We start from the raw sequence: 56,605 nt of genomic DNA on the forward strand, positions 1-56,605 counted from the left end.
ACCCCGACGCCGACTCCGACTCCGACGCCGACGTCCACTGCGACGGGTGATCCGTCGGGGTCGGCGTACCGGACGATCGAGGCCGAGGCTGCGTCGGCGTCGAAGGGTGCGACGATCGGGTCGTCCGCGGTGACTGGGTTGGGCAATGGTGACTGGTTGAAGTTCTCCGGTCTGGATTTCGGGTCGACTGCGGCGAACCAGTTCACCGCGAAGGTGGCCTCGGGTGCTGCCGGTGGGGTGTCGGGCCTGGTCGAGGTGCGGTTGGATTCGCCGACGGCTCAGGTGGCGGGCAGTTTCGCGGTGGCGAACACGGGTGGTTGGACGTCGTGGCGTTCGGTTCCGGCCAACATCTCGGGGGTGAGTGGCGTGCATGACGTGTACGTGACGTTCACCTCGGGGCAGGGCGCCGACTTCGTCGCCATCGACAGCCTCAGCTTCCAACGCCCGGACGGGGCCGTCGAGCCCACCCCGACGCCGACTCCGACTCCGACGCCGACGTCCACTGCGACGGGTGATCCGTCGGGGTCGGCGTACCGGACGATCGAGGCCGAGGCTGCGTCGGCGTCGAAGGGTGCGACGATCGGGTCGTCCGCGGTGACTGGGTTGGGCAATGGTGACTGGTTGAAGTTCTCCGGTCTGGATTTCGGGTCGACTGCGGCGAACCAGTTCACCGCGAAGGTGGCCTCGGGTGCTGCCGGTGGGGTGTCGGGCCTGGTCGAGGTGCGGTTGGATTCGCCGACGGCTCAGGTGGCGGGCAGTTTCGCGGTGGCGAACACGGGTGGTTGGACGTCGTGGCGTTCGGTTCCGGCCAACATCTCGGGGGTGAGTGGCGTGCATGACGTGTACGTGACGTTCACGTCGGGGCAGGGCGCCGACTTCGTCGCCATCGACAGCCTCAGCTTCGGACGGTAGGCACCGGGCTCAGGCGGCGTCCGAGGCGCCGGGTTCGAGCCAGTCGTCCACCTCGGCCAGCCACCGGGCCTTGTCGGCGTCCGACGCCAACGAGGCCCGGATGCTGGAGCGGGCGAGCTCGGCCAGTTCTGGGTCGCTGAAGCCGAGCTGCTCGCGGGCCAGCCGGTACTGCGCGGTCAGCCGGGAAAGGAACAGCAGCGGGTCGTCGGCGCTCAGGGCGACCGTCGCACCGGCGTCCACCAGGTGCCGCAGCGGCACGTCGGCGGCCTCGGCGTACACGCCCAGGTGCACGTTCGAGGTCGGGCACACCTCGAGCGCGATGCCCGAGCGGACGAGTTCGTCGAGCAGCCGCCGGTCCTCGGCGCTGCGGATGCCGTGACCGATCCGGGTGGGTCGCAGGAACTCCACCACCTGCCGCAGGTGGGTGGGACCGAGCAGTTCGCCGCCGTGCGGGACGCCCGGCAGGCCGGCGTTGCGGGCGATCGTGAACGCGGGCGCCCACTCGGCCGTCGCCCCGGCCCGCTCGTTGTTGCTGAGGCCGAACGCCACGACGCCCTCGGGTCCGGCGTAGCGGGCGGCCAGCCGGGCGATGGTGCGGGCGTCCAGCGGGTGCCGCACCCGGCTCGCGGCGAGCACGATCGCGACCTGGACGCCGGTCGCGGAGCTCGCCGCCCGGGCCTCGTCGAGGATGATCTCGATCGCCGGCTGCAGCCCGCCCACGTGCGGCGCGTAGCTGGAGGGGTCGACCTGCAGCTCCAGCCGCCGCGAACCCTCCGCGGCATCGTCGCGGGCCGCCTGGGCGATGATGAACCGCATCGCCTCCTCGCTGCAGACCACCTTGCGGGCCATGTCGTAGAGCCGTTGGAAGCGGAACCAGCCGCGCTGGTCGGGTGGCACCAGCAGGCCGTCGGCGTCCACCAGCGACTCGTGCAGGCCGATGCCGGCCAGGTCGGCGAGATGCTGCAGCGACGCGATGCTCATCGAGCCGGTGAAGTGCAGGTGCAGGTGCGCCTTCGGCAGCGCATCCAGATCCCGCGTCATCGCTCGATGGTGTCACATCGGGCGCTGGGTGTGGGTCGCCGCGATGGCCCACCAGGTGAACCCCGACCAACGCCGTGTCCCCCGCCCAGGACTGGACGGGGGACACGGGCCTATCGAGGGGTGAGGAGCGTCAGCTGACCCTGAGCTTGGTCTTGCTCGAGGTGCTGGCAGTGACTGGCCGTTGCCGCCGAACTTCGCCTTGAGGGTGTGGGTGTCCTTCGAGAGCTTCTTCAGCGTGACCTTGATCACACCCTTCTTTGTGCTGACCGGCATTCTGGAGCGGACGAACGTGCCGTGCCCGGCAGCGGCTCCAGAATGCCCAGGCTGGCTAGCGATCGAACCGCCTCGCGCACCGTCGTCTTGCCCACTCCGAGCAACCGCATCAGCTCGGGCTCGGTGGGGATCTTGGAGTTGATCGGCCACTCACCCGAGGTGATCTTCTGGCGAAGGAAGGCCAGTGTCCGGCGGGCGCGCTCCGATCCGACCTGCACGGGCGACCTCCTCCGACTCTAGCCGCGAGCCAACGGCAGACAGCCGCACGCCACTGCCGCTCCGGCCCACAGCAGCGCGCGACCTACCAGCCGATGTCGCGGCGGCTCAGCTTCTTCTCCGCGACCCGACGCTTGCTGCTGAGCCGGCGCTCCACGGAGCCTCTGGTGCGCCGGGTCGGGCGTCGCCGCCGCGTCGGCACGGTGGCGGCATCGATCAGTTGCGCCGCCCGTTCGAGGCATTCCCGACGGTTGCGCCACTGGCTGCGGGTGTCCTGGCTGGTGACGCGCAGGGTGTCTCCCAGCGCCGCGCGGACCCGCGCGACCGCGGCGTCCGGACCGGTCAGCAGGCGCAGGTCGACCGCGAGCCTCACCCGCGTGGAGCGTTTGTCGACGTTCTGCCCGCCCGGTCCTGACGAACGGACGAACGACCAGTCCAGCGCTTCGGTGGGCACGCCCAACCCGCTCGGGGTGCGCAGGTCCTCGGCGTCTTCCATGTCGACAGTGTGCCGGGACCAGCCCTCTCATTGCCTCCCGCGGCGGAAGCGTCGCTTCAGCTTCAGGTCCGTCGGCAGCGGCGGCGCAGGCAGGCGCGGAATGCTGCCGCGATAGCCGGCGACGCGGCCGAACCGGTCGTCGGGCGCCTCGTTCCACTCCGACCGCATCCGGACGATGTCGTCGTGGTCGCGGCCGATGAAGTTCCACCACATCACGATGCCCTCGTCGAACGGTTCGCCGCCGAGCAGCATCACCCGGGCCGGGCCGTCGGTCGGATTGCTGAGCCGCAGGTGGCCCAGCCCGGCGTCGCGGACGCCGAGCACCGAGCGATCCAGCCGGACGCCGTCGAAGTCGACGTGGCCGGTGTCGACCAGGACGCCGTGCTCGTGGTCGGGGTCGACCGCCACCTCCCAGGTGGCGCCCGCGTCCAGGATCACCTCGGCCCCGAGCAGCGGGGTCTGGGTGTGCACCGGCGAGGTGGCGCCGGCGAGCGATCCGATGAACACCCGCGCGGTCACGCCGGGCTCGGTCACGGCGTCCGGCACGTGGTGCTGGAACTCGCGGATCAGGTCCTTCTCGGCCTCGGGCAGCGCGACCCACAACTGGACGCCGTGCAGCAGGTCGCGCTCGGGGGTGGACACCTCCGAATGCGCGATGCCGTAGCCGGAGGTCATCAGGTTCACCTCGCCGGGCCGCACCATCGCGTGCACGCCGCCGGAATCGCGGTGCTCGATCTCGCCGGAGAACAGCCAGCTGACGGTCTGCAGCCCCGTGTGCGGGTGCGGCGGGACGTCCATGCAGATACCGGTCTCGGGGCCGTAGTGGTCGGCGAAGCACCAGGCCCCGACGAACGAACGCCGTAGCGACGGCAGAGTGCGACGCACGGTCAGCGCGTCCTCACCCAGCGTCACCTCCTTGGGCTCGACCAGCTGGATCTGCTCGGGATCGTGTGCGGGATCGGCCAGGCACTCGTGCCACTCAGCCCTGGTCTCGGTGTTGCTCATCGCGCCTCCTCGCCCGGTGGTGGCCCAGCCTAGGCCGACCCCGCCGCAGAAATCAGCCGGGCAGCACGTCGCCCGAGGGCCAGGTCTGCTTGATGAAGTCGGCCACCTCGGGGCTGTGCAGAAACTCCTCGAGCTTCGCCACGCCGGGGTTGGTGTTGTCGGTGCGCCACACCAGCAGGTTGGCGTACGGGTTGTCCTCGACCTTCTCGACGGCCAGCGCGTCAGCGGTCGACAGGCCGGCGGTCAGGATGAAGTTGCCGTTCACGAACGCCAGGTCGATGGCCGGGTCGTCGAGCTGCTGCACGATCACCTCAGGCTGGTTCTCCACAAACTTGAAGCCCTTCGGGTTCTGCTCGGCGGTCAGGTTGAGCACGTTGGAGTCGTCGGTGATGCCGGTCAGCAGCCCCGCGGTCTCCAGCACCCGCAGCCCGCGGATCTGGTTCGACGCGTCGTTGGTGATCGCGATCGAGGCGCCCTGAGGCAGGTCGGCCAGCGAGGTGTACTTCTTCGAGAACGCCGCGTACGGCTCGATGTGGACGCCGGCGCCGTGCTCGAAGGCGTACCCGCGCTCCTTGATCTGCGCCTCCAGGTAGGGCAGGTGCTGGAAGTAGTTGGCGTCCAGCTCCTTGGACGCCAGCGCCTCGTTGGGCTGCACGTAGTCGTCGAACTCGACGATCTGCAGGTCGATCCCGGCGGCGGGCGCCAGCTTCTCCTTCACGAACTCGAGGATCTTCGCGTGCGGCACCGGGCTGGCACCCACCGTGACGGTGGTCAGCGCGGCGGACGACTCGGTGCCGCTCGGGCTGGCGGCGGGGGTGCCGCTGCAGGCCGCGAGCGCCAGGGTGGCGGCGCCGGCGGCCACTGCGGCCAGTAGTTTCCTCAGTGTTGACATCGGTGTTTCTCCTTGTGGGTTGTTCGTTGGGGGTCAGAGGGTCAGCGGTGGTCGACCCGGCGGACGACGGCGTCGCCGACCAGCTGGACGAGTTGCACCAGGGCGACGAGGATCACCAGCACGACGAGCATCACCTCGGGCTGGAAGCGCTGGTAGCCGTAGTTGTAGGCCAGCCGGCCCAGCCCGCCGCCGCCGATCAGCCCGGCCATCGCCGAGTAGCCGATCAGGGCGACGACGGTGGTGGTGATGCTGGCGACCAGGGAGGGCAGCGCCTCGGGGACCAGCACCTTGGTGACGGTCTGGGCGCGCGTCGAACCCATTGCGTGGGCGGCGTCCACCTTGCCGGGGTGCACCTCGCGCAGGGACGTCTCGACGAGCCTCGCGAAGAACGGCACCGACGCGATGGTCAGCGACACCGAGGCGGCGATGGGGCCGATGGAGGTGCCGACGATCCAGCGGGTGAAGGGGATCAACGACACCATCAGGATCGCGTACGGAATGGAGCGGGTGATGTTCACCAGCACGCCGCCGAGCAGCACGTTGACGGTTCGGTTCGCGGCCAGGCCGCCCGGCTGGGTGACGAACAGCACCACGCCCAGCGGCAGGCCGAACAGCACGGTGGCCAGGCCGGCGAGGCCGACCATCTGCAGCGTTTCGCCGAGGGCCGGCCACAGTGCCTCGGTGATCGCCGGGTTGCTCACCAGGTCGTTCCAGAAGTCGTTCATGCCGCCGCCTCCGCACCGGACGCCGTCCGGCCGGCCTGGGCTCCGTGCCGGCGCAGCGCGGCGAGCACCTCGTCGACGGCCAGCGCTGAGGGCACCAGCACCCGCTGCCGGTGGAAGGCCACCCCGCCGAGCGACTCGACGGTGCCGGCCAGCACCGGCAGGTCGACGCCGAACTGACGTCCGACCGTAGCCAGGGCGGGCACGGCGCCCGCGCTGACGGCGTCCAGCACCTCGACGGTGACGCCGGCGGCGGAGTCCGGCTCGGGGGTGGGTGGCAGCGCCAGCAGCAGCTCACTGAGCCGGCTGCCGAACCGGCCCACCACCTCGACCAGCGGGCCGGATTCGACCAGCCGTCCGGCCTCGAGCAGCGACACCGAATCGCAGATCCGCTTCACCACGCTCATCTCGTGGGTGATGATCAGTACCGCCAGCCCGAGCCGCGCCTTCAGGGCGGCGATCAGGTCGAGGATCTCGCCGGTGGTGGCCGGGTCGAGAGCGCTGGTCGGCTCGTCGCACAGCAGCACGTCGGGGTCGGTGGCGAGCGCCCGGGCGATTCCGACCCGCTGCCGCTGACCGCCGGACAGTTGCGCGGGGTAGGCGGCTCCGGAGTCCCCGAGGCCGACCAGGCCGAGCAACTCCTGAGCCTTGGCGGCACGCTCGGCGCCGCCCAGTCCGGCCAGTTCGAGCGGGTAGGCCACGTTGCCGGCGATGGTGCGCGAGTCGAACAGGTTGGCCTGCTGGAACACCAGCCCCAGCCGCCGCCGCGCCTTGCGCAGTGGCGCCGAGCGGACAGCGGTCAGATCCACCCCGTTGATCTCGACGGTGCCGCTGGTGGGCCGGTCGAGCAGCGCGATGGCCCGCACCAGCGTCGACTTGCCGGCCCCGGACTGGCCGATCACGCCGTGCACCGAGTCGGCGGGCACGCTCAGCGTGACACCGTCGAGGGCGCGTATCTCACGGTTGGGTTGACGGTAGACCTTCTTCAGGTCGGTGACGGTGATCACGGGGAGGGTCCTGTCTGGTCGGGGCGGCAGACAGCACGGCCGGACGGCGTCCGGTCCCGTGGGCAGGGAAGGGCCAGTGGAAGCCCTGGTGGTCGTGCTGTCGCGGGAAGGAGATCAGCGGCAACACATTCGCACGCGCATCATCGTCGACGCTGCACGGAGCAGGCGGACGGGACGGGGCGACATGCTGAACACGAGCTCATTCTGCCGCGCCGTCCCGTCCGGGCGCAAATCGTAGTACTAAAGAGGTCAGTTGTTTGTATTTCGACTTGTCGTTGTGGATTCACCGGGCCGCAGGTTCGTCGACGGCGCGCCGCGGAGCGGGGGTGGTGGCCCGCCAGCGGCGCACGAACAGCACCACGATCGTGCCCAGAGTGATGGTCGCGACCGGCAGCAGCATCGCCTGCGACATGGCGGCGGAGAACCCGTCGACCAGGAACGACGGCAGCTGTCCGCTGCCGAATCCGGCGTCCGCCGACCCACCGGGCAGGTTCGCCTCGAGCCGCGCCTGCATGACCGCGGCGATGGCCGCCGAGCCGATCACCGAGCCGATGGTGCGGGTGGTGTTGTAGATGCCCGAGCCGGCCCCGGCCTGCCGCGGCGGCAGGTTGCGGGTGGCGGTGGTGGCCAGCGGTCCCCACACGCCCGCCGAGCCGATGCCGACCAGCGCCGCCGGCAGCAGGAACAGCGGCAGCGCGGTGTCGGCCCGCATCAGGGTCGAGTACCACAACAGGCCGCCGCCGAAGAGCAGCATGCCGGGCAGCAGCAGGACCCGCGGGTCGGTGCGGTCCAGTAGGCGTCCGGCCAGCGGCGACAACACCCCCGACAGCACCGCGGTGGGGATCGTCAGCAGCGCCGCGTCGGTCGGGGTCAGCCCACGGGCCAGCTGCAGGAAGAACATCATCGGCAGAGCCATCGCCGTCACGCTGGCACCCACGGTGGCGATGGCCAGGTTCGACAGCGAGAAGTTGCGGTCGGCGAAGAGGGCCAGCGGCACCAGCGGTTCGGACGCCGTGCGCGACTGCTGCCAGGCGAACAGCCCCAGCACCAGCAGCCCCGCGACGATCAGCGACCAGACGCTGACCGGTCCCCAGATCACGCCCCAGTCGTAGGCCTCGCCCTCTTGCAGGCCGAAGACCAGCAGGAACAGCCCGACCGCACTGAGCAGCACGCCGACCATGTCGAAGCGGTGCCGGTGGGTCTCCAGCGCCGGCACCAGGAACCACGCCAGGACGAAGCCCGCGACCCCGACCGGCAGGTTGACGAAGAAGATCGCCTCCCAGCCGAAGGCGTCCACCAGCGCGCCGCCGGCCAGGGGGCCCACCAGGGTGGCGACCCCGGCGGTGGCGCCCCACAGGCCCATGGCGGCGCCGCGTCGATCGGCGGGGAAGGTGCGGGTGATCAGCGCCATCGACTGTGGGCTCATCAGCGCCGCGCCCAGGCCCTGCACGGCGCGCATCGCGACCAGCATGCCGAGGCTGGTCGAGAGCCCGCAGCCCAGCGAGGCCAGGGTGAAGACGGCCAGCCCCGTCAGGTACACCCGCTTCGGTCCGAAGGCGTCGCCGAGGCGTCCGGAGATCAGCAGCGGCACCGCGAAGGCGAGCAGGTAGGCGCTGGTCACCCACACCACGTTGTCGAGATTGCCGGTGTCGGGGTCGAGGGCTGTCTTGATGGCCGGGTTGGCCACGGAGACGATCGTGGTGTCGACCAGCAACATGAAGAAGCCGACGATCACGGCCCACAGCGCCGGCCAGGGGCTGTGGGGTGCGGACGCCGCGGTGGCGTGGGCCGGCGTGGTGCCGGTGGTTGGTTGGTCGGTCATCGGCGGGCAGCCTCTCGGGGTTCGGGGTCGGTGGTCGCGGCGGCCGGTTCGGCCTCGTCGCCCCACGCGAAATCGTGGTCGTCGAGTTCGGACAGCAGGGTGTCGAGCCAGCCCAGCTCGGCCTCCAGCAGCACCAGCGCCCGCTCGATCTCGATCAGGTACTGGCGGGGGACGCCCCGGTCGGTGGCCTTGCGGCGTCCGGGGGCGAGCAGTTCGCGCTCGACCAGCAGGCCAGCGCGCCGGCGGCACAGCAGGTCGACGACCTCGTCCCGGTCGAGGTTGTGGGCCTCGGCCAGGGCGATCTGGAACTGTTCGGGGCAGTCGGTTCGCGGCAGTTCGCGGCGCACCCACTCGGGCACGATGCTGCGACCGGCGTCGGTGAGCGTGTAGGTGGTCCGCTCGGGTCGGTTGCCCGCCCGGTCGACCCCGACCTCGTCAAGCAGGCCCTGCCGGCACAGCCGTGCGACCGTGTGATAGAGGGTGCCGTTGGTGATCGTGACGAGCCGGTCATCGTGTCGTTGGCGCATCAGCTTCAACATCTCGTAGGGATGCATGTCACCCTCGCGGAGCAGACCGAGCACCATCACCCCCAGTGGGGTGAGCCGGTCGAGCGGGTCCTTCATCGTTGGTCCATTCAGAATGATCAGTTGCGATTAATCCACATGGACTATATGTCGATGGCGACGCGGAGACAAGTCCCGGTGCGGACGGGGCCCGGGACGGGTGAAGGGCGCCGGTTCAGCCCTGGGTGGGCCAGTAGTGAGCCTCGTTGCGGGTGGCCGCACGGGCACCGAAGATGGCCTGCCCCACCCGGACGCAGGTGGCGCCCTCGGTCACGGCCAGGGCGTAGTCGCCGGACATGCCCATCGACAGGCCGCCCGGTCCGACCAGCCCCGGGTCGCTGTCCCGGGCCCGGTCGCGGAGCTCGCGCAGCCTCACGAAGCAGGCCCGGACGGCGTCGGCGTCCGCACTGAACACGGCCAGCGTCATCAGGCCCCGCACGCGCAGGGCGGTGTAGCGCGGCAGCTGCCGCAGGAAGCCGACGACCTCCTCGGGGGGCAGCCCGTACTTCGACTCCTCGCCGGAGGTGTTGACCTGCACGAACACGTCCAGCGAGCGCCCGGCCGCCTGCAACCGCCGATCGAGGGCCTCGGCCACCCGCAGGCTGTCCAGGGCCTGGAACTCGTCGGCGAACGCGGCGACGTCGCGGGCCTTGTTGGTCTGCAGGTGCCCGATCACCGACCAGGACACGTCGAGGTCGGCCAACTCGCCGTGCTTGCGCTTGGCCTCCTGCACCTTGTTCTCACCGAGCTGGTGGCAGCCGGCCGCGATCGCGTTGCGCAGCCGCTCCTGCGGAACGGTCTTGCTGACCGGCAACAGCCTGACCTCGTCTGGGTTCCGGCCCACCCGTTCGGCGGCGTCGGCGATGGTGGCCCGCACCGTCGCCAGCCGGCCCGCGAAGTCCTCCACGCTGGTGGCGGTCGGGTAGCTGGCATCGGCGGGCATGGCACCACCGTAGTGCCGCACACGCGGGCGTCGCAGGCCGGATCAGGCCGGTAGCAGCCAGTCCACGGCCTGCCGGGCCGTCCAGCCCTGCGGGTGCAGCTCGATCAACCGTCGCGAGCCCGCCAGGTCCTGGCCGAGAGTGACCGCCGGCTGCTCGACGTAGCCGCTGCGGCGCAGCTGACCCAGTCCGATGTTCGCCATCAGGGCGTTGCACAGGCACTTGCGACCCGCGGTATCGGCGACCTCACCGCCCTTGCGGGTGAACATGTGCACGGGCTCGGACGCGCACCGGTAGCCGACCGAGCCGTCCGGACGCTCCACCGGAGCGCGCAGGTAGCCCAGGTCGCAGATCCGTTCGCGGGTCGCGTACGCCTCCTGGTCGGAAAGGGTGTCGTCGAGCTCGGCGACCTTGAACGGGAAGCCGGTCGGCGAGGCGCGCGGATCGTTGCGTACCCGCAGGGTGCCGGCCGCGAGCTCGCCGAGCAGCCGACGCTTCAGGCTGGGCAGCAGCCCCGATTCGTCGGCCATCGCGAACAGCGTGCCGATCTGGACGCCGGCGGCGCCCACCGCGCGCGCCTCGGCGACCTTCTCGGGGGTGGCGTAGGCGCCGGCCAGCCAGAACGGCACGCCGAGCTCGGAGATCTTGGTCAGGTCGGCGATGTCCTTGGGTCCGTAGACCGGTTCACCCGCCTCGTCGAGCACCATCCGGCCGCGCGGTGGCGCGCTGTGCCCGCCGGCCCGCGGTCCCTCGATGACGAAGCCGTCCGGACGGGTCTGCGGGTCCCGGTTGAGGTAGGTGGCGAGCACGTGCAGCGACACGATCGCCAGGAACTTCGGTCGGCTCATGGCCGGCAGGTCGGCGCCGAGGTAGGCGACCGGGTCGAGTTCGGCGTAGTGGGTGCGGGTGGCGTCGGCCACGTCGATGGTGAGCCGTCCGGGGCGCCCGGCGGCGAACTCGGTGAGCAGCCGGGGGATCTCCCGCGGCACCCCGGCGCCCATGATCACGTAGTCGACGCCGGCGAGCATGGCGCCCAGGATCGCGCTGGGGTTGGCGGTCTGGATCTTCTCCAGCATGTTGATGCCGACCACGCCCGTGTGGCCCTGTTTCGCCAGCCACACCTCGGTGAAGTTCGCCGCGAGACTCAGCTCGATCGCTGCCCGGCTCGGGTCGATGGTCAGGGTTGGGTGCGGCCGGTAGGGCTGGCCGGGGCGCCGACCGCCCTCGATGAAGTAGCGCTCCAGCACCCGGCGGGCGATCGCCGGTGACGGAAAGTGGGCCAGTGCGCGACGACGGTGCCCGCCCGGGTCGCCGTCGGCGAGGGTTCGGGCCAGGACGCCGTCGAGCGCGGTGCCCGACACCACGCCGAGCTGACCGGCCAGTGACACCTCGTGGGCGAGCTGCCACGACGACACGGCGACACCCATGCCGCCCTGGATGACGACCGGGTGAGTGCGCACGGGGAGAACCATGCACCTACGGTAGCGTAAGTTACGCTTTCGTAGGTAATCTCACGGCACCGGCCAGCAGGACGCCGAGCAACCGCTGCTGCAGCCATATCGGCAGTGCCGGCCCGCCCTCGGCGAACACGTCGGAGGGGACGCCGAACACGTGCTTGGGAACGAACCAGTAGCCGCGCCGCACGCTCAGCACGGCGTGGTCGGCGCTGCGGGCCGCGTCGCAGGCGATGTCGCAGCCCGAGTTGCCGGCCCCGACGACCAGCACCCGGCGTCGGTTCAGCTCGTCGGCGCTGCGATAGGTCACCGAGTGCCGCACCTCGCCGGTGTAGCCGGCCGGCGGGGCCGGCACGATCGGGTCCCATTGGACGCCGGAGGCGGCCACCACCCGGTAGTGCACGCGCCGTGCCGTCGGAGCGGGTGACCCGCCAGCGGCCGTCTTCGGTGGGCTCGAGCGAGCTGACTTCGACGCCGAACTCGATCGGCGCGACCAGGTCGTGGGCGTCGGCGAAGCTCCTCAGGTAGCGCAGAATCTGCCGGTCGCGAGCCCTGCCGGGCCGGCGCCGATGATGCACGTGTCGGACATCACCCTCCTGGTGTTCGCGAGGATGGTACGTCCTTCGGCGGGTTACGGCGGCAGCAGCATCCAACTGGTCAGCACGGCGCCGTCGCGGCGCGCGGCGTCCATCACCGCCTCGACGTCGATCAGCGTGCCCTCGACGAGCAGCGGCTGGTCGAGGCTGGTGTCGCCCGACCAGGTGACGGCCGTGTCCGGGGGCGGGACGAAGCGGCGTCCGGCCAGTGCGTGCACGACACCGGCGGCCCGCACCTGCGGCGAATCCGCCGACACCATCGTCACCTCCTCGACGCCCGACAGTCCGAGCAGGGTTCGTTCGATGAGGCTCTGCAGGCGGTGGCTGGTGGCGAACACGAGAGTGAGCAGGACGTTGTTGCCGCGGCGGTCGCCGGTGGCGAAGAACTCGATGCTGACGCCTCGCCCGCTGATCACCTCGGCCACCGCGGTCAGCGAACCGGGCCGGTCGGCGGCGCGCACGTAGGCGACGTAGCGCACCCGCACCTGACCGGTCGACGCCAGGTCGCGGATCGGCGTCCCACTGATTCGCTCCATCATCGCGGTGCTCCCATTCCGACACGCTACGGCAGTGACGTTTCGTCGGTGTTGCGTCACGGTTGCGGACTCGGTCGGTCAGGTGCGCCGCACACCTTGCCCACACGTCTCAGCTGCGGCCTCGTCTCCACGTGCTGCTCACCATCGCTGCCGGACTCGGCCCGCTGCCCATCGACCACCCCGCCGACGCCCTGCACTACCGGATCACCACCCTCATCCAGCAGCAAGTCGAGATGGAATACCAAGAAGCACTCACCATCACACAGGCCCACCGACCCATGTCCCAACCCCCCAGTACGCATCGACCCGACCGCGGCCGCAACCGCGACATCAGCATCTGACACCCCATCGAAAGGAACCGCCATGGCGATCCATCCCAACTGGAACCAGCCCCTACCGGAGTGGCTGTCCCTGCAACAAGCTGCTGCCCTTTACGGGGTCAGCGTCGACACGCTGCGACGCCGTATCGAGGCGGGCCGCCTGCCCGCCTCCCGCTTCGGCGAGCGGCTCATTCGTGTTCGATCCGAGGATCTCGACCGCCTCTTCCGGCCGATTCCCACCGGCCTGACCTTCACCCGCCGCCGCGCATGACCCACGCGAGCGGCACCCTCGCTACTGCTCGAGCAGAACGTCCAAGACCCGCGGCGCGTGGAAACGGCGCCCGTACACACGCTCGTCGTAGGGGGCGAGGATGTCGTGGGTGACGAGCGAGTCGATGAGCTTCTTGGCGCCGGCCTTGCCGATGCCCAAGACTCTGGCCGCCTGAGCGACAGTGAACGTGGGTTGACCCACCGCGAAGTCGACGAGCAACCGGGCGTTTCCGGTACGGATCGGGGTGGACTGAAGACTTTCCTTCAGTTCGGCCTGGACCCCTGCCAGAGTCGACATCCGTCTCCGTGCAGCGTCGGCCGAATCCGCCAAACCCTGGGCGAAGAACTCGACCCAGGTGGACCAGTCGCCATCGGTCGAGACGGCGAGCAGCGCGTCGTAGTACTCCTGCCGGCGAGCCTCGAACCAGGTCGACACCGAGAGAGTCGGCTCGGTGAGAACACCGGACGCGTACAACTGCAGGACGATCAGGAGTCGTCCCAGCCGTCCGTTGCCGTCGTGGAAGGGGTGTAGTGCCTCGAACTCGTAGTGACCCATCGCCGCAGCCACGACAGGATCGATGCGATCGTCGTGATCAGCCTGCATCCACACAGTCAGGTCGCGTAGTCGCGCTTCGAGATCGGCTCCTGGAGGCGGCGGAACGTACCGCGCCGCTTTGATGGGGATCTCGCCCGGCGGCACGCCCTCCCGACGTCCGATCACTACTTGTACCGGTCGCACCTGCCCGGAGTGCTCACGCTCCGACGGCGTTCCGCGCATGAGCATGCCTTGCAGATTGGCCAGACTGGACGAGCCCCAACCCCGGCGTTCCTCTGCCCAACCGAATGCGGTCTCGGCCACGATCACGTAGTTGAGCACTTCACGAAGCGAGGGGTCCTGCAGGTCGTCGGAGTCGGCGGCCAGGACTCGCGCCGGAGGTTCGTAGGTACCTTCGAGCGCGGCAGTTGACTGGGCTTCCAGACGCAGCGTGGAACTCCTGAACAGCCTGGGGTTGGGCAGCCGCTGGGCGGTCGAATCCAGTGCGGCAAGAGCTGCGCGTGCATCGCCGACGTGCCGATACGCGCGACCGCTCAGCTCCGGGCTGTCGTCTGCCAGAGGATTGGGGAGAAAAGCCCAGTGTTCCCAGGCACCGCCGCCGGGGTGTGAGCCGCTGATCGGAACGAGTGTGCCGAACGGTGCCTTCTGGAACAGTTTGACGTCCACAATGCAACACTACTGGCAGTTGTGGAAACTTTCATCGATGTGATTGATCCAGAGGCCGCAACGCGACGAAGCACTCGCGCAGGCCTCGCGCGGCGACTGCGTGCATCGCGAGGACGACGGCGCGAGGACCACGAGAAAGATAGCGCACATTTAGCGCACGAGATGGCCGTTGGGTCGACGTGCAACCTCTCAAACAGAGGTTTCACCCCTAGCCAGAGCAGGAACAGCAGTGGCGGAGGATACGAGATTCGAACTCGTGAGGGTGTGAACCCAACCCGCTTTCCAAGCGAGCGCCATAGGCCTCTAGGCGAATCCTCCGTCGGAGAGAATACCGGGAGCCTGTGACCGGGGCCAAACCGGTGACCTGCTTCACTGAACCGATGGAAGCCTCGATGCAGACCCGCCCCGGCTGGAAGCAGCGGATCCTGGCGAGCCTCGTCGACTATCTGGTGATCGCGGCCTGGTTGCTGGTGCTCACCGGTTTCTCCTTCGTCATCGCGCCGTTCCTGCCGCCGCTCACCGGGCGGCAGGACCTGCTGGCGACCGACGTGATCGTGCTCGGTGCCACGGTGTTCCCGGTGTGGCTGTATCTGAGCCTGACCGAGGCGTCCGAAGCGGCCGGGACGTTGGGCAAGCGGGTTCAGCACCTGGCCGTCCAGGCCGCCGACGGAGGACGGGCGCCCTGGCCGCGAATCGCGCTGCGCAACGTCGTCAAGCTGCTGCCCTGGCAACTCGCGCATCTGGGCGTGTCCCGGTTCATGCTCGATCAGCAGTTCGGGGTCGCGATCGCCTGCTACGTCGCCTCCTGGCTGCTGCTCATCGCGACCATTGTGATGGCCGCCCGCGATCCCCAGCGCCGGGCGTTGCACGACCGGTTGGCCGGCACCCGGGTGATCACAACGGCTCAGTCGAACCGTTTGGTCACGCGGCCTCCGTCGACGTCGGTGTAGGTGAGCGACGAGAACACCCGCTGCTCGGCCTTCGGCATCCGGGCCGCGGCCAGCACCACCAGCCTGCCGTCCAACGTTCCGGACGCCGTCTCCAGGCCCTCGCCGGCGGACGTCACCACCGCGTCGCTCGCCCCGGTCGGCAGCACGACGGCTCCCACCGCGAGACCGTTCGCCTCGCTCGACCACCCCGCGAGTGTCTGCACGGCCTTCGGTTGGTCGACCCGTTCGCCGAAGTGACCGTCCTCGGTGATGCCCACGACGTCGAGCGAGCGGTCGGAATAGATCACGGCGGTGCGTCCCGTCCGGTGCAGGGTCAGCGTCAGGGTGGGCGCGACCTCGCCGAGCTGGTTGTACATCGGACCGCCCTGCCAGCGCCACAGGTAGCCGTCGACCCCGGGGAACTCGCCGTCGGCGTCCGCGACCAGGTAGCCGGCGGTGGCGTCCAGGTCGTTGTAGGTCCGCTGGTCGAAGCTCACCCCGTTGAAGTCGTCGACCGACGGGCGTCGAAACGAGATCCAGTCGTAGCGGTGGGGCAGGAAGGTGACGACGAGCCGCGGCCCCAGCTGCGTCCAGGTCAACTCCCGACCGTTGGTCACGCGGTGCTCGGTGACTGTCGTGCCGTCGGGCCGGGTGACGGTGAACTCCACTTCGTAGCCGGTGCCGGTCACGGTCGCGCTCGCCGCGATCCGAGTGGCCCCGGCTCCTTCCGGCACGTCGGTACCGTCGCCGAAGACCACGGTGTCCTCGCTTCCCACCGAGGCGGACGCCGAGGGTGTGGCGGGTCGCGGTGTGGCCAGCACCGGGACATCGCCGGTCAGGTGGCCACCCAGCCCAGCCCAACTCACCAGCGAGGCGACCACGGCGAGAGCGGCCACGCCGGCCAGCCGGCGCGCGGTCCGTGCGGTTCGCCGGCGGCGTCCGGTCGCCAGCAGGGCGTCCACGTCCAGCTCGTCCTCGACGGTGTTCGCGGCTAGCTGCAGGTCCCCACGGAGCTGCTCCTCGATCGCGATCATCGCACCGCGCCGGCTCTGATTCTCAGCGCGGCGGCGGTCTCGGCCTCGGACAGGTCGTGGAGTAGCGCAGCACGATCACCCGGCGTTGCTGCGGCGGCAGCGCCTCGAGCACCCGGGCAGCCTCGACGGGGGCAACGGGCCGGTTCGGTGGGCGCTGTGACGTCCCCTACACTGGGGCCCAAGGTCCCCGCGCGGCGTTACCTCGCCCAACTCCCCCAGGGCCGAAAGGCAGCAAGGGTAAGTGAGCTCTTCCGGGTGCGCGGGGACCCCTGCACGTCCCCGTCCGGCTGCCGCCGCCCGGCTCGATAGTTGTCCTACCCAGCACGTAAGGTGCCACTCGTGGACGACGAGCGCGACGAACTGTTCGAGGCCGAGGAACCGTTCGACGAGCCCGAAACGTTCGACCAGGACGGCCCCGACCTGTTCGGTGCCCCGCCCGTCGACGCCGAGCCCGCCCCACCGGTCGCCGTCGGGCGACCCGAGGCGCCGCTCGCGCTGTACCGGCGCTACCGCCCCGACACCTTCGCCGACGTCATCGGCCAGGAGCACGTCACCGAGCCGCTGCAGCGGGCACTGACCAACAACCGGGTCAACCACGCCTACCTGTTCTCCGGGCCGCGCGGCTGCGGCAAGACCACCTCGGCGCGCATCCTGGCTCGCGCGCTGAACTGCGAGAAGGGCCCCGGTCCGGTGCCCTGCGGCGAGTGCCAGTCCTGCCGTGACCTGGCCCGCGGCGGGTCGGGGTCGATCGACGTCATCGAGATCGACGCGGCCAGCCACGGCGGCGTCGACGACGCCCGCGACCTGCGCGAACGCGCCTTCTTCGCCCCGGTGTCGAGCCGCTACAAGATCTACATCGTCGACGAGGCGCACATGGTCACCACGGCGGGCTTCAACGCCCTGCTCAAGGTCGTCGAAGAGCCGCCGCCGCACGTCAAGTTCATCTTCGCCACCACCGAGCCCGACAAGGTGATCGGCACCATCCGTTCGCGCACCCACCACTACCCGTTCCGGCTGGTGCCGCCCAAGACGCTGTCGGCCTACCTGGGCTCGCTGTGCGAGGCCGAGGGGGTCAACGTCGACGCCGCGGCGCTGCCGCTGGTGGTCCGGGCGGGTGCCGGATCGGTGCGCGACTCGCTGTCGGTGCTCGACCAGTTGCTCGGCGGTGCCGGCGCCGACGGCGTCACCTACTCGCAGGCCGCCGCGCTGCTCGGGTACACCCCCGATGCCCTGCTCGACGAGATCATGGACGCCTTCGCCGCCGGTGACGCCAACGGCGTGTTCGCGTCCATCGACAAGGTCATCGAGGTCGGCCAGGATCCGCGCCGCTTCGCCGAGGACCTGCTGCGCCGGTTGCGCGACCTGATCATCGTGGCCGCCGTGCCGGACGCCCTCAGCTCCGGCCTGGTCGACGTCGCCGCCGACCAGGCCGACCGGCTACAGGGCCAGGCCACCGCGATGGGCCCCGGCGAGTTGACCCGGGCCGCCGAGGTGATCGCCGTGGGCCTGACCGAGATGCGTGGCACGACCGCACCTCGCCTGCACCTGGAACTGATGTGCGCCCGGGTGCTGCTGCCGGCGGCCGACGCGGGTGACCGCGGCGTCCACGCCCGGCTCGACCGGCTGGAACGCCGGCTGGACATGACCGCGCCCGAGGCCGTCTCGACCGCCCCGGTGGCCGCGGACGCCGGACCGGCCGCGCCCGAGCCGTCGCGGCAGGCACAACGCCCACCGGATGCCCAGCCGTCGCGGCAGGCCCGGCCCGCGCAGCAGTCCCAGCCTCGACCCGCCCCGCAGCCGGAAACCCGGCAGCCGGAAACCCGGCAGTCCGAGACCCGGAACCCGGAAGCCGCGCAGCCGACAACCGCGCGGGCGGAAACCCGGCAACCGGAAACCTCGCAGTCGGAGACCGCGCAACCGGAACCCCGCAGCCGGCGGCCCGTCCCGGCGGAACCCGCCCCGCAAGCGGCCGTTGCACCCGAGCCCGCGGCCCCCGCGACGGCGTTGAGCACCGTCGACTTCCGCAGGTTCTGGCCCGACATCCTCAGCGAGGTGAAGAACCGCCGGCGGTTCACCTGGATCCTGCTCAGCCAGAACGCGCACGTGGTCGACGTGGTCGACGGCGTCCTCACCCTCGGCATCGGCAACCCCGGCGCCCGGGACAGCTTCGGCCGCGGCGGCAGTGAGGACGTCCTGAAGGAGGCGATCCTCGCCGTCACCGCCACCCAGGTGACGATCCGAGTCCTGGACGCCGGGCCCGGTGACCAGGCACCGCCCGCAGCGCAGCCGCCGCCCGCGACGGCGCCGGTGGCGGCGGTCTCGCCGGCCCGTCCGGACGCCGCGGCCGAGGCCCGGCAGAACCTCAAGCCCACCTCGACGGCCAGGGAGCCCGAACCGGTCGACGAGGAGCCCGATCGGGACGACGCGGTGCTCGACGACGAGCACGGCAACCACGAGTTGCTGGCCAAGCACCTGGGCGCCGAACTGATCGCCGAGGAGGAGCCCGGCGCGGCGACCCCCGGTTAGCCCGGTAGCATGGTGCGCCGGGAAGCTGATAGGAGCACGATGTTCGGCGAGCAGGGATTCGACATGAACGCGCTGCTGGCGCAGGCGCAGGCCATGCAGTCACAGCTGCAGCGTGCCCAGGAGGAGCTGGCCGCCAAGCAGGTGCGCGGATCGGCCGGGGGTGACCTGGTCGAGGTCACCGTCAACGGCGCCGGCGAACTGCTGGCCGTCGACATCAAGCCCGAGGCGTGGGACGAGGACGACCCGTCCACCCTGGGCGACCTGATCGTGGCCGCGGTGCGCGACGCCAACAAGAAGGTGTCGATCCTCGCCGAGTCGTCCATGCCGCAAATGCCCGACCTGGGCGGGCTGGGCGGCCTGCCGGGCATTCCCGGCCAGTGAGCCGGGGGTAGCGCGGTGTTCGAGGGTCCGATCCAGGACCTGATCGACGAGTTGGCCCGGCTGCCAGGCATCGGCCCCAAGGGCGCGCAACGGATCGCCTTCCACATCCTGACCACCGACAAGGCCGACGTCGAACGCCTCGCGGACGCCCTGCGGCACGTCACCGAGAAGGTGCGGTTCTGCGAGCGCTGCTTCAACATCTCCGAGGCCGAGCGGTGCCGCATCTGCCGCGACGCCCGTCGCGACCAGACCACCATCTGCGTCGTGGAGGAATCCAAGGACGTGATGGCGATCGAACGCACCAACGAGTTCCGCGGGCTGTACCACGTCCTGGGCGGGGCCATCTCTCCGATCGACAACGTGGGTCCCGGCGACCTGCACATCCGTGAGCTGGTGATGCGGCTGGGCGACGGCACGGTCACCGAGGTGATCCTGGCCACCGACCCCAACCTCGAGGGTGAGGCGACCGCCACCTACCTGTCCCGGCTGCTGATGCCGATGGGGGTCACGGTCTCGCGGCTGGCGTCCGGGCTGCCGGTCGGCGGCGACCTCGAGTACGCCGACGAGGTCACCCTGGGCCGCGCCTTCTCCGGACGCCGCACGCTCGGCGCCGCCAGCTGACGCCAGGGCATCGGCGTTTGGCCCGGGGGCGCACCATGGTCGTCAACGACGACTTTTCGAGGAGACGCTCATGGGTCCACGCGGAGGCTTCCACTTCCTACACCTGATCGGCGGCATGATCTGCCTGGCGCTGTTCTTCGCGGTGCTGCTGGGACTGCTGTTCCTGGCGCTGCGGATCGCCCGCAAGAAGGGCCTGCTGCCCAAGCGGCCCTTCGGTCCCGGCCACCACGGCCCCGGCCCGCGCGGCCCGCGGCACGAGCCGGGCGCCCCGCCGCACGGCCCCGGCCCGCACGAGGCCCTGCGGATCCTCGACGAACGGCTGGCTCGCAGCGAGATCGAGATCGACGACTACCAGGCCCGCCGCGATGCGCTGACCGGCAACCGGTTCCCGCCCTTCCAGCAGCCGCCGCACAGCCCGCACACCCCGCCGGGCCCCGACGGCCCGCCGATGCCGCCCGTCGCCGACCATCCGACCGCTCCGCCGCACCCGGCCGGCCCCGACACCGACGCGCCGCGGCCGCCCCAGTCGCCAGTCTGAGCTCCGGCCGCTGACGTTGATCCACATCGGGCACTGACTACGGTGCCCGATGTGGATCAACCATGGGGGGGTGCGCGGCGGGTGCCGCGTCCGGTCGCTCGGGGGTCGTGCTACGTTCCCCCGCATGGCGACCGCCACACCCTCCGACGCAGCCGCTGCCGGTTCCGGACGCGCTGGCATCGCCGCGGTCGTGCTCAACAGCGTCGTCGCGCTGCTGCTGGGCGGCGCGATCGCCGTACTCCTGCACAACCTCGGCCAATGGGTGGCCGGGGCATTGCTGGGCGGCCGTTCGGAGTTGTTCGCGTTCGGCGTCCGGCATCTGCCGCCGCTGACCGGTAGGGATGCCGCCGTTGCGGCCCTCACCGGCCCGCTGCTGAGCCTGCTCGTCGGCATGGCGATGCAGATCCTGCAGCCGTTCCGCTACCGGGGCGACTTCGCCCATCTGCTGTGGATCTGGACGGCCTGCTCGTCGCTGATGCTGGCCACCGTCCAGTTGCTGCTGGCCCCGATCGGCGGCGACCTGGCGCGTGCGCTCACCGAGTTGGGAGCCCCCGGCTGGCTGGCCTGGGTGGCCGGCGTCTTCGGCGTGTTGGGAGTGTTCAGCGTCGCCCGCGAGTGGGCGATCCACTCCACCAGGTTGTGCGGACGCGGCCTGGCGCGGCTGCTCTGCTTCAGCCTGTACCCGTGGCTGGTCGCCGTCCCGGCGGGACTGCTGCTCGCCTGGGCCGAACTCACCGTGGCGCAGGTGAAGGCGTCCGACCTGGGCGCCGGCCCGGTCGATGAGGTCCTGGTGCTGTTCGCACTGCCCGCCTTCACCGCGTTCGCCCCGCTGTCGCTGCTGCTGCTCAACCGGGTGCTGGAACTCGAGGAGCCGCTGGAGGTCAGGCCGGTCCCGGTGGCCGGCCTGATCGGCCTGGCCGTCGTGGTCGGTGCCGGACTGGCGCTGGCGGGCGGCGTCGCGCTGGGCTGAGTTCCACGCCCGCCGCGCCAGGCGCTACCATGGTCGGTCGTCGCAGGGCATCGATGGGGCCATCACCCCGGAGCTGCCGGAAGAACGGCGTTCCGCACCGGAACGCTCACTAGAACCGGCCGCGGCGCAACACGAGCGGGTCGCCCCATGGGCGGCCAAGAAGGGTGGTACCGCGGGGTCCGCCTCGTCCCTTCGTCGTCGTGCCGGGCACCCGGCGCGAAGCAGCAGACGAAGGAACGCACCGATGACGCAGTACCGCCCGGTTCCCCCGCAGGTCGACCTGCCCGCGCTGGAACACGAGATCCTCGACCTGTGGGACGCCCGCGATACGTTCGCCAAATCGCTGGCGGCCACCGAGGGCGGGCCGGCCTGGACCTTCTACGAAGGCCCGCCGACCGCGAACGGCACCCCCGGCACGCACCACATCGAGGCCCGCGTGTTCAAGGACGTCTTCCCGCGGTTCAAGACCATGCAGGGCTTCCACGTCGACCGCAAGGCCGGCTGGGACTGCCACGGCCTGCCGGTCGAACTGGCCGTCGAAACCGAACTCGGCTTCAACGGCAAACCCGACATCGAGCAGTACGGCATCGAGGCGTTCAACGCCAAGTGCCGCGAGTCAGTCAGCCGGCACGTGCACGAGTTCAGCGAGCTCACCCGCCGGATGGGCTACTGGGTGAATCTCGACGAGGCGTACTGGACGATGGACCCCTCGTTCGTCGAGTCGGTGTGGTGGGCCCTGAAGCAGATCTTCGACCGCGGCCTGCTCGTCGAGGACTACCGGGTCGCCCCCTACTGCCCGCGCTGCGGCACCACGCTGTCCGACCACGAACTCGCCCAGGGCTACGAGGACGTCGTCGACCCGAGCGTCTACGTCCGCTTCCCGCTGACGTCGGGCCCGTGGGCCGGCAAGGCGTCCCTGCTGGTGTGGACGACGACCCCCTGGACGCTGGTCTCCAACACGGCCGTCGCGGTGCACCCGGACGTCACCTACGTCGTCGCCAGCAAGGTGGACGCCCCCGAGCCCGAGACCCTGATCGTCGCCGAGCCGCTGGTCGAGAAGGTGCTCGGCGAGGGCTGGCAGATCGAGGCGAGGATCGGTGGCAAGGAACTCGAGCTGTGGACCTACCAGCGTCCGTTCGACCTGATCGACTTCCCGGACGTCGTGGGCGGCACCCACTACGTGGTGCTGGCCGACTACGTCACCACCGAGGACGGCACCGGTCTGGTGCACCAGGCGCCCGCCTTCGGCGAGGAGGACATGGCCGTCTGCCGCGCCTACGGCCTGCCGATGGTCAACCCGATCCGCCCCGACGGCACCTTCGAGGAGTCCGTGCCGCTGGTCGGTGGGGTGTTCTTCAAGACCGCCGACAAGACGCTGGTGGCCGACCTCGTCGAACGCGGACTGATGTACCGGGTGCTCGACTACGAGCACAGCTACCCGCACTGCTGGCGTTGCCACACCGTCCTGCTCTACTACGCGCAGCCGTCGTGGTACATCCGCACCACCCAGATCAAGGACGCCCTGCTGCGTGAAAACGAGGGCACCAACTGGTACCCCGAGCACATCAAGTGGGGCCGGTACGGCGATTGGCTGAACAACAACATCGACTGGGCACTGTCCCGTTCCCGCTACTGGGGCACGCCGCTGCCGATCTGGCGCTGCGGCAATGACCACCTGACCTGCGTCGGGTCGCGGGCGGAGCTGTCGGAGCTGAGCGGATCGGACCAGTCGGCGCTCGATCCGCACCGGCCGTTCGTCGACGAGGTCACCTTCCCCTGCCCGCACTGCAAGGAGACCGCGCACCGCGTGCCCGAGGTGATCGACGCCTGGTTCGACTCGGGGTCGATGCCGTTCGCGCAGTGGGGCTACCCGTGGGCCGAAGGATCGAAGGAGGCGTTCGGCACCGCCTACCCAGCCGACTTCATCTGCGAGGCCATCGACCAGACCCGCGGCTGGTTCTACTCGCTGATGGCCGTCGGCACGCTGGTCTTCGACGCCTCGTCGTACCGCAACGTGCTGTGTCTGGGGCACATCCTGGCCGAGGACGGCCGCAAGATGAGCAAGCATCTGGGCAACATCCTCGAACCGATCCCGCTGATGGACACCCACGGTGCGGACGCGGTGCGCTGGTTCATGGCCGCCGGCGGCTCGCCCTGGGCTGCCCGCCGGGTCGGCGACGTGACGATCACCGAGACGGTCCGCAAGGTGCTGCTGACGTACTGGAACTCGGTCGCCTTCCAGGCCCTGTACGCCCGCACCAACGGCTGGACGCCGGCCGCCTCGCCGGCCGGGGCGTCCGGTCATGTGCTCGACCGGTGGCTGGTGTCACGGCGCACCGGACTGGTCCGCGAGGTCACCGCGGCGCTGGAGACGTTCGACACCCAGCGCTACGGCACGCTGATCGCCGACTTCGTCGACGACCTGTCCAACTGGTACGTCCGGCGTAGCCGGCGCCGGTTCTGGGAGGGCGACGCGGGCGCGCTGCAGACCCTGCACGACACCCTCGACGTGGTCACCCGGCTGATGGCCCCGCTGGCCCCGTTCATCACCGAGCGGGTCTGGCAGGACCTGGTCGTCGCCACGGACGCCGGCGCGCCCGAGTCGGTGCACCTGGCGTCGTGGCCGACGCCCGACGAGGCCCTGATCGACACCGGCCTCGACGAAGCGATGAAGCTGACCCGCCGCCTGGTCGAGCTGGGGCGGTCGGCCCGTGCCGAGGCCCGGGTGAAGACCCGGCAGCCGCTGTCGCGGGTGCTGGTGCCGTCCAGCTCGTTCGCGAAGCTGGACGCCGACCTGGTCGCCGAGATCGCCGCCGAGCTCAACGTGTTGGCGGTGGAGTCGTTCGCCTCGGCCGGTGACCTGGTCGACTACTCGGCGAAGGGCAACTTCCGGGCGCTGGGACGCCGGTTCGGCAAGGAGACCCCAAAGGTGGCCGCAGCCATCGCCGCCACCGACGCGGCCGCGTTGGCGGCCCAACTGGCGGCGTCCGGGACGGCGACCGTGGACGGGGTCGAGGTGAGCGCCGAGGAGGTGATCGTCTCGGAGCGTCCGCGCGAGGGCTGGTCGGTGGTGAACGAGCAGGGCGAGACCGTCGCGCTCGATCTCGAGCTGACGCCCGAACTGGTCCGGGCCGGCCTGGCCCGCGAGGTCGTCCGGTTGGTGCAGGAGCGCCGCAAGGCGTCCGGGCTGGAGGTGTCGGACCGGATCACGCTGGCCTGGTCGGCACAGGGCGAGTTGGCCGAGGCGATCCGGGCTCAGGGCGACCTGATCGCCGCCGAGGTGCTGGCCACGTCGGTGACCGAGGGAACGCCGGACGCCGAGTGGGCCACGGATCAGGATCTGGGCCTGAGCTTCGCCATCGCCAGGGCCTGAGCGGTCAGCGCCGACCGAGCCGGCGCTGCCTGAGGTTGTTCCTCAGCGCGCCGAGCACGGTGCTCAGCACGATCGCGACGAGCAGTACCGGCCAGAACGACAACTTGGTGAAGATGGCCAGCAGGATCGCCACCGGCCAGACCAGCTTGGCCAGCGCCGAGAGCACCGCCTCGAACGACGACGGTGGCGGCACGGCCACGCCCCTGCCCGGCACCAGCACCGGTCCTCTCAGCGGACCGTGCTGCGTTTCCGGCTCGGGCTGGAACGGTGGCTGCTGCCAGCGCTGCTCCTCCGGATCGTCGGTGGGCGGGTTGGTGGTCACCCGTCAATGCTAGGCGCCCACCTCAGCCGACCCTCAGCACGGCTCCCAGCTCGGCGGTCGAGTCGGTGCCGACATAGATCTCGATCTCGGTGGCGTCCTGCACCCAGTCGCGGGTGACGGCGCTCCAGTACCGCAACTGGTCGGGGCCGAGATCGAAGCTGACCGTCCGGGTCCGGCCGGCGCCGATCGTCACCCGCTCGAACGCCTTCAGCTCGCGCAGCGGACGCGACGACGTGCCGTAGCGCTGGTGTATGTACAGCTGCACGACCTCGTCGCCGTCCACCTCCGAGTTGTTGCTGACGTCGACCGACACCTGCACGGTGTCACCGACGGCCACCGACTCGGCCGACAGCCGCAGGTCGGCGTAGGAGAAGTCGGCGTAGGACAACCCGTGCCCGAACGGGTAGAGCGGGGTGGACGCCTCGCCCCAGTACCGCCTGTCGGCCTCCTCGGGCTGGAAGGTGCGGTAGTGCGAGTGGATGACCGGCACCTGACCGACGTGCCGGGGCCAGCTGAACGGCAACTTGCCGCCGGGGGAGACGTCGCCGAACAGCAGCGCCGCCGTCGCCTCGCCACCGCGCGTACCCGGGTACCACACCTGCAGGATCGCCGGCACGTGCTCGTCGGCCCAGCGCAGGTCGAGGGGGCGTCCGGACATCAGCAGCGCCACGGTCGGCGTCCCGGTGGCGACGATCGCCTGCAGCTGCTCGAGCTGGCGTCCCGGCAGGTCCAGGGTGTCGGTGGACGCCTTCTCGCCGATCTGGTTCTGGCGCTGGCCGAGCACTACCACGGCCACGTCGCTCTCCCGGGCCAGGGCCACCGCGGCCTCGAGCTCCGCATCGTCGTCGTGGTCGGGCGCCGTGGCGTCCAGGGCCGACTCCATCGCGTCGAACATCGACCCGAACAGCCGTTCGGCGATGCCCACGCCCGGGGTGTACTTCACCTTGCCGGACGCCGCCCGCGAGCGAATGCCGTCCAGGATGGTGACCGTCTCGGCGGCGTTGTAGTCGAACGACCAGGGCCCGAGGATGTCGCGCGGCGAGTCGGCCAGCTGACCGATCACCGCGATCGTCCGGGCCTCGGCGGTCAGCGGCAGCACACCGTCGTTCTTCAGCAGGACCGCTGTCCGTTCCGCGGCCCGCCGGGCGACCTGCCGGTGGCCCGGGTCGTCCAGCACGGACGCGGTGGCCGCCTCGTCGGCGTAGGGGCGTTCGAACAGACCGAGCCGGAACTTCGCGGTCAGCACCCGGCGCACCGCCTCGTCGACGGTCGCCTCGCTGACCAGGCCCTGCTCGACGGCGGCGGGCAGGTGGGCGTAGGCGGGGTCCTCCATCGTCATCTCGAGGTCGAGCCCGGCGTTCATCGCGCGGGCGCCGGCGTCGGGCAGGTCGCGGGCTAAGTGCTGGGTGACCAGGGAGCGGACGGCGTTGGCGTCCGACACCACGAAGCCGTCGAAGCCGAACTCGCCGCGCAGCACGTCGGTGAGCAGCCAGCGGTTTCCCGAGGCGGGGACGCCGTTGAGGTCCATGTAGGCGCTCATGATGTTGGCCGCGCCCGCCTCGACCGCCGCGGCGAAGGGGGGCAGGTAGACGTTCCACAGCTCGGAATCGGAGATGTCCGCGTCCTCGTAGTCACGACCGCCGCGGGCGGCGCCGTAGCCCGCGAAGTGTTTCGGGCCGGCAAGCACCGACTCGGCGCCGAACTCGCCCTGCAACCCGCGGACGTGCGCGGCGGCGACGGCCGCGCCCAGGCACGGGTCCTCGCCGGCGCCCTCGACGATGCGCCCCCAGCGCGGGTCGCGGGCGATGTCGACCATCGGGGCGAAGGTCCAGTGGATGCCGACGGCGCGGGCCTCGCGGGCCGCGACCGCCTCACCCTCTTCGATCAGGGCCGGGTCCCACGAGGCGGCCTGCGCGATCGGCACCGGCATGATCGTCCGCAGGCCGTGGATGACGTCGAAGCCGAACAGCAGCGGGATGCCCAGCCGGCTGCCCTCGATCGATAGCCGCTGCAGCCGGTTCGCGGTGGCGGCGTCCCGGACGAACAGCAGCGAGCCGGCGCCACCGGCGGCCACGGCACGTTCGACGGCGCGCGGCGATTCCAGGTACTGGTGCGCCTCGGCCGAGTCGGCCTCGACGTCCTGGCCGAAGCTGCCGAAGTAGAAGTACTGGGTGACCTGACCGGCCTTCTCCTCGAGGGTGAGCCGGCCGAGCAGGTCCTCGACCCGTTCGCCGACGCTGAGCGAGGGGTCACGGAAGGGCAGATCGGTCACGGAGTTCTCCTTCGAAGCGGGACGTCGGGGGACAGCCTGCCACGACCGGGCGACGTCGGGTCGGATCGGGCACCGTAGTCGGTGCCCGATCCGGCCCAACCTTTGCTGCTCAGCGCAGGGCGCGGACGCCGCCGGGCTGCCGGTCGTCGCGGGACCGGTGGAGGCGACCGCGTTGGGCAATGTGCTCGTGCAGGCCCGCAGCCACGGCGCCGTCGGCTCACTGGACGAGATCCGGCAGATCATCGCCCGATCGTTTGATCCGATCACTTACGGTCCGCGATCAAATCGGCGAGACTGAACGAGAGCCTGCGTCACCCCAACGGTGGCGTGGGGCCAGTCACCCGTCAGAGGAGGACGATGAGCGCCCCAACCGGCACAGTGGCCCTGTTCGCCACGTGCATCAACGACCTGATGTTCCCCGACACCCCCAAGGCCGTCGTCCGGCTGCTGGAGCGCCTGGGCTGCACCGTCGACTTCCCGCTGTCGCAGACGTGCTGCGGCCAGCCGTTCACCAACACCGGCTACTTCAAAGAGGCGATGCCGTCGGTGCGCAACTACGTCGAGACCTTCGAGTCGTACGAGTACGTGGTCGGGCCGTCCGGCTCGTGCATCGGCTCGGTCCGCGACCAGCACCCGATGCTGGCCGGACGGCTCGGTGACCCCGGGCTGCAACGACGGGTCGAGGCGATCGTGGCCAAGACCTACGACCTGTCCGAGTTCATCGTCGACGTGCTCGGCGTCACCGACGTCGGCGCCTATTTCCCGCACACCGTCACCTACCACTCCACCTGCCATTCGCTGCGGGTCACCAAGGTGGGCGACCGGCCCTACCGGCTGCTGAAGGCGGTGCGCGGCCTCACCTTCGTCGAGCTGCCCGACTCCGACCAGTGCTGCGGCTTCGGCGGCACCTTCTCGGTGAAGAACCCCGACACGTCGGTGGCGATGGGCACCGACAAGGTGCGGCACGTGCTCGACACGGGCGCGGAATACCTGGTGGCCGGCGACAACTCCTGCCTGCTGCACCTGGGCGGCCTGCTCAGCCGGATGGAGGCCGGCGTCCGGCCCATCCATCTGGCCGAGATCCTGGCGCGCACCGAGGAGGACCTGGTCGAGGCCGGGACGTCCGCGAACAGTGAGGGAGGCGTCCGATGACCGCGGAACCCACCGAGACCGTCGCCGACCACGGAGTGCCCGCCGTGCACGAGCGCCGGACGCCGGCGCCGCCGCCGGTCACCCTGATCGGCATGCCGAAGTTCCCCAAGAACGCCAAGAAGGAGCTCGGCAACGCCCAGCTGCGCAGCAACCTGCGGCACGCCACCACCACGATCCGCAACAAGCGGGCACGGGTGGTGCAGGAGTTGCCGCACTGGGAGCAGCTGCGGCTGGCCGGCGAGGCGATCAAGAACAGGACGCTGCGGCACCTGGACGACTACCTCATCCAGCTCGAGGAGTCCCTGACCGCCAACGGTGCCATCGTGCACTGGGCCAACGACGCCGACGAGGCCAACCAGATCGTCATCGACATCACCCGCTCCAAGGGCGTCGACGAGGTGGTCAAGGTCAAGTCGATGGCCACCCAGGAGATCGACCTCAACGAGGCGCTCGAAGAGGCCGGGATCGCCGCCTGGGAGACCGACCTGGCCGAGCTGATCGTCCAACTCGGCCACGACCGGCCCAGCCACATCCTGGTGCCGGCGATCCACCGCAACCGCTCCGAGGTGCGGGAGATCTTCCTCGAGGAGATGGGCCGCTACGGCACCCCGCCGCCCGAGGGGCTCACCGACGACCCGGCCATGCTGGCCGGGGCGGCGCGCGTCCACCTGCGCGACAAGTTCATGCGGGCCAAGGTCGCCGTCTCGGGCGCCAACTTCGCGATCGCCGAGACCGGCACCCTGGTGGTGGTCGAGTCGGAGGGCAACGGGCGGATGTGCCTGACCCTGCCGGAGACCCTGATCTCCATCGTCGGCATCGAGAAGACGCTGCCCACTTTCGCCGATCTCGAGGTGTTCATGCAGCTGCTGCCGCGGTCGTCGACCGCCGAGCGGATGAACCCCTACACCTCGATGTGGTCCGGTGTGCGCGAGGGCGACGGCCCGCAGGAGGTGCACGTCGTGCTGGTCGACAACGGCCGCACCAAGGTGCTTGCCGACGAGGTCGGACGCCAGGCGCTGCGCTGCATCCGCTGCTCGGCCTGCCTCAACATCTGCCCCGTCTACGAGCGGGTCGGCGGGCACGCCTACGGCTCGGTCTACCCGGGCCCGATCGGCGCGATCCTGACCCCGCAGCTGCGCGGCACGGCGTCCGAGGTCGACAAGTCACTGCCGTACGCGTCGTCGCTGTGCGGGGCGTGCTTCGAGGTGTGCCCGGTGCGGATCAACATCCCCGAGGTGCTGGTCCACCTGCGCAACAAGGTCGTCGAGGAGAACCCCGGGCCGAGCCTGCAGAACATCGGGATGAAGGCCGGCGGCTGGTTGATGGGCAAGGGCAGCCGGTTCGGGATGGCCGGCAAGGGCGCCGAGGCGTTCGGCACGGTGTGGCCCGGCAGCAAGATCGGCCCGCTGCCGATCCCCGGGTGGGCCGCCGGCTGGACCGGCGCCCGCGACATGAAGAAGCCGGCCACCGAGACCTTCCGGGACTGGTGGAAGAAGCGCGAGAAGACCGCTGGGCGCGGCGACCAGGAGGGACAGGCATGAGCAGCAGCCGGGAAGCGATCCTCGGCCGGATCCGGTCGGCGCTGGCCGACGTGCCCGGCACCGAGGACAGCACGGACATCGCGGTCGACTGGGTCTACGGCCAGCGGCCCGAGGGTGCCGCCGACGACATGCTCGGGTTGTTCGTCGAGCGGGTCGAGGATTACCGGGCGGTCGTCGACCGGATCACCAGCGACGAGCTGGCCGGCCGGATCGCGGACGTGCTCGCCGAGCACGAGGTGAACTCCGTCGTTATCCCGGCGGGCGCCCCCGAACAGTGGCGGGAGGCGGTCGCCGGTCGCGGGATCACGGTGCTCAGCGACGATCCGGTGCTCAGCCACCGCGAACTGGACGCGACCGGCGGGGTCGTCACGGCGTCCCGGGTCGGCATCGCCGAGACCGGCACGATCGTGCTCGACCACGACGCCGACCAGGGCCGGCGCGCGCTGTCCCTGGTGCCCGACCTGCACGTGTGCGTGATCGGGTCCGACCAGGTGGTGTCCGACGTGCCCGAGGCGGTGGCGCGGCTGCAGGCGTCCATCGACTCGCGGCAGCCGCTGACCTGGATCAGTGGTCCGTCGGCCACCAGCGACATCGAGCTCAACCGGGTCGAGGGCGTCCACGGCCCGCGCACCCTGCACGTGCTCCTGGTCGACGCCGGCTGACGAGTCGCCAGGGGTGAGGGGGAACCTCCCCCGTGATAGGACGGCCGCACGAGAACCACCCCGTTCAAGGAGGAACCGTGCGACTGCTGAAACGACTCTGTCCATCGCTGGCGCTGATGCTGGTGCTCACCCTCGTTCCCTTCGTGGCCGGCAGCCGGCCGGCCGCGGCGGCGGCCCCCACACTCGGGCCCGTCTTCAACGACACCGACCGATGGGCGATCAGCAAGAACATCACCCGGATGGTGAAGGCGACCCCGCGGGGGGCGACGATCCGGATCGCCCAGTACCGCATCGCCAGCTCGGATCCCCACCTGCTGCCGGCGCTGCGCAAGGCGGTGAAGCGCGGTGTGAACGTGCGGATCGTGCTCGACAAGTCCGATCGCAACAGGCACCCGATGCGAGACGAGGGGCTGGCGAAGCTGGCCGCGCTGATCAAGAAGAAGTACGGAGCCTGGGGCAACCGCACGAAGCCGTCGTTCATCGTCCTGTGCACCAACGGCTGCATCGGCACCGCCTACAGCCACAACAAGTTCTACCTCTTCAGCAGGATGGGTTCGAAGACGAAGGTCGTGGTGCAGTCCACCGCGAACGTCGCGAAGGACAACGCCACCGAGGCCTGGAACGCCTCCTTAGCGGTGGCGGGCCGGACGAAGCTCTACGGCGGCTACGTCGGCTACTTCAGCGACCTGGCCGCCCGCCGCACCAACGAGTCCTACTACCGCACGGTCACCGACGGCCCCTACAAGGCGTACTTCTTCCCGCGGAAGTCCTCCACCGGTGACAGCGACGATCCGAAGACCGACACCATCTACCGCATCCTCGACGAACAGGTGCGGTGCACCGGCAACACCAAGGTCGGCACCAGCGTCAACCACCGCACGATCATCCGGATCGCGGTATGGGGCTTCACCCGCGAGGAAGTGGCCCGCAAGCTGCGGTCGCTCGCCGATCGGGACTGCTGGATCGATGTCGCGATCAACAAGCCCGGCGAGGTCTCGGCGGAGGTGCTGCGACTGCTGGCCAACCACCCGCGCATCAACGTCGACGACGCCCGCTCCGGCGGACGTTGGATGCACGCCAAGTACCTGCTGGTGGAAGGCAACTATGCGGGCAGGCCCGACAGCAAGCTCGCCTTCGTCGGCTCGCACAACTTCACCCTGAATGCGCTAAGGCACAACGACGAGACCTGGCTGAAGATCGACCGGGCCTCGGTGCATGACGCGTTCCGGGCCAACTTCCGGCGGATCATGAAGGCCAGCCCGAACTACCCGTTCTGACCGGCCTGCTCAGGCCACCCGGCCGAGCGAATCCGGATTGCGCCGCAACCGGGTGAGCAGGGTGCGGCGGCGCGGGGAACCGCCCGCCAGCACCTGGTCGAGAACGTCGGAGGGCATCGACTCCAGGGCCTCCACGCTGCGTTCGATCAGCCTGTGCTGCAGCGACGGGCTGAGCCGGGCCCGCTTGTTGACGTGGTAGTTGATCAGGGCGCAGAAGGCGTCCACCGCCTTGGGGATGAGTGCACCCGCCTCGGGGTCGGCGCTGGTCTCGCGCAGCACCATCGCCATGGCGTCCAGGAAATGCAGGTGGCGGGGGTCGTTGAGCTCGCTGAGTGAGCCCGGGACGCCCTGGCGGTGGAACAGGCCCAGCAGACCGACCGTCGCGAACGACTCCGAACCACGGTGCAGCCTCCAGATCCAGTGCCGGTCGGCGCAGGTGCGCAGATTCTCGGCGAAGGTGAGCAGACCCCGCTCGGCAAGCCGACGATGGTAGGCCCCGGCCCACGCCGCCGGGTAGTCCACCGACGTCGACCGGTAGGGCGGGTTGATCGCACCGCGCGGGGGCAGCACCAGGTTGCGCCGGGTCTCAGGCGAGCGGACGACGGTGCGGCGGCGTCCGGTCACCCGGACGTGGTCGGTGCGGACGAACTCGCACCCCAGCCGTTCGATCATCCGCACCAGCTGCTCGAGATAGCCGTGGCCGAGCCAGTCGTCGGCGTCCAGCCAGGTGAGGTAGGTGCCGTCGGCGTGCACCAGGCCGGTGTTGCGGGCCGCACTCAACCCCAGGTTGGTGTCGTGCCGGACGACCCTGGCGCCGGGCACGTCCCCGGCGAGTTGGTCGAGCACCGCCGGGGTGTGGTCGGTGGAACAGTCCTCGACGAAGATGAACTCGAAGTCGTGGCGGAGGTTGCCCTGCAGGCTGCGGACCAGCGTCGGTAGCTGGCCGGCCACGTTGTAGCAGGGGATGATCACCGACAACTTCACGACCCAGGACTCCTCGCGTGGACGACTTCGTCCCCCGTTGCGTGACCGATCCGCCCCCACGATCCGACCACGCGTCGATGCTTGCCGGGCTCGGTGACGAACAGAACACAGCCGTGTGACGACTCGATGAACTCCGTAATCGCCGGGGGTTCGAAGACCTCGCGACGTCCGTCGGGAGTTCACGTGGGCGACGCTTCGACGTGGCGGACTCGTCGATCGCGGCTCCTAGCGTCAAGGCATGACCGCTGGACGTCGAGAAGCCGCGCCCGCCCCCCGGGTGCTGGTCCTGGCCGACACCGACAGCCGCTGGAAGTGGGGCTATCTCACCGCCCAGCAGCTGTTCCCGGCGGCATCCCCGGTCGGCCTCCTTCTGGCTTCCGGTCGCGAGCCGTCCCCCCGGCAGCTCGCCGACACCGGTGTGCCAGCGCGGCCAACGGTCGTCGAGACCGTTCCCGACTTCGTCGAGACCGACGAGCTGGAGGAGGCCGACGCCATCGTCCTGGCACTGCCGGGCGGCGCGGTTCAGGCGGTGCTGCACGGCATGGCCCGGCGCTGGCCGGCGCCCGGGCGGCGTCCGCTGGTGATCACCGGCTATGTCGGGGTGGTCTATGAGAAGCAGGCCGAGGGACTGCTGATGCGTGCCGGCTCGGACGTCATCCTGGCCAACTCGCCCGCCGACGCCGACACCTTCCGTGACCTGTTGGCCGGGGCGGGAGCCGACGCCTCGGTGGTACTGCCCACGGTGCTGCCGTTCCTCGGCCCGCCCGATTCGGTGCGTCCCCACGAGCATCGGTTCACTGTCACCTTCGCCGCTCAGCCGGGCGTCCCGGGCACCCGGGCCGAACGTGAACTGGTGGTGCGCCGGCTGGTCCGGCACGCCGCGCTGCATCCCGACCGGGAGGTGCTGCTGAAGGTGCGCGGCCGGATCGGCGAACAGACCACCCACCCGGAGGACCATCCCTACCAGGTGCTCGGCGCCCGGCTCGACGTGCCGCGGCCGGACAACCTTCAGGTTGTCCACGGCAACATGGGCGAGGTCCTCGACCGCACCGACCTGCTGGTCACCGTGTCGTCGACGGCGGCGGTCGAGGCGATGCACCGGGGCATCCCGACCGCGATCCTGACCGACTTCGGCATCAAGGAGAAGCTCGGCAACCACTACTTCATCGGATCCGGCTGCCTGGCCGCCTTCAACGAACTGGACGCCGGGGCCCTGCCCACAGCCGACCCGGGCTGGGCCGCCTCGCACGGGCTCGGTTCCTCCGACGTGGCCGAGCAGGCCCGGCAGCGGGCGGCCCAGTTGCTGGCGCACGGCGTCCGCCCGCCGCTGCGGCCCTTCTACACGATGGACAACGCGGCCGGGATGCTGCCCGGGCTACTCGGGCGGTACCAGCTGACCGGACACGGGCACGCCCTGGAGGCCGACGACGATCGGCTGCTCGACCTGCAGTCGGCGGTGCGGTCGCTGGTCGGCCGGGCCGCCCGCACCGCCTACCGGCAGGGTGTCGAGACGGTCGCGCCGGCACTGCGTCGATTGGCCAGGCTGTGACGGTCCTGGCGGTGATCCCGGCCCGCGGCGGCTCCAAGGGGGTGCCGGGCAAGAACCTGGTATCGATCGGCGGGGTGCCGCTGGTGGTGCGCGCGATTCGGGCCGCGCAGGCGTCCGGAATGGTGGACGTCGTCGCCGTCTCGACCGACGACGACCGGATCGCCGCCGTGGCCGGGCGCGCCGGCGCACTGGTCATCGGGCGCCCCGCCGCCCTGGCCGGCGACGAGGCGTCCAGCGAGGCGGCGTTGCTGCACGCGCTCGACGAGGTCGAGGATTCGGGCCTCGCCGTCGAGGTGCTGCTGATGGTGCAGTGCACGTCGCCATTCGTGACCGCCGCCGAAATCGCCGACTGTGTGGCGGCCGTCAGGGGAGGCGCCGACACGGCGTTCACCGCCGCACCGAGCCACGGCTTCCTGTGGCGCCGCTGCCCCGACGGCTCGGCGACGGGGGTCAACCACGACCAGGCCACCCGGCCGCGTCGCCAGGACCGCCGGCCGGAGTTCCTCGAGACCGGCGCGGTGTACGCCATGACGGCGTCCGGCTTCGAGCGGCATCGGCACCGCTTCTTCGGTCGCACCGTGCTGATCGAGGCCGACCCGGCCAGGGTGCTGGAGATCGACGAACCGGCCGACCTGGACCGCGCCCGCCTCCTGGCCCCGCTGCTCGACGGCCCCAGCCAAGTGCCCGGCCGGGCGGACATCGACGCAGTCGTGCTCGACTTCGACGGGACCCAGACCGACGACTCGGCGCAGGTCGCCTCCGACGGCAGCGAACAGGTGAGGGTGCATCGCGGCGACGGGCTCGGCATCGCCGCGCTGCGCCGGGCGGGCATCCCGGTGCTGATCCTGTCCAGCGAGGCCAACCCGGTCGTCCGGGCCCGTGCCCGCAAGCTCAACGTGCCGGTGCTGCACGGCGTCGCCGACAAGGGCAGCGTGCTGCGCGACTGGTGCAGCAGCGAGGCCGTGGACCCCGGCCGGGTGCTGTACGCCGGCAACGACGTCAACGACCTCGGCTGCTTCGCGCTGGTCGGCTGGCCGGTCGCGGTCGCCTCCGCCCACCCGGTCGTGCGGGACGCCGCCCGGCTCGTCACCTCCGTGCCGGGAGGGCACGGGGCCGTTCGCGAAATCGCCACCTGGATCCTCGGAAAGGAACTCATACCATGATCCCCATCGCCGGCCGCGACCGAACCATCGGTGACCGCACCCTCGGGCACGGCCACCCCGTCTACATCACCGCCGAGATCGGCCTGAACCACAACGGCGAGGTCAGCACCGCGCTGGCCCTGATCGACGTCGCGCTCGAGGCCGGCGTCGACGCGGTCAAGTTCCAGAAGCGGACGCCGCGGATCTGCACCCCGCGCCAGCAGTGGGACGTCGAACGGGAGACCCCGTGGGGCCGGATGGCCTACATCGACTACCGCGAACGGATCGAGTTCGGCGAGGCCGAGTACAGGATCATCGACGAATACTGTCAGGACAAGGGGATTCACTGGTTCGCCTCGCCGTGGGACGTGCCCAGTGTCGAGTTCCTCGACGGGTTCGGCGTGCCGGCCCACAAGATCGCGTCGGCCTGCCTGACCGACGACGACCTGCTGCGGGCGGTGCGGGCGTCCGGGCGGACGGTGATCCTCTCCACCGGCATGTCGACGCCGGCGCAGATCCGGCACGCGGTGGAGGTGCTGGGCAGCAGCAACGTGCTGCTGTGCCATGCCACCTCGACCTACCCGGCCGCGAACGACGAACTGAACCTGCGGATGATCGGCACGCTCATGGGGGAGTATCCCAATGTGCCGGTCGGCTACTCCGGGCACGAGCGCGGCCTGCAGACCACCGTGGCGGCCGCAGCCCTGGGCGCCTGTTTCGTGGAGCGGCACATCACCCTGGACCGCACGATGTGGGGTTCGGACCAGGCCGCGTCGCTGGAGCCGGCCGGGCTGACCCGGCTGGTCCGTGACATCCGGGTCATCTCGGAGGCGCTCGGCGACGGGGTGAAGCGGGTCTACGAGGGTGAGTACACGGCGATGCGCAAGCTGCGCCGGGTGCCGGGCGTGGTGGCCGAGGCGTCCGCGCAGCAGGTCGCCTGAGCCGGCTGATGGCCAAGAAGCGCGCGCACAAGCGGACCACGCTGGCGCTGGTGGAGAGTCCTGCGCAGCTGCTGAACGTCATCGAGTGGGCGTACCGGGCCAAGGCGTTGAAGCAGACCCGGTTGGCGGTGCTGCCGCCCCGCGAGGCCACCACCCGGGTGCAACTGGAGGCGATGGTCGAACTGGCCAGGGACGCCGGCCTGGCCGCCACCTGGTACGAGCCGCGCCGATCGGCGGCGTCGATGGTGGCGGTGGCCTGGGAGCTGTTCCCGAGGTTGGCCCGGGCGGAACGGCTGGTCGTCGGCGACCCGTTCTCGCGGTTCGTGCAGGCGGTGCTGCCGCTCGCCGACGTGGCCCAGGTGGTGGTGGTGGACGACGGCACCGCCACCATCTCGTTCATCGACCAGCTCAGCAGCGGTGGCCGGCTGGCCCGCTGGCACGTCAACGCCGGCCGCGACGGCCGCGACCGGGTGGTCGATCTGCTCTCCGACCTGGCCAGGGACTTCTTCACGCCCTCGCAGCGGGACGGCCGCAGCGTCGAGGTGTTCACCGCCATGCCGGTGCGGGCACCGCAGGGGATCGGCCAGAGCGTGAACGACTTCGCCTGGACCCGGGCCACGTTCGGCCCGCCGGCGGTGACCGACTCCGTCGACGTGATCGGCACCTCGCTGGTCGAGACGGGAGTGGTGGACGCCGGCCGCTACCTGGCCGGGGTGCTGGCCGTGACGAACGAGTTCGGGGCCGGCCGATACTTCGCCCACCGTCGCGAGGCCGAGGGCAAGCTGGCCGCCCTCGCCGCGTCGACCGGACTGACGGTGGTCCGGCCCGCCGTGCCGCTGGAGATCGCGGTGCGCCGAGGACCGGTGAGCCGGCTGATGGTCAGCTACCCCTCGACCGTCGCCCACACACTGCCGCTGGTGCTCGCCGACGTCGCGGTCGATGTGGCGGTGGCCGACGTTCCGGCCGCCTGGCTGCTGACCGGGGCACCCGCCGGCGCCGGTGACTTCCTGGCGACGGTGACCGCCACCGCCCGCTCGCGGCACGGCCTGGTCTGACGCTCGGTGGCGAGTCTGTCCAGATCGGGCACCGAACTCGGTGCCCGATGTGGATCAACCCTCGACGGGCACCAGCAGGCACCGGGGGCAGGGCTGGATCGGGCCTTCCCAGCCGCGCGTCATCAGCACCCCGCCGACCATTCGGGCCGTCTCACAGGCGCCGCCGGTCACCTGCTGCCAGCCCAGCCGCAGCGTCGTTATGCCCTGAAGGGCGTGGGCGTTGTCGCGGATCATGTCGGTGAAGGCCGCGCCGCCTGAATGGTGCAGCTTGCTGTCGAGCTCGATCAGCAGGCTGTACTCCTCGTAGAGGGCGTCACTGCGGTAGCTGCGCAGCACGTGTCGCTGGCGGATCGCTGTCGGCAGACGGTGCGCACGCTCGACATCGACCAGGAAGCGCCGCTCCAGGGCCGAGTGCGCGCCATCCGTGACGTCGCACAGGATCTCCCTCAGCAGGCCCCGATGACGTAACGCCGGCCGGTCGGACAGCTGGGCCAGGAGCCGCTTGGCGGTGGTTCGGCGACCGGAGATGGCGTCGGCCAGGATGGCGGCGATGCGGTCGGCGTCGGCTTCGGCGCACAGGTCGAGCACGGTCTGGTCGACACCGGTGCGTGGCGGTTCACCGGTCGCTCGCCGGGTAGCTTTGATGAATCGCCAGCCCGGCCGGAAACGGCGCCCTACCGGTGCGAACACGGTGACCTCGTCGGGCGGGGCCTTCTGCAGGCCGTGAAGATGCGCCGCCGACTCCAGCCCGAGCACAGCACCCTGGCCGCCCAGCAGAACACCGGCCCAGGCCCGGCTTCGCCACCCGTCGGCGGCTCCAAGGGTGTACACCCCTGGTGTCATGGGATGCACTATCCCGTCGTGCAACAGCCGGGCCACGACGCGTCGGTGCAGGCCGGCTTCGAGTAGCTGGGAGCGGCTGATCACGCCGGACTGGGCCAGGGCGAGCGTGCGTAGGGTGTCCGGAATCACTGTTCGAGGCTTCACACCTGTTCAGTGTGTGCACCACGAGCCGAAAGTGGTCAAAAGTCCTCGCGAGCCGGCGGAGGTCGGTCCAGATCGGGCCCCGAACTCGGTGCCCGATCTGGATCAACCCTCAGAGCTGGTCCAGCACCTCGGCCATGATCGCCTGCACGGCGAGGGTGTCGTCGAGCGGCATGATCGGCGACTCGGTCAGCCCCGCCGCCAGGCATTCACCGACATGCTCTATCTCGTAGCGGTAGCCGGAGTCGAACTCGAGCGTCTCAGGGGTCTTCTCGCGCCAGATGGTCACCGAGGCGGCCCGGTGGAAGCGCGGGTGCACGTCGATCCAGCCCTTGGTGCCGGTCAGCATCATCCGACCCGGGCCGTAGGTGGTGAAGGCGCCGGCCAGGGTCGCCGAGCGGCCGTCGCCGTAGCCGAACAGCACCGAGAACTCGCCCTCGACCCCGCTGGCGTAGTGGCCGCCGGTGGCGCGCACCACCGCGGGGGTGCCGAGGAAGTGCTGGGCGAACGAGATCACGTAGACGCCGAGGTCGAGCACGGCGCCACCGCCCTTGGCCGGGTTGAACAGCCGGTCGTCGGGGTCGAACGCCCGGAACGCCGTCAGGTCGCCCTGGCAGCCGCGGACCTCTCCGATCTCGCCCGCGGCGATCACCTCGCGCAGGTGCGCGACGGCCGGGTTGAACCGGGTCCACATCGCCTCCATCGCAAACACCCGGGCCTCTCGGGCGGCTCGGACGATCCGCTCGGTGTCGCCGACCGATGCGGTGAACGCCTTCTCGACCAGGATCGGCTTGCCCGCCTCGATCGCGGCCAGCGCGATGTCGGTGTGCTGCGGGTGCGGGGTGGCGATGTAGACGGCGTCCACCTCGGGGTCGGCCAGCAGCGCCTCGTAGGACGCGTGCCAGCGTTCCAGCCCGTGGTCGGTGGCGAACACCTCGGCCCGTTCGGCCGACCGTGAGCCGACCGCGACCAGTTCCGCGTTGCCGGCTCGGCTGAACTCGGGGACGATCGCGGCTGCCATGCGTCCGGGGCCGGCGATGCCCCAGCGGATCGGTTGCGTCATGGGCCAACCCTAACGGCGCCGGCAGTTCGCACAGCGGCGGGCAGCGGCTTGGGGCGGCGGGGTCTGGCAGAGTAGTGAAGGTTGGATTGCGAGAAGGGGCAGCGTTGCGGGTCGTTCAGAAGTTCGGTGGGTCGTCGGTGGCGGACGCCGCCAGCATCAAGCGTGTCGCCCAGCGGATCGTCGACACCAAGGGCCGCGGCGCCGAGGTGGTCGTGGTGATCTCGGCGATGGGCGACACCACCGACGAGTTGATGGACCTGGCGCTCGAGGTGTCGCCGCAGCCGCGGCCGCGGGAACTCGACATGCTGCTCACCGCCGGCGAGCGGATGAGCGCGGCCCTGCTGGCGATGGCGATCAACGACCTCGGCTTCGAGGCGCGCTCGTTCACCGGCTCGCAGGCGGGCGTGATCACCACGGGCACCCACGGCGACGCCCGGATCATCGACATCACCCCGGGTCGCATCCGCACGGCGCTGGAGGACGGCGACATCGTCATCGTCGCCGGCTTCCAAGGGGTCTCGCAGACCTCCAAGGACGTCACCACGCTGGGCCGCGGGGCGTCCGACACGACCGCGGTGGCGCTGGCGGCGTCCCTTGGCGCCGACTACTGCGAGATCTACTCCGACGTCGACGGCGTGTTCACCGCAGACCCGCGGATCGTGCCGGGGGCGTCCCGGATTCCGGAGATCTCCTACGAGGAGATGCTCGAGATGGCGGCGCAGGGGGCCAAGATCCTGCATCTGCGCTGCGTCGAGTACGCCCGCCGCGAGAACGTGCCGGTGCACGTGCGGTCGTCGTTCTCGACCAGGCCGGGCACCTGGGTGAAGGACATCGAGTACAGGAACACTGAGGGCAGGGAGCTCGAGGGTATGGAACAGCCGCTGATCACCGGGGTCGCGCACGACCGCAGCGAGTCGAAGATCACCGTCGTCGGGGTGCCCGACCGGATCGGGGCCGCCGCCGAGGTCTTCTCGGCCGTCGCCGACGCGGGTGTCAACATCGACATGATCGTCCAGAACCAGTCGATCGCCGACGACAACACCGCGATCACGTTCACCCTGCCGGGCGGCGACAAGCTGCGCGCCCTGGACGCGCTGCACGGCGCCCGGGAGCGGATCGGGTTCACCGAGATCCAGTACGACGACGCGATCGGCAAGGTGTCGGTGATCGGCGTCGGGATGCGCTCGCACCCGGGCGTCTCGGCGACCTTCTTCCGGGCCCTGGCCGAGGCGGGCATCAACATCCAGATGATCTCCACCTCCGAGATCCGGATCTCGGTGGTGGTCGGCACCGACGACGTGGACGCCGCGGTGCGGGCCGCGCACACCGCCTTCGGTCTCGACTCGGTCACCGGCGAGGCGGTCGTCTACGCGGGTACCGGCCGCTAGGTCACTGCTGCACGCTCGCCGGGATCGGCCCGGCGGCGCGCAGCAACCGCTCGCCGAGCACGCGCACGGTGCTGATCAGTTCGACCGGCTGCACGACGTGGAAGTCGACCGGCAGCCGGACCAGCTCCTCGGCGTAGAACCACGGGTTGCCGGTGCTGGCGAGCAGTCGGCAGCGACCCTCACCGGCCTCTTCCAGCCGGCCGAGCGAGCGCGGCAGCCAGCGCCGGACGGCGTCCGCGCCGGCGTCGATCAGCACCTCGACGGGGTATTCCCAGCCGGTGGCCAGGTTGGCCTCCAGGGTCCGCACCGGATCGAGGTCGGCGGGCACCACCGCCCGCTCGGCAAGGGTCTCGAGTGCGGTGATCCGGTCGACGCGGTAGCACCGCTGCGGGTTCTCGCCGCCCCGGCACAGCGAGCACAGCAGGTACCAGCGGCCGTGCCAGATGACCAGGGCCCACGGGTCGGCCTCGACCTCGAAGGCGTTGCCGGCCTCGCTGCGGTAGCCGAGCCGCACCCGGCGTCCGCTGTTGAGCGCGGTGGCCACCGTTGACACCATGGCCGGATCGGGCCGCGCGGCCTGCCGGTCCGGGGCGGCCGCGGCCAGCCGACGCACCGCCGCCGCCTGCTCGCCGACGCTCTCGGGCAGGGCGCGCAGCAGCTTGCCGAGCGCCCGGCCGACCGGCTCGGTGTCGTCGGCGGCGGCGTGGTGGCCGTCCAGCACCGCCATCACCAAGGCCAGCGCCTCGTCGGTGGTGAAGATCAGCGGCGTGCGGCGTCCGCGACCCAGCCGGTAGCCGCCGTGCGGTCCGCGGGTCGACACGACCGGGACGTCCGCCTCGCGCAGCACGGAGACGTAGCGCCGGGCGGCCCGCTCGGTCACGCCCAGCCGCTCGGCGAGCCGGTCGGCCGTGATGCCGGGATGGTCCGAGATCAGTTCGAGGCAGCGCAGGGCGCGCGCGGTCGGGTTCCGGTCGTCCACCGTCATGGACCAACAATGCCAGGAGAACAGGACGCGATCCGTCCGGAACCATGGCTAGCGTCACGCCTGAACAAGGAGGAAGCCATGACCGATACCCACACCGATCCCGTGCCCGGCCAGCCCGACTTTCCGTGGGAGCCGCCGCTGGCGGGAGGCGAACTGGAGCACCTGCTCGGCATGCTCGAGCGGCTGCGCTGGACGTTTCGCTGGAAGGCCGCGGGGCTGGACGCCGCCGGGCTGTCCGCCCGGCTGGAGCCCTCGGAACTCACCCTGGGCGGCCTGCTCAAGCACCTCGCCGCAGTCGAGGCGCTGCGGTTCAGCTGGGAGGCGTTCCACGGCGACCCGGGCGAACCGTGGCGCTCGGCCGACTGGAGCGACCCCGGTTGGGTGTTCACCAGTGCCGCCGACGACACCCCCGAACAGCTGTACGCGCTGTACGACGAGTCGGTGGCGAAGTCCCGCCAGCACCTCGCGGACGCGATCGCCGACGGCGGCATCGATCAGCCGACGCAGGCCGGCCTGGGCGACCAACAGGCCAGCCTGCGCCGGTTGGTGTGCGACCTGATCGAGGAGTACGGCCGGCACACCGGCCACGCCGACCTGCTGCGCGAGAGCGTGGACGGCCTGGTGGGCGAGGATCCGCCGGCGGGTTGGAGGCCGTGACGGCCTGCTTTGGCCCTGGTCAGGCCGGCTTGCGGGCGATCAGCGCGATGCCGGTCAGGTGGGCGGCGTAGCGGGTGAAGACCCGTCGCATGCCCAGCACCCGCGCACGGGCGCCGGGGTTGCGCAGCAGGTTCCGGGCGATCCTCAGCACCCGGGCCAGACCCACGTCGGCGACCAGCGCAGCGGCGGCCGGGTCGGCGTCCACCCCGACGTAGCCGGCGGGGGACTGCTGCACGATCAACGCGGCCGTGCGGCCGATGCCTGGGCGAGTTCGACCACTCCGGCGCCGGTCAGCTCGAGTCGGCCAAGCAGCCGGGTGGTGAGTCCGAGCCCGCCGGGGCGTAGGACGCGTTTGCCGAGTCCGGCCAGCAGTCAGTGGCCCTGAAGGTCTTCGATGCGGCGCTCCGCCTGGGGTGGTGATCCGGTCATTGCGGCGCCGATCAGTCGGCGGTCAGCAGGAACAGGGCGAGCTTGGACGGCTCGAGGGCCTCGACGGCGTGCGGCACCCGGGTGCGCAGATGGATCAGGTCGCCCGGTGCCAGGGTCACGCTGCGGTCATCGGCGGTGATCCGGAACGAACCCTCGAGGGTCTGCAGCAGCACCGGGATCGCCGCGGTGTGCTCGCGCAGTTCCTCACCGGCGTCGAAGGCGAACAGCACCACGTTGGTGCCCTCGGCCCGCAGGGCGGTGCGCGAGACGGTGGCCTGCGGTTGCACCTGGACGAGGCCGGCCAGATCGGCCAGATGGGTCATGTCAGCGGTATCGGTCACCGGAACTCCTATTTACTACATGTCAATATGTAGAAAATCTAGCACGATCCACGGGACGCCGTGGTGACGGCCGCAGTCGCTGCGCCTGTAGAGTGGGTGGACGACAGGGGAGCGCCAGCAGGGCGCTGAGAGTGCGGAGCAGCCGCAGACCCTCGAACCTGATCCGGTCAGTACCGGCGTAGGGAGTCGGGATCTCCTCACCAGCACGGTGAGCCCTCCGATCCGGAGGAGACGTCACACCATGAGAACGATCAGCACCATCACCGCGTTCGCCGCGACGGCCGCGCTCGCCCTGGCGGGCTGCGCGGGGCCCGCGCCGGCGGCGTCCCAGACCGCCGAAGCGTCGGCGCCGACCGAATCGAAGACGCTGACGGTCGTCACCCACGACTCGTTCGCGCTCAGCGACGAGTTGAAGCAACAGTTCGAGAAGGAGACCGGTTACACGGTGACCTACGTGGCGCCCGGCGACGGCGGTGCGCTGGTCAACCAGCTGATCCTGACCAAGGACTCCCCCCTCGGCGACGTCGTCTACGGCATCGACAACACCTTCGCCGGCCGCGCGATCAGCCAGCAGGTCGTCACCCCCTACACGCCCGCGAACCTGCCCGAATCGGTCGCGGCGTTGAAGGCCGACGACTCGGGACGCCTCACCGCGGTCGACTTCGGCGACGTGTGCGTCAACGCCGACTCGAAGTGGTTCGCCGCGAAGAAGCTCGCCGTGCCGGTCACCCTGGACGACCTGGCCAAGCCCGAGTACGCCGACCTGCTCGTGGTCGAGAACCCGGCCTCGTCGTCGCCCGGACTGGCCTGGCTGGCCGCCACCGTCGGCGCCAAGGGCGAGGACGGCTACCTCGATTACTGGACGTCGCTGAAGAACAACGGCGTCAAGGTGGTGAAGGGCTGGACGGAGGCCTACTCGACCGAGTTCTCCGGGTCCTCCGGCAAGGGGTCGAAGCCGCTGGTGGTGTCGTACAGCACCTCGCCCGCGTTCGAGGTGCCGAAGGGCTCGTCCACCTCGAACACCGAGGCGCTGCTGCAGACCTGCTTCCGTCAGGTCGAGTACGCGGGCGTGATCGCCGGCGCGCAGAACGAGGTCGGCGCCCGGAAGTTCATCGACTTCATGCTGAGCAGGGACGTGCAGGCCGACATCCCCGGCCAGATGTACATGTACCCGGCCGACACCTCCGTCGAGCTGCCCGCCGACTGGCAGAAGTTCGCCCCGCTGTCGGACGCCCCGTTCACGGTCTCCGCGGAGGCGATCTCGGCCAACCGGGACGCCTGGATCCGCGACTGGACGGCGACGGTGATCGGCTGAGTCGTGCCCGCCCCTCGTACCCGACGGCCGGTGGATTCACCGGTCGAGCGCGTCCAGCCCCGTGTCCCGGTCGACGCCGCGCCCGCGCAGGCCCGGCCCGCCGGGTCATCGCGCGAGGGCGCGCCCGGGCCGGCCGCCGTCCGCCCGAGCGCCGGCCCGCTGGCGGTCGCGCTGTGGGCGGGGGCGGTGCTCGTCCCGGTGGGCTTCCTCGCGGTCTTCTTCGCCTGGCCCGTCGCGTCGCTGGTCGCCAGGGGTTTCGTCACCGAGGCGGGGTTCAGTCTGGACGGCGTCCGCAGCGTGCTGGCCGCGCCCCGGACATGGCGGATCCTGGGCCAGACCCTCGGCCTGGCCGCCGCCGGCACCGCGGCGTCCGTGCTGCTCGGCCTGCCCGGCGCGTATCTGCTCTACCGCTGCCGTTTTCCCGGCCGGGCGGTGCTGCGGGCGATGGTGTCGGTGCCCTTCGTACTGCCCGCGGTCGTGGTCGGGGTGGCGTTCCGGTCGCTGTTCTCGGTCACCGGCCCGCTGGGCGGGCTGGGGCTCGACGAGTCCTTCGCCGCGATCATGGTCGCGCTGGTGTTCTTCAACTACTCGGTGATGGTGCGCACCGTCGGGGCACTGTGGTCCCGGCTCGATCCGCGGACGGCCGAGGCGGCGCGGGTCCTGGGGGCGTCCCCGGTGCGGGTGTTCTGCACGGTGACCCTGCCGGCGATCGGACCCGCGATCCTGTCGGGGGCGTCATTGGTGTTCCTGTTCTGCGCGACCGCCTTCGGCATCGTGATGGTGATGGGCGGGGTCGGTTTCAGCACCATCGAGACCGAGATCTGGTACCAGACCACCCAGCTGCTCGACCTGCCCGCGGCGGCGGCACTGTCGATCCTGCAACTGGTGGTCGTGGCGGCGTCCCTACTGGTCGCCTCACGTGCCCGGCGGCGCAGCGAGCACGCCCTGCGGCTGAGGGGGGACGCCGGGGCCGAGCAGCCGTGGCGGCTGCGCCGTGACCTGCTGCCCACCCTGGTCACCGGGCTGGTGGGGGTCGGCCTGCTGGGCGTGCCCATGGTGCACCTGGTGGTCCGTTCGTTCGCCACCGCTGAGGGCTGGGGCTGGCGCAACTACGCGTTGCTGGCCACCACCGGCGACGGCAGCCTGAGTGTTCCGGTCTGGACGGCGGCGCTGAACTCGCTGGTGATCGCCACGCAGGCCTGCCTCGTCGCGGTGGTGCTGGGGGTGCTGGTCAGCCTGGTCGCGTCGCGGCGGCCGCGATCGCCCGGCCTGGCCCGCGGGGTGAGGCTCCTCGACGCGGTGTTCATGCTGCCCCTGGGGGTGTCGGCGGTGACGGTCGGCTTCGGCTTCCTGATCACCCTGAACCGGCCGCCGTTCGACCTGCGCAGTTCGCCGATCCTGATTCCGATCGCCCAGGCGATCGTGGCCCTGCCGCTGGTGGTGCGCACGCTGCTGCCGGTGCTGCGGGCGATCGACCCGCGGCAACGTGAGGCGGCCGCGATGCTGGGCGCCGGTCCGGGCCGGGTGCTGGCCAGCATCGACGGTGCGCTCGCGTTGCGCGGGCTGGGACTGGCGGTGGGCTTCGCGTTCGCCACGTCGCTGGGTGAGTTCGGCGCGACATCGTTCCTGTCCCGGCCCGACCATCCGACGCTGCCGGTGGTCATCTTCCGGCTGATCGGACGCCCCGGCGCGGACAACTTCGGCATGGCGATGGCCGCGTCGGTGATCCTGGCGGTGCTGACCGCCGCGGTGATGGCGGCCGCCGAGGCGGTCCGGCCGAGGGAGGCGGAACTGTGAGGGGACTGAGCGTCACCGGCGCGGTGGTGAAGTACGGCGACCTGGTCGCGGTCGATGGCGTCGACGCGGCCGTGGAACCGGGCGAGATCGTGGCGTTGCTGGGTGCGTCCGGTTCGGGGAAGAGCTCGCTGCTGCGCGGCATCGCCGGACTGGAACCGCTGGCGGCGGGCCGGGTGGCGTGGAACGACGAGGACGTCACCACCGTGCCGGTGCACAAGCGCGGCTTCGGGATGATGTTCCAGGACGGCCAGCTGTTCAACCATTTGAGCGTGGCGGGCAACATCGCCTACGGGCTGTACCGGCAGCCGAGGGCGGCCCGCCGGGCCCGGGTCGAGAAACTGCTCGAGGTCGTCGGCCTGCCCGGCTACGGCGCTCGCCCGGTGAGCGAGCTGTCCGGCGGTCAGGCGCAGCGGGTGGCGCTGGCGCGATCGCTGGCCCCCGGGCCGCGGCTGCTGCTGCTCGACGAGCCCCTGTCGGCGCTGGACCGCAACCTTCGCGAACATCTGGTCGGGGTGCTCGGTGATGCGCTGCGCACCACCGGCACCACGGCGCTGTACGTCACCCACGACCAGGACGAGGCCTTCGCGCTGGCCGACCGGGTCGGGGTGATGGACGCCGGCCGGATGCTGCAACTCGACAACCCGGACACGCTGTGGCGGCGTCCGGTCTCGCGGCGGGTGGCCGACTTCCTCGGCTACGAACCGTTCATCGATGCCGAGCTGGCGAGACGTCTGGGCGGCCCGGACGCCGGCCCCGGCCAGCTGGTCGGGATCGGCCCGGCGGGCCTGCTGGCAGACGCCGCCGGCACTGCACTGCCGGTCGTGGAGCAGCGCTACCGGCGCGGCGAGGTGCTGATCGACGTGCGGTTGCCGGACGGCCAGCTCGCCACCGTGACCGCCGCCGAGAAGCACGACGGTGAGGAGTTGTCCGTCCGGCTCGATCGGGCCGGCTGCGCGGTGCTGCCGGGCTGAACGCCGCCGGTCGGCCGGTCGGTCAGGCGTCCACCGCGTCGAGCAGCTGCGGGTGGGTGCGGCGCAACCGGGTGCGCATGCCGCCCAGCACCAGCTCGGCGCTCGGCCCCGGCGCCGCGACCGCCTGGAAGGTGGAGCCCTGAATGGCCAGCAGTTCGGTGCCGCGCAGGGCGGTGACGGTCGCCGTGCGGTTGACGCCGCGCAGCAGGCCGATCTCGCCGAACAGGTCACCGGCGACGAGTTCGGGCGGCCGTTCGGCGCCCGCCACCGCGTCGGCCGGGACCACCTCGAGTGCGCCGGAGCGCACCACGTACAGGTCGTCGGGTTCGGCACCGGCCACGATCACCGGCGTGCCGGCCGGCACCTCGCGCAGCGTCGTGGCGCGGGCCAGCCGCTCGAGGTCGACCGGTTCGAAGGACGCCAGGGCCGGTACCCGGCCGAGTTCGGCCGCCAGGCCCTCCACCCGCCGGCGTTCGGCGTCGGTGCGGGCGACCAGGTACAGCAGCGCCGGGGTGAGGGCGGCGACGAAGACCAGCATGAGGGCGCCGGAGAGCTGCAGGCTGAGGCCCAGCCCGACCACCGCGACCAGCGCCGGGGCTCCGACCGACCCGATGGTCTGGCCCAGCGTGCTGACGGCGTCGCTGAGGCTGAACACCCGGCCCATCGCCGCCTCGGGGGTTCCGCGCTGCAGCAGGGTCAGCGCCACCACGTCGAAGACGACCGCCGCCGCGCCCTCGATGACGGAGATGCCGAAGACGACCGCCGGCACCGGCAGCAGGGCCACCGCGATCATCGGGACGCCGAGCAGGACGCCGCTGCCCAGCAACCAGCGGGCGGCGTGCGGGGAGCTACCGGCCCGGGCCGACAGCGGGGCCGCGATCATGCCGCCCACCCCCATCGCGGTCAGGATGTAGCCGAAGCCTTCCGGGCCGAGGCCCAGCTTCTGGTCGGCGACCAGCACGTACAGCACCTGCTCGGCACCGAAGGCGATGCAGGCCGCACCGTTGAGCAGGGTGAGGGCCCGCAGGCCGCGGTCGGTGAAGACCACCCCGGCGCCCTCACGGATGTCGTCCCAGGTCTGTGCGAACAGCGACCCGCCCGGGGCGTCCTCGTCGGCGGCGCCCTTGGGCACCGGCAGGGCGCCGATCTGCCACAGCATGGCGGCCTCGACGGCGAAGGTGACCGCCTCGATGGCCAGCACGAAGGCGGGAGAGACCACGGCCAGCAGCAATGCGCCGAGCGCCGGTCCGAAGAACCAGGAGAGCTGGGACAGGCCGTTCTCGGCGGCATTGGCGGCGGCCAGGTCGTTCTCGGGGACGAGTTGCGGAATGGCGGCGCCGCGGGCCGGGAAGAAGAAGGCGCCGGCGGCGGCGCTGATCGCCAGCAACACGATCAGCGTCCACGTGGGTCCGTCGGTCGCGACCAACACGGCGAGGGCCACGAAGAGCACCATGCGGCCCGCGGAAAGGACCACCATCACCAGCCGGCGGTCGAAGCGGTCGGCGACCACGCCGCCGATCGGGCCGAGGATCACATAGGGCAGCAGTCGGGCGAGCAGCCCCGCCGACAACCAGGCGGCGCCGTTGTCGCCCTCGAGCAGGACGACGATGATGGCGACCACGTACATGGTGTCGCCGAAGAGCGAGACCACCGTGCTGCCGGCCAGCCAGCGCCAGCGACGATGCCGCCACACCGACCGGAACGCGGCGATGACGCCGGGTCCGGCGTCATCGATCTCGACTGCTTCGGCGTCCACGGTCAGCTCTCGACGCTTAAGGTGTCGTCGTGGGAGGTGACCGGCAGCCGGCGCTGCACCTGGTCGTCGACCAACGGGTAGGTGCGCAGGATGTGGCCCTCGGTGTCGTCGGTGGTGCTGGCCAGCCGGCGACGCTCGTTGTCGGGTGCGTGGGCACTGGTGGTGTGGGTCATGATGCCCCTCCTGCGATTGCGGCTGCTGCCGCTGCCGATCGTTGATTCGATACTCCACCGCACCGGGCTGGCCGTCTGTGGCCGACCACACCACCGCTGTGTAGCGGCCGTCACACAGCGCCTCCGCGATAGCCTGCGCGGTGTGAGCACCCCGTCCTCGGAACGGTCCGGCGATCGGTCCCCGCTGCGCATCGGCTTCGTGCCGGGCGTCACCCTGACCAGGTGGAGCACCACCTGGCGGGAGCGGTTCCGGTCGGTTCCGCTGGAGACCGTCGAGGTCGCCGAGGTCGAGCAGCGGGCCGTGCTGGACGCCGGCGCGGTCGACCTGTGCTTCGTCCGGGGCCCCATCGACACCGACGGACTGCACCTCATCCCGCTGTATGAGGAGGTGGCCGTGGCCTGGGTGTCGAAGGAGCACCCGGTCGCCGCCTTCGACGAGGTGACGCTGGCCGACCTGGCGGACGAGACGGTGCTCACCGAGGCCGACGCCGAGACGATCAACCAGGTGGCGCTCGAGATCGCCGTCCTGCACGTACCCATGTCCATCGCCCGCAGCCACAGCCGCCGTGACCTGACCTACCGTCCGATCACCGACGCCCCCATGACCCGGATCGGCCTTGCCTGGCCGGCGGATCGTCCGCACCCGCTCACCGACGACTTCATCGGCGTCGTTCGGGGTCGGACGCCCAACAGCTCCCGCACCCAGCAGGAGAAGGCGAAGAAGGCAAGGCGGTGAAAGCCGCCTTGACTTTGAGTCTTGCTCCTCGTCAAAGCGGCTTCCGCTGGTCGGGGTGACAGGATTTGAACTGCCACCTCAGGCCTCTTCGTACTTCTCGACTGACTACCAGTTTCAGCCGTGTGACTAGGCGCGATGCTCTCCGCATCTCAAAGGCCAAGTAGGCGCAAATAGGCAGAAATGGGCTGCAGTTAGGATGCGTTAGGATGCAGGTGAGATGCAAGGGCAGGGTGACAGGGTGACCAATCTCCGACTGGTGGACGGGGCTGCGGGTACGCCCGCGCGCACCGGTTCGGCCCCGCGGCCGTCCAGTCGGACCAGGTCGACCCGGCGCCGGCGGGCCTTCGGCAAGATCGCGAAGCAGCGGTCGGGTCGCTACCAGGCCAGCTATCTCGGCGAGAACGGGGAGCGCTATCTGGCCCCGGTCACCTTCGAGACCAAGGGCGACGCCGACGCGTGGCTGTCGATGCGCCGGGCCGAACTGGAGGAGCATCGCTGGCGTCCGCCCGACCCGCAGCCGGCCGAGACCCCGACACTGCGCGACTACTCCGAGATCTGGATCGAGCACCGACGCACCCGCGACGGCCAGCCGCTCAAGCCCCGGACGAAGGATCTCTACCGCATCCTGCTCGACAAGCAGATCCTGCCCACGCTGGGCGACATGCACCTGGCCGACATCACCGCCGACGACATCGACGACTGGTACGCGATGCTGCTGCCCGCTGCTCCGACCCGGCGGGCGCACGCCTACTCGCTGCTGTCGACCATCATGCGTAGCGCCAGCACGGGCCGCCGCCCGATGATTCCGGACTCCCCGTGCAAAGTGGAGCACCCGACGGTCCTTCACCGCACCTTCGAGCCGAAGCCGGCCACGCCGCAGCAGATCGCCACCATCGTGGAGAACATGCCCGACAAGTACCGGGCGCTGATCCTGCTGTCGGCCTGGTGCGGCCTCCGCTGGGGTGAGGTGAGCGAGCTGCGACGGAAGGACCTCGACCTGGCTTCGATGTCGGTTCGGGTCGAACGCGCCGTGGTGTGGCGCAAGGGTGAGGCGACGGTCGGCACACCGAAGTCCCGGGCGGGCGTCCGGACGATCGCACTACCGCCGAACCTGCGCCCGGCCCTGAAGCATCATCTCGCCGAGCACGCCATGCCCGGCCCGGACGGGCTGCTGTTCCCGAACGCGACCAAGACGGGCCATCTGCACGTGAACACCCTCAGCAAGACCTACCACAGGGCTCGTCAGGTTGCCGGACGGTCGGACCTGCGCTTCCACGACCTCCGGCACAGCGCGGCAACGATGGCCGCGCAGGCTGGCGCCACTCTCGCGGAGCTGATGGCGCGTATGGGGCACTCCACGGCGAAGGCTGCGTTGGTCTACCAGCACGTCGCCGAGGGCCGCGACCGGATCATCGCCGACCGCATGGCGCTGCTCGCGGAGACGCATCGAGAAGCGGACCACTAGCTTGTGCACGCCCACGTGGACGACGGGGCGTGCGTCACAAGCGGGCCGAGAGGAAGGCTGCGCAAACAAAACTGGGGGCCAGTTGTCTGGTCCCCAGTCTCCCGGCCCATACGTCCGGTGCAGCATTTTTGCGTCACGACAAGCGCGCGCGGATCAACTATGACGCACTTCGCCGCGTCTTACAAGTCGCCTACACGGGGGACTGGCGACGTAGCGGGGGTCTCCGGCAGTGGCGACGTCATCGGATGCACGGCCGGGATGTCCCAGGTCGGATGAGTCCCCACAAGCGAGACCGCGAGGCGATCACGCTCACGCAGCGCCACGCTCTTCAACGCGATCGCCACCTCTTGGCCCGACTCCTCAAGGCGTCCCTTCGCCCAACCATTGGTCGCTCGGCCGACGGTGACCTCGACGAGGGCCCGTCTGCGCGGGGCCACAGTCCAGAGCGCCGGCTCAGCGCCCTTGTCCAGTTCACCGATGAGTGTGCACGAATCCTCTGGTCCAGTAAGCACGGCCACTTCTTGGGCCGGAAGAAGGCTGCCCGCCGGCGCCCAGACAGTCACGTACCCTCCAGAACTCAGCGCGATCTTGACCCGATTCTGCGCGACCCAGAACTGCACGGTCCCGGTTAGCACGTTGGCGAACGGGCCTGTGCTCGGGGTCTCGCTGAGCAGGAGGTAAGGGAACCGCCGGGTCGCTGCGTCCGCAACAATGCCGGTCGCGTACAAGGTCGCCTTCTGACCTGGGCGCACACCGTCTGGATTCGTCCAGATACCACGTGCACCGTTGTTTCTCGACATCTCGTAGCTGCCATCCGGCAGCCGATATCCAACTGTCCAGAGGCCTGCAACTTGCGCTGACTCTAGGGCTATTCGAGCGATCCAGGCACGCAACTTCATCCCTCGGTACCGGGGGGACGAAGGGCAGGAAAGATTGATGGCCTCCTCGTCGAGCAGCATCCAGGCGCGCTGTTCGGTGCGAACGTGCACGGTGTCGATCGCAGCCGCGAAAACGGGGACATCTCGTGCGTGGGCAAAGTCATACGCAGGCATGAGGTCCATGTCTTCAGACAGGCTAACAATGCATTGAGCGGGGATCGCCTTCACCAAGATCCGCTCGGCCAGATCCGCTATGGCGACCGCGCACAGTACGTCGACCTGCTTCTCCTCGACTGTTCCGCTGCGTTCAACCAGGTAGCCGCGGAGGATCGTCGCGCCGTCGGACTCGAGTCTATGGGCCGTCTCCTCGTTCTTCTGACGCATGCGGTTCACCCGCTCAGAGCATTTGTCCTGGAGAACTCGCGTGGCGGTGCCGACGCGCACCTCGACGGGATCGAAGCCATAGGTCTCGAGCGCGCGACGGATGCCCGGGATTGTGAAGTTGGACGCTGTGCCAAAGAGGCGCCCGGATTGGCCGATCAGATTGCGCGAATCAACGACAACCGCGCAGGGGACGAGGGGTGCGCTCACCGTAGCCCCTCCCATCCGGCCCACCTCAACAAACGATTCGCTGAGAACTCGGACCGCGAGAAACCACGATAGATCAGCGCAGTGACAACAGGTGGCAGGCTGGCGGGCCGGCGCTCACGCGACCTTGTTGCCGTAGCGCTGGCGGGCTGCCTCCCCCGAGGTTCCGACGAAGAGTCCGATGGCCGACCAGGACATGCCGGCCTCTCGTGCCGCCTTGACCGCGTCCAGGACGTGGCGTTCGGCGTCGGACCGTTCCTGGATCGCGGCGCGCAGCAGAGCGACGGCGCCGGGGTCGAGTTCGTCGGCGAGGTCGGGCTCGTAGTCCTCGAATCGGGCCGCGAGTTCGTCTGCGTGCTGGAGGATCTCGTCTACTGTGCGGGGCATCGTCATCACCTGAGGTACTTGTCTCGGGCCGGCATGGCGTGGACGATCACCATCGCCACGTCGCCTTCCACGTATCCAACTTCGAAGATGAGGGCGGCTCGGTTGGGGCCGATCATCATGGTGAACCCGTCTCCGAGATCCCAGATCCGCAGGGGGTTCCTGTATGCGTGCAGGATGTCCTCACGACTCACACCGTGCTTGTAGGCCGATGGTGCGATGATCGGCTCGTCCAGCACGTCTCCAAGATAACTTGCGAGCCGGTGGCTGGCAATCTCATCGTCCTGTGGCCGGGTCATGGCCGCTCGGCGGGCGGCGCCGTCCCGGTTGGCAAAGTGTTCATCGTGCTCGACGACGATGAGTGGTTCGTTGAACGACCACGATCGGACGGCAGACCCTGTCGAGATCCGCGGTTCGGACGCGGATGAGGCGGGCACCGATTCGAGACGCCGGGAGCACCCCAGTTGCGATGCGGCGGCGCAGCGTGTCGACGCTGATCCCAAAGACGACGGCGGCTTGCTGGAGGGAGAGCCATTCAGGCGCGGACTGGCTCCATTCGGCTGCGTTGTTGGCCATGTCGGTTCCTCTTTTCAGTGGGGGTCAGATGCTGATGCCGCGGTGGTGGTCGTGGTCGGGTCTGTAGCTGGTCGGGGGCGGGGGGAGGGGTCGGCGGGTGTTGGCGATCTGGAGGGCTTCTTGTCGGTGCATGTCGTCTTCCTTCCTGATCTGGGTGGTGATGCGGTAGCGGAGGGCGTCGGCGGCGCGCTCGACGGGCAGCGGTCCGAGTTCGGCTGCAGCGGCCAGGTGTTCGGCGATGTCGGGCCGGGTGCGGGCGAGCCGGGCGAGATGCGCGGCGAGGATGGGCAGGGTGGGGTCGCCGGCGGTGGCGGGTGCTGCGGTGGTGATCTTGGCAAGCCAGTCGCGGATGTCGGCCTGGCTGGTCTGGAGGGCGTGGTCGAGGTGTCGTTGGGTGTCGCGTTCAGCCGGGGAGTGTTCCGGGTTTCCTGTGGGTCGCAGGTCGGTGTCGGGGGTCTGGTGGGCGGCGCGCCATTGCTGGATGTCGGCGACCAGCTCGGGGTCGAGACCGAGGAGGTCTTCGGCCCACCGTGGGTGGCCCTCGGCTGCATGTTGTCGGGTTTCGTCGGCGAGTTGTCGGGTGAGCTTGTAGCGGCCGGAGAGGTATTCCTTCCAGGTGGGGTCGTCGAGGAGTTGGGTGGGGATGCCGGGGAGCCAGGGGAGGGGCCCGCGGGTGCGGTCGTTGGCCTGGGTGAGGTTGAGCCGGTAGTCGACGACGGCGGCCCGGTCGCGGGCCTGGTCGAGCGGCCCGACCGCGACGGCCTGGCGGAGGATCTCGGTGGGGTTGTGGCCGTTGGCGGCGATGAGCATGAGGTGGCTGCGCAGGGTGGGCCAGGCGTTGGCCCCCTCGAGGCCGTGCATGGCGCCGGCGATGTCGATGGCGTCCTTGACCTTGCTCGGGAGGTGGTGTTCGGCGGCGTAGGTGATGGCGTCGAGGTAGCAGCTGGCGGCCGGGCCGAGCAGCAGGTTGGGCTGGTTGGCCTCGCGGAGCAGGGTGGTGGCCGAGGCAGGCGCCTCGTCGCGGCCGATGACGGCCTCGAGGAGCTGGACGGCACCGGCGGGCTGGAGCAGGCCGGGGTCAACCGGCGCGACGTGGGTGTCGGTGTTGTCGACCTGGAGCCATGCGTGGTTGGCATGCCGGCCGCGGGTGAGCATGGTGTAGGCCTGCTGCCTGCTCTCTTCGCCGGTGAGGAGGCCGTGGCAGGTGTCGGCGGTGACGCCTTGGGCGGCGTGGATGGTGGTGGCGTAGCCGAGTTCGACGAACTCGGCGACGTAGTCGGCGGGCAGCGTGAGCCGGTTGTGGTTGCGCAGGTGTCGGACGTCGATCGAGTGGTCGCGGTGAACGGCGGTGATCTGCCAGCGGTCGCCGTTGCGGACCCAGGCGGTGTCGCTGCTGGCGAGATCGCGGTTGTTCCGTCGGGTGATCACCGTGTCCCCGGTCGAGGCCTGGTTGCCATCACTGAGGTCGATGTGGCGTCCGGGCCGGTGTCCGTCGAGCCGGGCTATGCGGGCAGCGGCGTTGAGGGCGGCGACCTGTTCGCGGGTGGGGGCGAGCATGAGCGCGTCCAGCCCGTCGGCGCGGTCGGCCTGCCAGGCGGCGAGCAGTAGACGGGTGGCGGTGTCGGGGCTGACAACGTGGACGCGCTGGTGGTCGAGGTAGTAGCCGAGGGCGCGGGCGTCGCCGGCACGGAGGGCGAGGCTGGCGTCGGCTTCGACGGGGTCGGTGAACCGGACGACGTGATCCAGGTGGAGGGCGCCGTGTTGGGTGGTGATGTCGCGCAGGACGCCGCCTGCGCCGATCGCGCCGAGTTGTTGGTCGTCGCCGACCAGGCGGATGGAGGCGCCCTGGTCGAGGCACCAGGTGACGACATGGTCGAGGGTGAGGGTGTCGGCCATGCCGGCCTCATCGATGATCACCAGCGTGTCGGGCCTGACACGTCGGGCGAGATCCTCCCCATGGCTGATGGCCCAGACGAGCTTGGCGAGGTTGTCGGCGACCACGGCGTCGCCGAGCTGGGTGCGGAGTTGCTCGGCGGCCGTGGCTGAGGGGGCGAGTCCGATCACGTTGCCGCCGCTGGTGGTCCAGGCGGTGGCCAGGGCGCGCATGGCGGTGGTCTTCCCGGTCCCGGCGGGCGCGATCGCCAGTTGGAGCCGTCGGCCGGAGGTGGCCATCTCGCGGACCATCGCCTGTTGGGCGTTGTTGAGAGGTTCGCGGTTGGCCATGGTCTGGAGGAGGGCGAGGGTGACCGAGTTGTGATCGGCCTGGCGGCCGCTGGTCCGTCCGGCGGTGTCGACGAGGCGTCGTTCGGCGTACAGGATGCGCCGTGAGGTGTAGCGGGACGCGGCGGGCTGCTCATACACCGACGCTCCGTCGGGACGTAGTAGGGGTGCGGGTTCGACCGGCTGGGTGCGGGTGGTGCGGATCGGGATCGACGCGCTCGCCAGTGCCCGTTCGGTGATGGCTTCGGCTGCCCGGGTGATCTGGTCGAGGGGGATCGCGGCGGCCCGGACCTGGCGGAGGGCTTCGGCGCGCACGTTCCAGGGTGTCCAGGAGGATCGTTC

The 56,605-nt window shown here is 70.4% G+C and carries 55 protein-coding genes, 1 tRNA gene, 1 other RNA gene and 1 riboswitch (1 of these 58 cut by a window edge); of the genes, 26 read left to right on the forward strand and 31 right to left on the reverse strand.

From position 1 onward, the window contains the following. The first annotated feature begins 75 nt into the window (after positions 1-75). A complete protein-coding gene (locus tag OIE40_RS00005) occupies positions 76-912 on the forward strand; it encodes a carbohydrate-binding protein (protein WP_413774454.1) in 837 nt (278 codons plus the stop codon). Positions 913-921: 9 nt separating this feature from the next. Here OIE40_RS00005 and OIE40_RS00010 read toward each other — a convergent pair whose 3' ends face one another. The 13 genes from OIE40_RS00010 to OIE40_RS00070 form a co-directional block, all read right to left on the reverse strand. Then, complete coding sequence (locus OIE40_RS00010) at positions 922-1,953, reverse strand: adenosine deaminase (RefSeq protein WP_264698626.1); 1,032 nt, start codon at positions 1,951-1,953, stop codon at positions 922-924. A gap of 245 nt (positions 1,954-2,198) precedes the next feature. Continuing rightward, positions 2,199-2,444: a FadR/GntR family transcriptional regulator gene (locus OIE40_RS00015; protein ID WP_264698627.1), complete on the reverse strand. Its 246-nt coding sequence runs from the start codon at positions 2,442-2,444 to the stop codon at positions 2,199-2,201. 83 nt (positions 2,445-2,527) lie between these two features. Then, complete coding sequence (gene arfB / locus OIE40_RS00020) at positions 2,528-2,938, reverse strand: alternative ribosome rescue aminoacyl-tRNA hydrolase ArfB (protein WP_264698629.1); 411 nt, start codon at positions 2,936-2,938, stop codon at positions 2,528-2,530. A 27-nt stretch (positions 2,939-2,965) separates the two neighbouring features. Further along, complete coding sequence (locus tag OIE40_RS00025) at positions 2,966-3,943, reverse strand: pirin family protein (RefSeq protein WP_264698631.1); 978 nt, start codon at positions 3,941-3,943, stop codon at positions 2,966-2,968. Between the two features lie 52 nt (positions 3,944-3,995). After that, positions 3,996-4,835 carry a MetQ/NlpA family ABC transporter substrate-binding protein gene (locus OIE40_RS00030; RefSeq protein WP_264698632.1) on the reverse strand — a complete coding sequence of 280 codons (840 nt, stop codon included), beginning with the start codon at positions 4,833-4,835 and terminating at the stop codon, positions 3,996-3,998. 41 nt (positions 4,836-4,876) lie between these two features. Then, the gene (locus OIE40_RS00035; RefSeq protein WP_264698634.1) at positions 4,877-5,560 is read right to left on the reverse strand and encodes a methionine ABC transporter permease; all 684 of its coding nucleotides are present in this window, start codon (positions 5,558-5,560) and stop codon (positions 4,877-4,879) included. Beyond that, positions 5,557-6,564 carry a methionine ABC transporter ATP-binding protein gene (locus OIE40_RS00040; RefSeq protein ID WP_264698636.1) on the reverse strand — a complete coding sequence of 336 codons (1,008 nt, stop codon included), beginning with the start codon at positions 6,562-6,564 and terminating at the stop codon, positions 5,557-5,559. The genes OIE40_RS00035 and OIE40_RS00040 overlap by 4 nt, the downstream gene beginning before the upstream one ends. A 283-nt stretch (positions 6,565-6,847) precedes the next feature. Further along, positions 6,848-8,386 (reverse strand): DHA2 family efflux MFS transporter permease subunit, encoded by a 1,539-nt coding sequence (locus OIE40_RS00045; RefSeq protein WP_264698638.1) that lies wholly within the window; start codon positions 8,384-8,386, stop codon positions 6,848-6,850. Continuing rightward, complete coding sequence (locus OIE40_RS00050) at positions 8,383-9,009, reverse strand: PadR family transcriptional regulator (RefSeq protein WP_264698640.1); 627 nt, start codon at positions 9,007-9,009, stop codon at positions 8,383-8,385. The genes OIE40_RS00045 and OIE40_RS00050 overlap by 4 nt, the downstream gene beginning before the upstream one ends. A 115-nt stretch (positions 9,010-9,124) precedes the next feature. Further along, positions 9,125-9,892, reverse strand: coding sequence for a YggS family pyridoxal phosphate-dependent enzyme (locus OIE40_RS00055; RefSeq protein ID WP_264698642.1), 768 nt, complete (start codon positions 9,890-9,892; stop codon positions 9,125-9,127). A 42-nt stretch (positions 9,893-9,934) separates the two neighbouring features. Beyond that, entirely contained in the window at positions 9,935-11,362 is a 1,428-nt protein-coding gene (locus OIE40_RS00060; RefSeq protein WP_264698644.1) for a nitronate monooxygenase, read from the reverse strand. 19 nt (positions 11,363-11,381) lie between these two features. Beyond that, positions 11,382-11,747 (reverse strand): SidA/IucD/PvdA family monooxygenase, encoded by a 366-nt coding sequence (locus tag OIE40_RS00065; protein ID WP_264698646.1) that lies wholly within the window; start codon positions 11,745-11,747, stop codon positions 11,382-11,384. A gap of 228 nt (positions 11,748-11,975) precedes the next feature. Further along, positions 11,976-12,476: an ACT domain-containing protein gene (locus OIE40_RS00070; RefSeq protein ID WP_264698647.1), complete on the reverse strand. Its 501-nt coding sequence runs from the start codon at positions 12,474-12,476 to the stop codon at positions 11,976-11,978. Between the two features lie 131 nt (positions 12,477-12,607). Here OIE40_RS00070 and OIE40_RS00075 point away from each other — a divergent pair, with 131 nt between their 5' ends. Together OIE40_RS00075 and OIE40_RS00080 are read left to right on the forward strand one after the other, a co-directional pair. After that, positions 12,608-12,817, forward strand: coding sequence for a hypothetical protein (locus OIE40_RS00075; protein WP_264698649.1), 210 nt, complete (start codon positions 12,608-12,610; stop codon positions 12,815-12,817). A gap of 22 nt (positions 12,818-12,839) precedes the next feature. Continuing rightward, a complete protein-coding gene (locus tag OIE40_RS00080; protein WP_264698651.1) occupies positions 12,840-13,067 on the forward strand; it encodes a helix-turn-helix domain-containing protein in 228 nt (75 codons plus the stop codon). A gap of 21 nt (positions 13,068-13,088) precedes the next feature. Here the strand turns inward: OIE40_RS00080 and OIE40_RS00085 are convergent, their stop codons facing one another. Together OIE40_RS00085 and OIE40_RS00090 are read right to left on the reverse strand one after the other, a co-directional pair. Further along, positions 13,089-14,288, reverse strand: a complete 1,200-nt coding sequence (locus tag OIE40_RS00085) for a Fic family protein (RefSeq protein ID WP_264698653.1) — start codon at positions 14,286-14,288, stop codon at positions 13,089-13,091. 230 nt (positions 14,289-14,518) lie between these two features. Next, positions 14,519-14,606 (reverse strand) — tRNA-Ser (locus tag OIE40_RS00090). 62 nt (positions 14,607-14,668) lie between these two features. Here OIE40_RS00090 and OIE40_RS00095 point away from each other — a divergent pair. Further along, the gene (locus OIE40_RS00095; RefSeq protein WP_264698655.1) at positions 14,669-15,238 is read left to right on the forward strand and encodes an RDD family protein; all 570 of its coding nucleotides are present in this window, start codon (positions 14,669-14,671) and stop codon (positions 15,236-15,238) included. Here the strand turns inward: OIE40_RS00095 and OIE40_RS00100 are convergent. Next, positions 15,193-16,251 (reverse strand): hypothetical protein, encoded by a 1,059-nt coding sequence (locus OIE40_RS00100; RefSeq protein ID WP_264698657.1) that lies wholly within the window; start codon positions 16,249-16,251, stop codon positions 15,193-15,195. The two genes, OIE40_RS00095 and OIE40_RS00100, sit on opposite strands and share 46 nt — an antisense overlap. Before the next feature lie 179 nt (positions 16,252-16,430). Between OIE40_RS00100 and ffs the strand changes: the two genes are divergently transcribed. The 7 genes from ffs to ileS all read left to right on the forward strand — a co-directional run bounded on the left by ffs (position 16,431) and on the right by ileS (position 24,660). After that, positions 16,431-16,525, forward strand: an RNA gene (ffs, locus tag OIE40_RS00105) — signal recognition particle sRNA small type. A gap of 65 nt (positions 16,526-16,590) precedes the next feature. After that, the gene (locus tag OIE40_RS00110) at positions 16,591-18,777 is read left to right on the forward strand and encodes a DNA polymerase III subunit gamma and tau (protein ID WP_264698659.1); all 2,187 of its coding nucleotides are present in this window, start codon (positions 16,591-16,593) and stop codon (positions 18,775-18,777) included. A 9-nt stretch (positions 18,778-18,786) separates the two neighbouring features. Next, positions 18,787-19,158: a YbaB/EbfC family nucleoid-associated protein gene (locus OIE40_RS00115; RefSeq protein ID WP_264698661.1), complete on the forward strand. Its 372-nt coding sequence runs from the start codon at positions 18,787-18,789 to the stop codon at positions 19,156-19,158. Positions 19,159-19,173: 15 nt separating this feature from the next. Continuing rightward, positions 19,174-19,779 (forward strand): recombination mediator RecR, encoded by a 606-nt coding sequence (gene recR / locus OIE40_RS00120; protein ID WP_264698664.1) that lies wholly within the window; start codon positions 19,174-19,176, stop codon positions 19,777-19,779. 70 nt (positions 19,780-19,849) lie between these two features. Then, positions 19,850-20,317: a hypothetical protein gene (locus tag OIE40_RS00125; protein WP_264698666.1), complete on the forward strand. Its 468-nt coding sequence runs from the start codon at positions 19,850-19,852 to the stop codon at positions 20,315-20,317. A gap of 124 nt (positions 20,318-20,441) precedes the next feature. Beyond that, complete coding sequence (locus OIE40_RS00130) at positions 20,442-21,287, forward strand: hypothetical protein (RefSeq protein ID WP_264698668.1); 846 nt, start codon at positions 20,442-20,444, stop codon at positions 21,285-21,287. Between the two features lie 244 nt (positions 21,288-21,531). Next, a complete protein-coding gene (gene ileS, locus OIE40_RS00135) occupies positions 21,532-24,660 on the forward strand; it encodes an isoleucine--tRNA ligase (RefSeq protein ID WP_264698669.1) in 3,129 nt (1,042 codons plus the stop codon). A 4-nt stretch (positions 24,661-24,664) separates the two neighbouring features. Here ileS and OIE40_RS00140 read toward each other — a convergent pair whose 3' ends face one another. Both OIE40_RS00140 and OIE40_RS00145 read right to left on the reverse strand, forming a co-directional pair. Then, positions 24,665-24,982 carry a hypothetical protein gene (locus OIE40_RS00140; RefSeq protein ID WP_264698670.1) on the reverse strand — a complete coding sequence of 106 codons (318 nt, stop codon included), beginning with the start codon at positions 24,980-24,982 and terminating at the stop codon, positions 24,665-24,667. A 22-nt stretch (positions 24,983-25,004) separates the two neighbouring features. Further along, the gene (locus OIE40_RS00145; RefSeq protein WP_264698672.1) at positions 25,005-27,254 is read right to left on the reverse strand and encodes a glycoside hydrolase family 3 N-terminal domain-containing protein; all 2,250 of its coding nucleotides are present in this window, start codon (positions 27,252-27,254) and stop codon (positions 25,005-25,007) included. Between the two features lie 357 nt (positions 27,255-27,611). Between OIE40_RS00145 and OIE40_RS00150 the strand changes: the two genes are divergently transcribed. The 4 genes from OIE40_RS00150 to OIE40_RS00165 all read left to right on the forward strand — a co-directional run bounded on the left by OIE40_RS00150 (position 27,612) and on the right by OIE40_RS00165 (position 31,886). Next, positions 27,612-28,406: a (Fe-S)-binding protein gene (locus tag OIE40_RS00150; protein ID WP_264698674.1), complete on the forward strand. Its 795-nt coding sequence runs from the start codon at positions 27,612-27,614 to the stop codon at positions 28,404-28,406. Beyond that, a complete protein-coding gene (locus OIE40_RS00155) occupies positions 28,403-29,947 on the forward strand; it encodes a LutB/LldF family L-lactate oxidation iron-sulfur protein (protein ID WP_264698676.1) in 1,545 nt (514 codons plus the stop codon). Before OIE40_RS00150 ends, OIE40_RS00155 begins: the two co-directional genes overlap by 4 nt. Further along, positions 29,944-30,609: a LutC/YkgG family protein gene (locus OIE40_RS00160; RefSeq protein ID WP_264698678.1), complete on the forward strand. Its 666-nt coding sequence runs from the start codon at positions 29,944-29,946 to the stop codon at positions 30,607-30,609. Before OIE40_RS00155 ends, OIE40_RS00160 begins: the two co-directional genes overlap by 4 nt. A 77-nt stretch (positions 30,610-30,686) precedes the next feature. After that, positions 30,687-31,886, forward strand: a complete 1,200-nt coding sequence (locus OIE40_RS00165; protein WP_264698681.1) for a phospholipase D-like domain-containing protein — start codon at positions 30,687-30,689, stop codon at positions 31,884-31,886. Positions 31,887-31,895: 9 nt separating this feature from the next. Here OIE40_RS00165 and OIE40_RS00170 read toward each other — a convergent pair whose 3' ends face one another. Further along, on the reverse strand, positions 31,896-32,870 hold the full coding sequence (locus tag OIE40_RS00170) for a glycosyltransferase family 2 protein (protein WP_264698683.1): 975 nt from the start codon (positions 32,868-32,870) through the stop codon (positions 31,896-31,898). A gap of 238 nt (positions 32,871-33,108) precedes the next feature. Here OIE40_RS00170 and OIE40_RS00175 point away from each other — a divergent pair, with 238 nt between their 5' ends. Genes OIE40_RS00175 through OIE40_RS00190 form a run of 4 tightly spaced genes read left to right on the forward strand, consistent with a single transcriptional unit; the run spans position 33,109 to position 37,557 of the window. Next, positions 33,109-34,419 carry a DUF6716 putative glycosyltransferase gene (locus tag OIE40_RS00175; RefSeq protein ID WP_264698684.1) on the forward strand — a complete coding sequence of 437 codons (1,311 nt, stop codon included), beginning with the start codon at positions 33,109-33,111 and terminating at the stop codon, positions 34,417-34,419. After that, positions 34,416-35,582 (forward strand): acylneuraminate cytidylyltransferase, encoded by a 1,167-nt coding sequence (locus OIE40_RS00180; RefSeq protein ID WP_264698687.1) that lies wholly within the window; start codon positions 34,416-34,418, stop codon positions 35,580-35,582. Before OIE40_RS00175 ends, OIE40_RS00180 begins: the two co-directional genes overlap by 4 nt. Beyond that, positions 35,579-36,502 (forward strand): N-acetylneuraminate synthase family protein, encoded by a 924-nt coding sequence (locus OIE40_RS00185; protein WP_264698689.1) that lies wholly within the window; start codon positions 35,579-35,581, stop codon positions 36,500-36,502. The genes OIE40_RS00180 and OIE40_RS00185 overlap by 4 nt, the downstream gene beginning before the upstream one ends. Before the next feature lie 8 nt (positions 36,503-36,510). Next, on the forward strand, positions 36,511-37,557 hold the full coding sequence (locus tag OIE40_RS00190) for a hypothetical protein (protein ID WP_264698690.1): 1,047 nt from the start codon (positions 36,511-36,513) through the stop codon (positions 37,555-37,557). A gap of 54 nt (positions 37,558-37,611) precedes the next feature. Here OIE40_RS00190 and OIE40_RS00195 read toward each other — a convergent pair whose 3' ends face one another. Together OIE40_RS00195 and OIE40_RS00200 are read right to left on the reverse strand one after the other, a co-directional pair. Next, entirely contained in the window at positions 37,612-38,529 is a 918-nt protein-coding gene (locus OIE40_RS00195; RefSeq protein WP_264698691.1) for a type IV toxin-antitoxin system AbiEi family antitoxin domain-containing protein, read from the reverse strand. A gap of 124 nt (positions 38,530-38,653) precedes the next feature. Then, entirely contained in the window at positions 38,654-39,604 is a 951-nt protein-coding gene (locus tag OIE40_RS00200) for a Gfo/Idh/MocA family protein (protein ID WP_264698692.1), read from the reverse strand. A 104-nt stretch (positions 39,605-39,708) separates the two neighbouring features. Between OIE40_RS00200 and OIE40_RS00205 the strand changes: the two genes are divergently transcribed. Then, a complete protein-coding gene (locus tag OIE40_RS00205; protein ID WP_264698694.1) occupies positions 39,709-40,992 on the forward strand; it encodes an aspartate kinase in 1,284 nt (427 codons plus the stop codon). 1 nt (position 40,993) lies between these two features. Here OIE40_RS00205 and OIE40_RS00210 read toward each other — a convergent pair whose 3' ends face one another. Next, a complete protein-coding gene (locus OIE40_RS00210) occupies positions 40,994-41,977 on the reverse strand; it encodes a helix-turn-helix transcriptional regulator (protein ID WP_264698695.1) in 984 nt (327 codons plus the stop codon). Between the two features lie 78 nt (positions 41,978-42,055). Between OIE40_RS00210 and OIE40_RS00215 the strand changes: the two genes are divergently transcribed. Next, positions 42,056-42,634, forward strand: coding sequence for a DinB family protein (locus OIE40_RS00215; protein ID WP_264698697.1), 579 nt, complete (start codon positions 42,056-42,058; stop codon positions 42,632-42,634). A 19-nt stretch (positions 42,635-42,653) separates the two neighbouring features. On the opposite strand, the gene OIE40_RS00220 is transcribed toward OIE40_RS00215, so the two are convergent. Further along, positions 42,654-42,869: a hypothetical protein gene (locus tag OIE40_RS00220; protein WP_264698698.1), complete on the reverse strand. Its 216-nt coding sequence runs from the start codon at positions 42,867-42,869 to the stop codon at positions 42,654-42,656. Between the two features lie 205 nt (positions 42,870-43,074). Next, positions 43,075-43,404: a cupin domain-containing protein gene (locus OIE40_RS00225; RefSeq protein WP_264698700.1), complete on the reverse strand. Its 330-nt coding sequence runs from the start codon at positions 43,402-43,404 to the stop codon at positions 43,075-43,077. A 95-nt stretch (positions 43,405-43,499) separates the two neighbouring features. Beyond that, positions 43,500-43,606: riboswitch (TPP riboswitch) on the forward strand. 39 nt (positions 43,607-43,645) lie between these two features. Between OIE40_RS00225 and OIE40_RS00230 the strand changes: the two genes are divergently transcribed. Genes OIE40_RS00230 through OIE40_RS00240 form a run of 3 tightly spaced genes read left to right on the forward strand, consistent with a single transcriptional unit; the run spans position 43,646 to position 47,487 of the window. Further along, positions 43,646-44,719 (forward strand): thiamine ABC transporter substrate-binding protein, encoded by a 1,074-nt coding sequence (locus tag OIE40_RS00230; RefSeq protein ID WP_264698701.1) that lies wholly within the window; start codon positions 43,646-43,648, stop codon positions 44,717-44,719. A gap of 30 nt (positions 44,720-44,749) precedes the next feature. Continuing rightward, the gene (locus OIE40_RS00235) at positions 44,750-46,516 is read left to right on the forward strand and encodes an ABC transporter permease (RefSeq protein WP_264698702.1); all 1,767 of its coding nucleotides are present in this window, start codon (positions 44,750-44,752) and stop codon (positions 46,514-46,516) included. Then, positions 46,513-47,487 carry an ABC transporter ATP-binding protein gene (locus tag OIE40_RS00240; protein ID WP_264698704.1) on the forward strand — a complete coding sequence of 325 codons (975 nt, stop codon included), beginning with the start codon at positions 46,513-46,515 and terminating at the stop codon, positions 47,485-47,487. The genes OIE40_RS00235 and OIE40_RS00240 overlap by 4 nt, the downstream gene beginning before the upstream one ends. Before the next feature lie 22 nt (positions 47,488-47,509). Here OIE40_RS00240 and OIE40_RS00245 read toward each other — a convergent pair whose 3' ends face one another. Next, positions 47,510-49,243: an MFS transporter gene (locus OIE40_RS00245; protein WP_264698706.1), complete on the reverse strand. Its 1,734-nt coding sequence runs from the start codon at positions 49,241-49,243 to the stop codon at positions 47,510-47,512. 2 nt (positions 49,244-49,245) lie between these two features. Further along, positions 49,246-49,416 (reverse strand): hypothetical protein, encoded by a 171-nt coding sequence (locus OIE40_RS00250; protein WP_264698708.1) that lies wholly within the window; start codon positions 49,414-49,416, stop codon positions 49,246-49,248. Positions 49,417-49,558: 142 nt separating this feature from the next. Between OIE40_RS00250 and OIE40_RS00255 the strand changes: the two genes are divergently transcribed. Then, positions 49,559-50,152 (forward strand): LysR substrate-binding domain-containing protein, encoded by a 594-nt coding sequence (locus OIE40_RS00255; RefSeq protein WP_264698710.1) that lies wholly within the window; start codon positions 49,559-49,561, stop codon positions 50,150-50,152. 238 nt (positions 50,153-50,390) lie between these two features. Next, positions 50,391-51,617 carry a tyrosine-type recombinase/integrase gene (locus tag OIE40_RS00260; RefSeq protein ID WP_264698712.1) on the forward strand — a complete coding sequence of 409 codons (1,227 nt, stop codon included), beginning with the start codon at positions 50,391-50,393 and terminating at the stop codon, positions 51,615-51,617. Between the two features lie 179 nt (positions 51,618-51,796). Here the strand turns inward: OIE40_RS00260 and OIE40_RS00265 are convergent, their stop codons facing one another. From OIE40_RS00265 to mobF, 5 genes are all read right to left on the reverse strand, one after another. Then, on the reverse strand, positions 51,797-53,086 hold the full coding sequence (locus OIE40_RS00265) for a hypothetical protein (protein WP_264698714.1): 1,290 nt from the start codon (positions 53,084-53,086) through the stop codon (positions 51,797-51,799). A gap of 114 nt (positions 53,087-53,200) precedes the next feature. Then, positions 53,201-53,470: a hypothetical protein gene (locus OIE40_RS00270; RefSeq protein WP_264698716.1), complete on the reverse strand. Its 270-nt coding sequence runs from the start codon at positions 53,468-53,470 to the stop codon at positions 53,201-53,203. A 5-nt stretch (positions 53,471-53,475) separates the two neighbouring features. Next, positions 53,476-53,904, reverse strand: coding sequence for a hypothetical protein (locus OIE40_RS00275; protein WP_264700691.1), 429 nt, complete (start codon positions 53,902-53,904; stop codon positions 53,476-53,478). After that, positions 53,807-54,043 carry a helix-turn-helix domain-containing protein gene (locus tag OIE40_RS00280; RefSeq protein WP_264698717.1) on the reverse strand — a complete coding sequence of 79 codons (237 nt, stop codon included), beginning with the start codon at positions 54,041-54,043 and terminating at the stop codon, positions 53,807-53,809. The genes OIE40_RS00275 and OIE40_RS00280 overlap by 98 nt, the downstream gene beginning before the upstream one ends. A 24-nt stretch (positions 54,044-54,067) precedes the next feature. Continuing rightward, positions 54,068-56,605, reverse strand: partial view of a MobF family relaxase gene (gene mobF / locus OIE40_RS00285; protein ID WP_264698718.1) — the 3' portion only. 1,278 nt of this gene lie beyond the right edge of the window; 2,538 of the gene's 3,816 nt are visible here — the last part of the coding sequence; the start codon falls outside the window, past its right edge — the gene reads right to left on this strand; its stop codon occupies positions 54,068-54,070.

The organism is Micropruina sonneratiae (assembly GCF_025972045.1).
GTDB lineage: Bacteria > Actinomycetota > Actinomycetes > Propionibacteriales > Propionibacteriaceae > Micropruina > Micropruina sonneratiae.

Excerpts from the sequence above, each read along its gene's own strand:
- OIE40_RS00010 (WP_264698626.1), bottom strand. The coding sequence starts at position 1,953 with ATGACGCGGGATCTGGATGCGCTGCCGAAGGCGCACCTGCACCTGCAC.
- arfB (WP_264698629.1), bottom strand. The coding sequence starts at position 2,938 with ATGGAAGACGCCGAGGACCTGCGCACCCCGAGCGGGTTGGGCGTGCCC.
- OIE40_RS00025 (WP_264698631.1), bottom strand. The coding sequence starts at position 3,943 with ATGAGCAACACCGAGACCAGGGCTGAGTGGCACGAGTGCCTGGCCGAT.
- OIE40_RS00030 (WP_264698632.1), bottom strand. The coding sequence starts at position 4,835 with ATGTCAACACTGAGGAAACTACTGGCCGCAGTGGCCGCCGGCGCCGCC.
- OIE40_RS00035 (WP_264698634.1), bottom strand. The coding sequence starts at position 5,560 with ATGAACGACTTCTGGAACGACCTGGTGAGCAACCCGGCGATCACCGAG.
- OIE40_RS00045 (WP_264698638.1), bottom strand. The coding sequence starts at position 8,386 with ATGACCGACCAACCAACCACCGGCACCACGCCGGCCCACGCCACCGCG.
- OIE40_RS00050 (WP_264698640.1), bottom strand. The coding sequence starts at position 9,009 with ATGAAGGACCCGCTCGACCGGCTCACCCCACTGGGGGTGATGGTGCTC.
- OIE40_RS00055 (WP_264698642.1), bottom strand. The coding sequence starts at position 9,892 with ATGCCCGCCGATGCCAGCTACCCGACCGCCACCAGCGTGGAGGACTTC.
- OIE40_RS00060 (WP_264698644.1), bottom strand. The coding sequence starts at position 11,362 with ATGGTTCTCCCCGTGCGCACTCACCCGGTCGTCATCCAGGGCGGCATG.
- OIE40_RS00070 (WP_264698647.1), bottom strand. The coding sequence starts at position 12,476 with ATGGAGCGAATCAGTGGGACGCCGATCCGCGACCTGGCGTCGACCGGT.
- OIE40_RS00080 (WP_264698651.1), top strand. The coding sequence starts at position 12,840 with ATGGCGATCCATCCCAACTGGAACCAGCCCCTACCGGAGTGGCTGTCC.
- OIE40_RS00095 (WP_264698655.1), top strand. The coding sequence starts at position 14,669 with ATGGAAGCCTCGATGCAGACCCGCCCCGGCTGGAAGCAGCGGATCCTG.
- OIE40_RS00100 (WP_264698657.1), bottom strand. The coding sequence starts at position 16,251 with ATGATCGCGATCGAGGAGCAGCTCCGTGGGGACCTGCAGCTAGCCGCG.
- OIE40_RS00115 (WP_264698661.1), top strand. The coding sequence starts at position 18,787 with ATGGTGCGCCGGGAAGCTGATAGGAGCACGATGTTCGGCGAGCAGGGA.
- OIE40_RS00125 (WP_264698666.1), top strand. The coding sequence starts at position 19,850 with ATGGGTCCACGCGGAGGCTTCCACTTCCTACACCTGATCGGCGGCATG.
- OIE40_RS00130 (WP_264698668.1), top strand. The coding sequence starts at position 20,442 with ATGGCGACCGCCACACCCTCCGACGCAGCCGCTGCCGGTTCCGGACGC.
- ileS (WP_264698669.1), top strand. The coding sequence starts at position 21,532 with ATGACGCAGTACCGCCCGGTTCCCCCGCAGGTCGACCTGCCCGCGCTG.
- OIE40_RS00150 (WP_264698674.1), top strand. The coding sequence starts at position 27,612 with ATGAGCGCCCCAACCGGCACAGTGGCCCTGTTCGCCACGTGCATCAAC.
- OIE40_RS00155 (WP_264698676.1), top strand. The coding sequence starts at position 28,403 with ATGACCGCGGAACCCACCGAGACCGTCGCCGACCACGGAGTGCCCGCC.
- OIE40_RS00160 (WP_264698678.1), top strand. The coding sequence starts at position 29,944 with ATGAGCAGCAGCCGGGAAGCGATCCTCGGCCGGATCCGGTCGGCGCTG.
- OIE40_RS00175 (WP_264698684.1), top strand. The coding sequence starts at position 33,109 with ATGACCGCTGGACGTCGAGAAGCCGCGCCCGCCCCCCGGGTGCTGGTC.
- OIE40_RS00185 (WP_264698689.1), top strand. The coding sequence starts at position 35,579 with ATGATCCCCATCGCCGGCCGCGACCGAACCATCGGTGACCGCACCCTC.
- OIE40_RS00190 (WP_264698690.1), top strand. The coding sequence starts at position 36,511 with ATGGCCAAGAAGCGCGCGCACAAGCGGACCACGCTGGCGCTGGTGGAG.
- OIE40_RS00200 (WP_264698692.1), bottom strand. The coding sequence starts at position 39,604 with ATGACGCAACCGATCCGCTGGGGCATCGCCGGCCCCGGACGCATGGCA.
- OIE40_RS00210 (WP_264698695.1), bottom strand. The coding sequence starts at position 41,977 with ATGACGGTGGACGACCGGAACCCGACCGCGCGCGCCCTGCGCTGCCTC.
- OIE40_RS00215 (WP_264698697.1), top strand. The coding sequence starts at position 42,056 with ATGACCGATACCCACACCGATCCCGTGCCCGGCCAGCCCGACTTTCCG.
- OIE40_RS00230 (WP_264698701.1), top strand. The coding sequence starts at position 43,646 with ATGAGAACGATCAGCACCATCACCGCGTTCGCCGCGACGGCCGCGCTC.
- OIE40_RS00250 (WP_264698708.1), bottom strand. The coding sequence starts at position 49,416 with ATGACCCACACCACCAGTGCCCACGCACCCGACAACGAGCGTCGCCGG.
- OIE40_RS00270 (WP_264698716.1), bottom strand. The coding sequence starts at position 53,470 with ATGCCCCGCACAGTAGACGAGATCCTCCAGCACGCAGACGAACTCGCG.
- OIE40_RS00280 (WP_264698717.1), bottom strand. The coding sequence starts at position 54,043 with ATGGCCAACAACGCAGCCGAATGGAGCCAGTCCGCGCCTGAATGGCTC.